The sequence below is a fragment of the Flammeovirga pacifica genome (assembly GCF_000807855.2).
Taxonomy (GTDB): domain Bacteria; phylum Bacteroidota; class Bacteroidia; order Cytophagales; family Flammeovirgaceae; genus Flammeovirga; species Flammeovirga pacifica.
The window spans coordinates 4685234-4742904 of sequence record NZ_JRYR02000001.1; the positions used below are offsets into that span (position 1 = coordinate 4685234).

At 33.3% G+C, this 57671-nt stretch carries 50 protein-coding genes (2 of these 50 running past the window's edge); 29 read left to right on the top strand and 21 right to left on the bottom strand.

Annotated features, from left to right (window positions below; all coding sequences use genetic code 11):
• On the bottom strand, window positions 1-131 hold the 5' end (the start) of the coding sequence (locus tag NH26_RS18605) for a DUF4905 domain-containing protein (protein WP_044223454.1). 568 nt of this gene lie to the left of the window's left edge; only the first 131 of its 699 coding nucleotides appear in the window; its start codon is at window positions 129-131; its stop codon lies off the left edge, out of view.
• Window positions 132-360: 229 nt separating this feature from the next.
• Here NH26_RS18605 and NH26_RS18610 point away from each other — a divergent pair, with 229 nt between their 5' ends.
• The gene (locus NH26_RS18610) at window positions 361-1701 is read left to right on the top strand and encodes an NfeD family protein (RefSeq protein WP_044223615.1); all 1341 of its coding nucleotides are present in this window, start codon (window positions 361-363) and stop codon (window positions 1699-1701) included.
• A gap of 77 nt (window positions 1702-1778) precedes the next feature.
• On the opposite strand, the gene NH26_RS18615 is transcribed toward NH26_RS18610, so the two are convergent.
• Both NH26_RS18615 and NH26_RS18620 read right to left on the bottom strand, forming a co-directional pair.
• On the bottom strand, window positions 1779-2894 hold the full coding sequence (locus NH26_RS18615; RefSeq protein ID WP_044223456.1) for a serine hydrolase domain-containing protein: 1116 nt from the start codon (window positions 2892-2894) through the stop codon (window positions 1779-1781).
• A 46-nt stretch (window positions 2895-2940) separates the two neighbouring features.
• Window positions 2941-3492, bottom strand: a complete 552-nt coding sequence (locus NH26_RS18620) for a hypothetical protein (protein ID WP_044223458.1) — start codon at window positions 3490-3492, stop codon at window positions 2941-2943.
• Window positions 3493-3739: 247 nt separating this feature from the next.
• Here NH26_RS18620 and NH26_RS18625 point away from each other — a divergent pair, with 247 nt between their 5' ends.
• Window positions 3740-4483, top strand: coding sequence for a DUF4369 domain-containing protein (locus NH26_RS18625; RefSeq protein ID WP_044223459.1), 744 nt, complete (start codon window positions 3740-3742; stop codon window positions 4481-4483).
• 403 nt (window positions 4484-4886) lie between these two features.
• Here the strand turns inward: NH26_RS18625 and NH26_RS18635 are convergent, their stop codons facing one another.
• Window positions 4887-5552 carry an NAD-dependent epimerase/dehydratase family protein gene (locus tag NH26_RS18635; RefSeq protein ID WP_044223461.1) on the bottom strand — a complete coding sequence of 222 codons (666 nt, stop codon included), beginning with the start codon at window positions 5550-5552 and terminating at the stop codon, window positions 4887-4889.
• A gap of 256 nt (window positions 5553-5808) precedes the next feature.
• Between NH26_RS18635 and NH26_RS18640 the strand changes: the two genes are divergently transcribed.
• The 4 genes from NH26_RS18640 to NH26_RS18655 all read left to right on the top strand — a co-directional run bounded on the left by NH26_RS18640 (window position 5809) and on the right by NH26_RS18655 (window position 10844).
• Complete coding sequence (locus NH26_RS18640; protein ID WP_044223464.1) at window positions 5809-6303, top strand: carboxymuconolactone decarboxylase family protein; 495 nt, start codon at window positions 5809-5811, stop codon at window positions 6301-6303.
• 315 nt (window positions 6304-6618) lie between these two features.
• A complete protein-coding gene (locus NH26_RS18645; RefSeq protein WP_084812241.1) occupies window positions 6619-9300 on the top strand; it encodes a TonB-dependent receptor in 2682 nt (893 codons plus the stop codon).
• Window positions 9301-9311: 11 nt separating this feature from the next.
• On the top strand, window positions 9312-10097 hold the full coding sequence (locus NH26_RS18650; protein ID WP_139263168.1) for a hypothetical protein: 786 nt from the start codon (window positions 9312-9314) through the stop codon (window positions 10095-10097).
• Between the two features lie 90 nt (window positions 10098-10187).
• A complete protein-coding gene (locus NH26_RS18655) occupies window positions 10188-10844 on the top strand; it encodes a nuclease-related domain-containing protein (protein ID WP_044223469.1) in 657 nt (218 codons plus the stop codon).
• Between the two features lies 1 nt (window position 10845).
• Here NH26_RS18655 and NH26_RS18660 read toward each other — a convergent pair whose 3' ends face one another.
• The 3 genes from NH26_RS18660 to NH26_RS18670 all read right to left on the bottom strand — a co-directional run bounded on the left by NH26_RS18660 (window position 10846) and on the right by NH26_RS18670 (window position 12597).
• Window positions 10846-11592: a L,D-transpeptidase family protein gene (locus NH26_RS18660; RefSeq protein WP_044223619.1), complete on the bottom strand. Its 747-nt coding sequence runs from the start codon at window positions 11590-11592 to the stop codon at window positions 10846-10848.
• A gap of 150 nt (window positions 11593-11742) precedes the next feature.
• Window positions 11743-12189, bottom strand: a complete 447-nt coding sequence (locus tag NH26_RS18665) for a GNAT family N-acetyltransferase (protein WP_044223470.1) — start codon at window positions 12187-12189, stop codon at window positions 11743-11745.
• Window positions 12190-12288: 99 nt separating this feature from the next.
• Window positions 12289-12597, bottom strand: a complete 309-nt coding sequence (locus NH26_RS18670) for a rhodanese-like domain-containing protein (RefSeq protein ID WP_044223472.1) — start codon at window positions 12595-12597, stop codon at window positions 12289-12291.
• 86 nt (window positions 12598-12683) lie between these two features.
• Here NH26_RS18670 and NH26_RS18675 point away from each other — a divergent pair, with 86 nt between their 5' ends.
• Complete coding sequence (locus NH26_RS18675) at window positions 12684-13106, top strand: OsmC family protein (protein ID WP_044223621.1); 423 nt, start codon at window positions 12684-12686, stop codon at window positions 13104-13106.
• A 58-nt stretch (window positions 13107-13164) separates the two neighbouring features.
• On the top strand, window positions 13165-14337 hold the full coding sequence (locus tag NH26_RS18680) for a trans-sulfuration enzyme family protein (protein ID WP_044223473.1): 1173 nt from the start codon (window positions 13165-13167) through the stop codon (window positions 14335-14337).
• A 77-nt stretch (window positions 14338-14414) separates the two neighbouring features.
• Here the strand turns inward: NH26_RS18680 and NH26_RS18685 are convergent, their stop codons facing one another.
• On the bottom strand, window positions 14415-17453 hold the full coding sequence (locus tag NH26_RS18685; RefSeq protein ID WP_044223476.1) for a GAF domain-containing SpoIIE family protein phosphatase: 3039 nt from the start codon (window positions 17451-17453) through the stop codon (window positions 14415-14417).
• Window positions 17454-17663: 210 nt separating this feature from the next.
• A complete protein-coding gene (locus NH26_RS18690) occupies window positions 17664-19880 on the bottom strand; it encodes a RelA/SpoT family protein (protein WP_044223477.1) in 2217 nt (738 codons plus the stop codon).
• A 436-nt stretch (window positions 19881-20316) separates the two neighbouring features.
• On the opposite strand from NH26_RS18690, the gene tig reads away from it, so the two are divergent.
• Both tig and NH26_RS18700 read left to right on the top strand, forming a co-directional pair.
• Window positions 20317-21654: a trigger factor gene (tig, locus tag NH26_RS18695; RefSeq protein WP_044223479.1), complete on the top strand. Its 1338-nt coding sequence runs from the start codon at window positions 20317-20319 to the stop codon at window positions 21652-21654.
• 176 nt (window positions 21655-21830) lie between these two features.
• Window positions 21831-22961 (top strand): C45 family peptidase, encoded by a 1131-nt coding sequence (locus NH26_RS18700; protein WP_044223481.1) that lies wholly within the window; start codon window positions 21831-21833, stop codon window positions 22959-22961.
• Window positions 22962-23104: 143 nt separating this feature from the next.
• On the opposite strand, the gene NH26_RS25145 is transcribed toward NH26_RS18700, so the two are convergent.
• The gene (locus tag NH26_RS25145) at window positions 23105-24367 is read right to left on the bottom strand and encodes a glycosyltransferase family 4 protein (RefSeq protein ID WP_084812244.1); all 1263 of its coding nucleotides are present in this window, start codon (window positions 24365-24367) and stop codon (window positions 23105-23107) included.
• On the bottom strand, window positions 24364-25599 hold the full coding sequence (locus NH26_RS18715; protein WP_044223485.1) for a glycosyltransferase: 1236 nt from the start codon (window positions 25597-25599) through the stop codon (window positions 24364-24366). Before NH26_RS18715 ends, NH26_RS25145 begins: the two co-directional genes overlap by 4 nt.
• A gap of 145 nt (window positions 25600-25744) precedes the next feature.
• Between NH26_RS18715 and NH26_RS18720 the strand changes: the two genes are divergently transcribed.
• The 5 genes from NH26_RS18720 to NH26_RS18740 all read left to right on the top strand — a co-directional run bounded on the left by NH26_RS18720 (window position 25745) and on the right by NH26_RS18740 (window position 31827).
• The gene (locus NH26_RS18720; RefSeq protein WP_044223487.1) at window positions 25745-26515 is read left to right on the top strand and encodes a hypothetical protein; all 771 of its coding nucleotides are present in this window, start codon (window positions 25745-25747) and stop codon (window positions 26513-26515) included.
• A 140-nt stretch (window positions 26516-26655) separates the two neighbouring features.
• The gene (locus NH26_RS18725; RefSeq protein ID WP_044223488.1) at window positions 26656-28257 is read left to right on the top strand and encodes an NAD(P)/FAD-dependent oxidoreductase; all 1602 of its coding nucleotides are present in this window, start codon (window positions 26656-26658) and stop codon (window positions 28255-28257) included.
• A gap of 7 nt (window positions 28258-28264) precedes the next feature.
• Window positions 28265-28906, top strand: a complete 642-nt coding sequence (gene pdxH, locus NH26_RS18730) for a pyridoxamine 5'-phosphate oxidase (RefSeq protein ID WP_044223490.1) — start codon at window positions 28265-28267, stop codon at window positions 28904-28906.
• A 355-nt stretch (window positions 28907-29261) separates the two neighbouring features.
• Window positions 29262-30572, top strand: a complete 1311-nt coding sequence (locus NH26_RS18735; RefSeq protein WP_044223491.1) for an ammonium transporter — start codon at window positions 29262-29264, stop codon at window positions 30570-30572.
• Between the two features lie 349 nt (window positions 30573-30921).
• Window positions 30922-31827 carry a Ppx/GppA phosphatase family protein gene (locus NH26_RS18740; protein ID WP_044223493.1) on the top strand — a complete coding sequence of 302 codons (906 nt, stop codon included), beginning with the start codon at window positions 30922-30924 and terminating at the stop codon, window positions 31825-31827.
• 43 nt (window positions 31828-31870) lie between these two features.
• Here NH26_RS18740 and NH26_RS18745 read toward each other — a convergent pair whose 3' ends face one another.
• From NH26_RS18745 to NH26_RS18765, 5 genes are all read right to left on the bottom strand, one after another.
• Window positions 31871-32935: a M23 family metallopeptidase gene (locus NH26_RS18745; RefSeq protein ID WP_052432003.1), complete on the bottom strand. Its 1065-nt coding sequence runs from the start codon at window positions 32933-32935 to the stop codon at window positions 31871-31873.
• 270 nt (window positions 32936-33205) lie between these two features.
• Window positions 33206-34138, bottom strand: coding sequence for a thioredoxin-disulfide reductase (gene trxB, locus NH26_RS18750; RefSeq protein ID WP_044223495.1), 933 nt, complete (start codon window positions 34136-34138; stop codon window positions 33206-33208).
• Window positions 34139-34164: 26 nt separating this feature from the next.
• Window positions 34165-35634 (bottom strand): trypsin-like peptidase domain-containing protein, encoded by a 1470-nt coding sequence (locus tag NH26_RS18755; RefSeq protein ID WP_044223497.1) that lies wholly within the window; start codon window positions 35632-35634, stop codon window positions 34165-34167.
• A 51-nt stretch (window positions 35635-35685) separates the two neighbouring features.
• The gene (locus tag NH26_RS18760; RefSeq protein ID WP_044223498.1) at window positions 35686-36285 is read right to left on the bottom strand and encodes a hypothetical protein; all 600 of its coding nucleotides are present in this window, start codon (window positions 36283-36285) and stop codon (window positions 35686-35688) included.
• The gene (locus NH26_RS18765) at window positions 36285-36998 is read right to left on the bottom strand and encodes a pyridoxine 5'-phosphate synthase (RefSeq protein ID WP_044223627.1); all 714 of its coding nucleotides are present in this window, start codon (window positions 36996-36998) and stop codon (window positions 36285-36287) included. The genes NH26_RS18760 and NH26_RS18765 overlap by 1 nt, the downstream gene beginning before the upstream one ends.
• Window positions 36999-37329: 331 nt before the next feature.
• Here NH26_RS18765 and NH26_RS18770 point away from each other — a divergent pair, with 331 nt between their 5' ends.
• From NH26_RS18770 to NH26_RS18785, 4 genes are all read left to right on the top strand, one after another.
• A complete protein-coding gene (locus tag NH26_RS18770; protein ID WP_044223500.1) occupies window positions 37330-37779 on the top strand; it encodes a GatB/YqeY domain-containing protein in 450 nt (149 codons plus the stop codon).
• Window positions 37780-37818: 39 nt separating this feature from the next.
• Window positions 37819-38379, top strand: a complete 561-nt coding sequence (locus NH26_RS18775; RefSeq protein ID WP_044223502.1) for a CvpA family protein — start codon at window positions 37819-37821, stop codon at window positions 38377-38379.
• 144 nt (window positions 38380-38523) lie between these two features.
• Window positions 38524-39084 (top strand): anthranilate synthase component II, encoded by a 561-nt coding sequence (locus tag NH26_RS18780; protein ID WP_044223504.1) that lies wholly within the window; start codon window positions 38524-38526, stop codon window positions 39082-39084.
• Between the two features lie 215 nt (window positions 39085-39299).
• On the top strand, window positions 39300-40775 hold the full coding sequence (locus NH26_RS18785; protein ID WP_044223506.1) for a hypothetical protein: 1476 nt from the start codon (window positions 39300-39302) through the stop codon (window positions 40773-40775).
• 186 nt (window positions 40776-40961) lie between these two features.
• On the opposite strand, the gene NH26_RS18790 is transcribed toward NH26_RS18785, so the two are convergent.
• From NH26_RS18790 to prfB, 3 genes are all read right to left on the bottom strand, one after another.
• On the bottom strand, window positions 40962-41372 hold the full coding sequence (locus tag NH26_RS18790) for a response regulator (RefSeq protein WP_044223508.1): 411 nt from the start codon (window positions 41370-41372) through the stop codon (window positions 40962-40964).
• Between the two features lie 258 nt (window positions 41373-41630).
• Window positions 41631-43172, bottom strand: coding sequence for an L-piperidine-6-carboxylate dehydrogenase (gene amaB / locus NH26_RS18795; RefSeq protein WP_044223510.1), 1542 nt, complete (start codon window positions 43170-43172; stop codon window positions 41631-41633).
• Between the two features lie 122 nt (window positions 43173-43294).
• Window positions 43295-44368, bottom strand: a complete 1074-nt coding sequence (gene prfB / locus NH26_RS18800) for a peptide chain release factor 2 (protein WP_044223512.1) — start codon at window positions 44366-44368, stop codon at window positions 43295-43297.
• Window positions 44369-44583: 215 nt separating this feature from the next.
• Here prfB and NH26_RS18805 point away from each other — a divergent pair, with 215 nt between their 5' ends.
• From NH26_RS18805 to NH26_RS18820, 4 genes are all read left to right on the top strand, one after another.
• On the top strand, window positions 44584-45486 hold the full coding sequence (locus NH26_RS18805) for a hypothetical protein (protein ID WP_044223514.1): 903 nt from the start codon (window positions 44584-44586) through the stop codon (window positions 45484-45486).
• 35 nt (window positions 45487-45521) lie between these two features.
• On the top strand, window positions 45522-46874 hold the full coding sequence (locus tag NH26_RS18810) for a peptidylprolyl isomerase (RefSeq protein WP_044223629.1): 1353 nt from the start codon (window positions 45522-45524) through the stop codon (window positions 46872-46874).
• Between the two features lie 191 nt (window positions 46875-47065).
• The gene (locus NH26_RS18815; protein ID WP_044223516.1) at window positions 47066-48040 is read left to right on the top strand and encodes an AAA family ATPase; all 975 of its coding nucleotides are present in this window, start codon (window positions 47066-47068) and stop codon (window positions 48038-48040) included.
• Between the two features lie 61 nt (window positions 48041-48101).
• Complete coding sequence (locus NH26_RS18820) at window positions 48102-48878, top strand: formylglycine-generating enzyme family protein (protein ID WP_044223518.1); 777 nt, start codon at window positions 48102-48104, stop codon at window positions 48876-48878.
• On the opposite strand, the gene NH26_RS18825 is transcribed toward NH26_RS18820, so the two are convergent.
• Window positions 48875-49348 carry a hypothetical protein gene (locus tag NH26_RS18825; RefSeq protein WP_044223520.1) on the bottom strand — a complete coding sequence of 158 codons (474 nt, stop codon included), beginning with the start codon at window positions 49346-49348 and terminating at the stop codon, window positions 48875-48877. The genes NH26_RS18820 and NH26_RS18825 overlap by 4 nt on opposite strands.
• Between NH26_RS18825 and NH26_RS18830 the strand changes: the two genes are divergently transcribed.
• The 6 genes from NH26_RS18830 (at window position 49337) to NH26_RS25770 (ending at window position 55948) form a co-directional block, all read left to right on the top strand.
• Window positions 49337-50830 (top strand): sodium-dependent transporter, encoded by a 1494-nt coding sequence (locus tag NH26_RS18830; protein WP_044223521.1) that lies wholly within the window; start codon window positions 49337-49339, stop codon window positions 50828-50830. The genes NH26_RS18825 and NH26_RS18830 overlap by 12 nt on opposite strands.
• 41 nt (window positions 50831-50871) lie before the next feature.
• Window positions 50872-51678, top strand: coding sequence for a 4-(cytidine 5'-diphospho)-2-C-methyl-D-erythritol kinase (gene ispE / locus NH26_RS18835; protein ID WP_044223523.1), 807 nt, complete (start codon window positions 50872-50874; stop codon window positions 51676-51678).
• Between the two features lie 357 nt (window positions 51679-52035).
• Window positions 52036-52713 carry a succinate dehydrogenase cytochrome b subunit gene (locus NH26_RS18840; RefSeq protein WP_044223526.1) on the top strand — a complete coding sequence of 226 codons (678 nt, stop codon included), beginning with the start codon at window positions 52036-52038 and terminating at the stop codon, window positions 52711-52713.
• A gap of 47 nt (window positions 52714-52760) precedes the next feature.
• Complete coding sequence (locus NH26_RS18845; protein WP_044223528.1) at window positions 52761-54689, top strand: fumarate reductase/succinate dehydrogenase flavoprotein subunit; 1929 nt, start codon at window positions 52761-52763, stop codon at window positions 54687-54689.
• Window positions 54690-54805: 116 nt separating this feature from the next.
• A complete protein-coding gene (locus NH26_RS18850; RefSeq protein WP_044223631.1) occupies window positions 54806-55570 on the top strand; it encodes a succinate dehydrogenase/fumarate reductase iron-sulfur subunit in 765 nt (254 codons plus the stop codon).
• A 183-nt stretch (window positions 55571-55753) separates the two neighbouring features.
• Window positions 55754-55948 carry a TM2 domain-containing protein gene (locus tag NH26_RS25770; RefSeq protein ID WP_044223530.1) on the top strand — a complete coding sequence of 65 codons (195 nt, stop codon included), beginning with the start codon at window positions 55754-55756 and terminating at the stop codon, window positions 55946-55948.
• Between the two features lie 151 nt (window positions 55949-56099).
• Here the strand turns inward: NH26_RS25770 and NH26_RS18860 are convergent, their stop codons facing one another.
• Window positions 56100-57671 carry the 3' portion of a TonB-dependent receptor gene (locus NH26_RS18860; RefSeq protein ID WP_044223532.1) on the bottom strand. Its footprint extends 846 nt past the window's final position, so the window shows 1572 of its 2418 coding nt (coding positions 847-2418); the start codon falls outside the window, past its right edge — the gene reads right to left on this strand; it ends in the stop codon at window positions 56100-56102.

Below are 57671 nucleotides of genomic sequence, written 5' to 3' on the forward strand. Positions count from 1 at the left end.
CAAGAAAAACAAACTTCTTTTTCTTCAGAAGAACGCATTTCTACCAGCAGTACTTTTAATTGATGATCATAGAGTACTCTCCAAACTTGACCGTAGGCTAAATAATTTAAAGATTTTGAAAGTATAGACATAAAGTAAATTCTTAGATATGAGCAAAGATGATCATTCGATTATTGATATCAAATAACATTTTCATACTTTGTTTATGAATTACTTTGTAAATTGTAAGCAGTAAAGATCTTTAATTCTGGAGAAATGAATAGTAAAACTTCTCTAGTTGTTCTAAAACCTTTTGAAGATCAGTTTATTATAATAACAAAGAGCGCTTTTCCACTTTTTGGTGTAACGACTAACAATACAATGAAAAGAATATTTTATATCATCACTCTATTATTCAGTTTAACTTCTGTTTCATCAATGGCAGAAGAGGATCCAATTATTTTTCAGTTTGAAATTAGAACTGATATAGATCCTAGGACATCTAGACTAGTAGATTTAGCTTTAAAAGAAGCAACCAATCAAAAAGCAGATTATGTAATTATTGATATGGATACTTATGGCGGTGCAGTGAATGATGCTGATAAAATTCGTCAGTTAATTTTAGACTATCCAAAACCTGTCTATGTATTTATTAATAAGAATGCAGCAAGTGCAGGTGCTTTAATATCTATTGCCTGTGATTCTATTTATATGGAATCAGGTGCTAACATAGGTGCAGCAACAGTAGTAATGGGTGATACGGGAGAAGCAGCCCCAGATAAATACCAATCTTATATGAGATCTATGATGCGTTCTACTGCCGAAAGCAATGGTCGTAATCCCGATATTGCTGAAGCTATGGTAGATCAAGATTTAGTGGTAGAAGGTATTTCTGAAGAGGGAGAGGTTATTACTTTTACTGTTTCTGAAGCAATTAAAAATGGGTATTGTGAAGCTAAAGTAACTAGTGTAAAAGATATAATGAAAAGAAGTGACGTAGATAGTTACGTCCTTGTGAATTACGAACAACCTGTGAGTGAAAACATCATTTCTTTATTTTTAAATCCAGCCATAAGCGGTATTTTAATTTTACTAATTTTAGGCGGTTTGTATTTTGAATTACAATCTCCAGGCGTCGGGTTCCCTCTTATCGTATCCATTTTAGCAGCAATATTATATTTAACTCCATACTATTTAAATGGTATGGCAGAACATTGGGAAATCGTTATTATTTTCTTGGGTATAGTTCTGATTATTTTAGAAATATTTGTCGTTCCTGGTTTTGGGGTCACAGGCATATCAGGTATTTGTTTACTGACTGCAGGTTTGATGTTAGTGATGTTAAACAATGATTTCTTAGATTTTACTTTCGTTGATGCTTCTCAAATTTGGGCCTCTTTAATTAGTGTACTAGGGGCCATGTTTGTAAGTGGATTGTTTATTATCACTTTTGCCCATAAAATTATGGATATGCCTATGTTTAATAAGGTAGGTTTAAAAGAATCAATGTCTTCTGATGAAGGTTATTCTGCTGATGTTTTCGAAACATCTTATGTAGGTCAGGTAGGGGTAACTCATACTGTTTTAAGACCATCGGGAAAGATCAAAATCGAGAATGAGTATTTTGATGCAACTACAGAAGGAGGGTTCATAGAAAAAGGAACTGAGGTAGAAGTTGTGAGTCAAAATAACATGTCATTAAAAGTAAGAGAACTAGTATAATTTTTTCTTTTGTTTAAATACATAGAGGTCATCTTCTTAATTAGAATTAAGAAGATGACCTCTTTTTTTTCTATCAACTACTCTACTAATAAAACAGATTTTTTGATCAACTTCATCTCATTAAAAGCGGGTTCGGATTGATTAATTGACAAAATAATAGTTCTCTTTCGAATGGGATCATACGCCATTAGACTTCCCCAAAAACCACCATGACCATAGTACATATGATTATGAAAACTAAAAGTGGTAAGCCCCATACCATAAGTTCTACCTAAAGAGCGTGCCTCAGTCATTTGCTCTAATGTAGATTGATTCTTATACAGTTTTAAATCAAATAAAGCATGAATAAAAGTACTTAAGTCGGAAGTGTTAGATACTAAGCCACCTCCAGCCCAATCATATGAGGTATTTACATCAGCTGTAACATCCCATCCTCCAATAAAAGCATGCCCTTGTTGATGCGTAGAGGGATTTTCTTCATGATATTCAAAATAGGTAGAAGACATCCCTAAAGGATCAATAATACGTTCTCTATAGTTTTGTGCTAAAGGCTTTTTAGTGATATTTTCAATAGTTAACCCTAATAAGAAATATCCGACATCAGTATAATAGTAGGATGAATCTGGTTGAAAATGTGTTTTATGATTGACTTGGTGACTGTAGTAAAACTCGAAAAGGTCTTCTGGAGTCCATTGTTTTTGTAGATGTTGTTTTGTGTAATCAATAAATTCTTGATAAGTATCGACAAAAATATCACCTAAACCCGAACGGTGTTGTAGTAATTGTTTTACAGTAATTTCCTTGCCATAAGATTCATCCTGATAGAGATGTAGGCTATCAAATTGTAAATAATCTAAGTGGTGAAGGTATTGATATACTTTATCATCTAGTTTTAATTTTCCTTCTTCCATTAATTGTAAAATGACTACAGCAGTAAACATTTTAGTTTGGGAAGCTATCTTGAAAGTGCTATTCTTATCTACTTTTTCATCACCTTTAGTAATGTGCCCAATTCCTTTTTGAATCACTTGTTCGCCATTACTTAAATAATAAAATATGTTGGTAACTGGGGCTTTGTTGCCTTCATTTAAAAGTTTATTCACAAAACGCTCGTATTTGTTGATATCTTTTTGATTTACCTGACCAAATACTATTGAATTTGTGAATAAGAATAGGAAAATTAAATACCTCATTGTAGTTCTATATTAAGTATGTAGATCTACAAAAATAGAGAATCACTTAGAACATTTTTACATCACTTTCATAATTTATCTCATATTTATCTTTAGGAGGCTGTATGTTGATAGTATACTCTTTGTTATAGATTGCAAGTAGCTGATCTAAATTTTCCTTTTTCTTTTTATTGACATTGTATTCTTGTAAGTATCGAATAAATGACGGAAATCCATAACCATAAACAACAGTACTTAGATAAAAAATTATGAGTGGAAGCCTAAATAGGTCTGATGCACCATGAATATTGAAAATAGAGTGATCAACTCCATATAAAAGACCGGCCATTTTGAATGAGAAAATAAGTAATGCTGTGCCTCCAAGAATAGAGAAAGTTAGTTTAATGAACACTTTATTTCGTTTTTCTCTTGTTTTGAAGACCTCAGTGTTTATGTCTTTGATTTCGTGTTGAAGATTTTGTCCCCACTTAATAGAATTGCATTTGTGACCAAAATTCGGGTATTGATTAGTTAAACCACATTTAGTCCCTTCTGTGAAATTAAAAGTTTTGTGATCACAAAGTAGACAATGTTTAGTTCGTTCAGAGTTTGCTTTCATTTGTATTACTGTTTCTTAAATTATAAACAATTTATGGTCAATATAAGATGAATGCAATTTTGTGTATAATTATTTTGAGATTTATTTTTCAAGTTAAATCGAAGTTGTAACTTGCTGTAGACTTAATATCAAACATATTGATATCACCCGATTTTGTTATTTAGAAGCTACTTTATCCACCTTTTTATTATTTCTGATTATACAAAATCACTATTGATTCTTCTATACCAAACTAAATTACTAACTGATGAAAAATTCTATTTATTTAATCTTATGCTTTCTAGTTACCTATCATTGTAACTTCGCCAAATCTTCTGAAAATTTTGTTGTACTTAAGGGTACAATTCAAAATATTGAATGCACTTATATTTCAATATTAGATTTTCAATCTGATAATTCTGCCTTAAGAACTGATATTAAACTATTAGAAGATGGAAGTTTTGAATATCATTTGCCTAAAACGGAGGTAATGTTTCCATATGAATTATCCATTCAAAAGAATTATTCAGTTTCTTTTTTCGCTGATAATGATACAATCTATTTTGAGCTTGATCCTAAAAAAACAGATGAAAATCAAATAGTTAAAGGAGGAGAGTTGACAAAAAGTTTAACTACCTATCATAATAGGTTAAAGTCTGAAAAAAGAATTTATTCTGATTTTCGATCAGCATTAAAAATGAATTTTTTAAGTGATGCTTCTTCTAGAGAAATGAATCTTATCAGAAATAAAATAAACAGATTGTCTCAACACTTTACAAATTGGCAAATAGAATATTTTAGAGATCATTTAGACTTAGCATCATATTATTACTTTTTAATGCTTTATAAAAATAGAGAACACTACTCTGTGCCAACGCAAACTTGGGAAGAATTATATATTAGTTTTAGTAAAAAATTTCCTAATCACCCTTATTTATACGATCCAATAACGACGATGGAAATCAAAAAAAATAGTTTCTCTAAAACTGATAGAGAAACTAATAAAATGTAATGAATTTGAGGAGTTAAATATAGAATAAGTGGTTCTAAGAATTCTCCATTTTTGAAATTTTCATTTCAAACTTATTAATTCTATTTCTGATATAAAATAGAAACACAGCTATTCCAAAAAAAGGAATGTATTGAGGTAGAAATTTAGTACATGTGATACAAATCACTACCCATGCTATGAATAAGAAAATGCTTAAGCCAAAAATCAAATAATATAGAAAGATCCATTGATCTCTTTTTTTAATTAAAGATTGGCATGTGTTAGTTGAATAATTATGCATAAAAAGGGACAAGTGTTATTTAGTAACTTAAATATAATTAAATTATAAAAAAGTTAAAAAAAATTAAGAACTACTTTTAGTTAAAGTCATTTTTGATGCATGTTCTTCGGTAGAATAGAATATTTACACTTTATCAGCTAGTGTGTTGATTAATCTATTTTCTAAATGTTTCATGTCAATAGGATGGAATAAACTATTGATCATAGCTTCTCCAATTTTTGATGTTGTTGTAATTTGTTTCGATTTTTTGAGTAATGGAAATAGTGGTTGGGTAATCACGTAAAAAGCATTGTACCAATTCGTTTTAGATTTCACTCCTTTTTCTGGTATTATCGCACCTGGTCTAAACATATAGGCATCTTTAAAACCTTTATTTAGTATCATATTTTCTGTTTTCCCTTTTACTCTAGCCCACATACTATTCCCTTTTTCAGTTTCATCTGTACCAGTTCCAGATACATAATTAAATACCATATTAGGGTTTAATTGGTGTAAAGTATCAGCAAATGCTTTTGTATTTCCAAAGGTGATTTTAGAATATTCCTCTTCTGATAATCCAACAACAGAAATTCCCATACAATAAAAAATAGCATCATATCCTATAAGTTGGTCCTTGATGGCCTCAACCTCACTAAAATCTTTGATTAATACTTCTTTTAACTTTGGATGATCTAGATTCAATGTAGATCTGTTGATAATGAGTATCTCTGAAATACGGTTATCTTCTAAACACTCAAGAAGAACACCTTTACCTACCATGCCTGTAGAACCTGTAATAATAACTTTCATGATTTCGAGTTTAATTCAATCCCTTTTTATTGGATTGTAGTTTTTGGTTGTATTACAAATTACGGAAAAATGAATTCATATTACAGCCGAATAAAGATTTGATAAATATATCATCACTTTAATGTTACATTCTTTTTTTGTTTTTGAAATATTATAACAGATTTTTGTTTTGATTATTGAATATCAGTTACTTATAAAACATATGTTTGAGTTTTAAAGTTTATAGTATAGAAGGATACTATTTAATGCACTGCTTATGAAACCTAAATTTACTGTTTATAAAAATAAAGAGATTAAAGTGATTGAGCCTCCTGTTTTTATGTTAGCTCATGAAATTATGAGAGGTGAAGGTACTCTTCCAATTGCCTATCGTGAAATATTAGCCGCTTATGTATCAAAACATAACCATAGCAAATACTGTTTTCTAACACATATTGCAATATGTAAAGAGTTAGGATATGGCAATGTATTGGACATTTTTTCCTCTAATGATAAAGAATTTACTCCACTGTTCAATTTTGCTTTAAAAGTGATCAAAGAAGATTTAAGTAAAGATATTCTTCAAGAATTTGTCAAAAAAGGTTTTGAAATTGAGGTTGCAGAGGAGATCATTCGCATTGTTTCAATTATCACATGTATTAATCAATGGGTAGGTAGTCATTCCTTTGATAAGATGACCAAAGACCAAGACTCTTATATAGGACATTATGCTAACATTATGAAGCAGCATAATTTTTATCCTAAACTTTAACTGCACCTTCAATAGCAGAAATTATCGACTTATTTGAACTAACTGTGAACAATCAAATAGTATTCATCTAGATATTACCATTAAAGATTGTTTTTTAATGATCATTAACTCTGTTTAGATTCAGTCTTTTAGGTTTCTTGTCTTCTTAACTAATTAACAATAAAAAAGATTAAAGACTCTTTTTTTACACAAATTAGGATGTGTAAATGATGATATAAAGTGCATTTTATGTTCACTTTAATGTAATATACCAAATCTACTTTTGCGCTATCAAAAACAAAACGAACTTCATTTCATAACTAGAACCAAATCAAAATGAGACATTTACTTTTATCCTTTATGGTAGGAATCTTATGTTCCTTTACCACGAGCCTCTATGCTCAAAATTCAGGATTATATGGTAAAATTATTGATCAGACAGGAGACCCATTGCCTTATGCTCAGATCAGTTTAGAAGGAACAAGCTACGCAAGTATTACAGATATGGATGGAAATTTTCATCTTAATAATATTCCTTCTGGAAAATATATTGTGAACACTACTTATTTAGGATACAATGCAGATCCTACTCATGTTACTTTAGAATCAGGAATTTCATTACAATTGGACATTCTAATGAATGCCGATGTAACAGAATTAGAAGGTGTTACTGTTTATGGAGAGTTTACAAAAGGACAAGCAAAGTCTTTAAACGAACAGAAAAATGCAGTAAGTATCAAAAATATTGTGTCTTCAGAACAGTTTTCTACCATGCCTGACCGAAACGGCGCGGAAGCTTTACAACGTATTCCAGGGGTTTCTATTGTTAGAAATAGAGGAGAGGGACAGAATATTCAAATTCGTGGTATGGCATCTGAATACAATCAGGTACAAATGAACGGAACTCCAATGCCAGGTGGTGAAGACGGACGTGGAGCAGCTTTAGATTTTATGTCTGCTGATATCATGGAATCTATTGAAATAAAGAAAACATTGACACCCGATATGGATGGTGGAGCTATTGGAGGAGCAGTTAACTTTGCTTTAAAAGATGCTCCAGCTGAATTTCAAATCAAAGCGATTACTTCTGGAGGTAAGAACTTTCATATAGATCCTTTTAACGATGGTTGGGGATTAGGACAGCAAAACCACAGTTTATATGTTGGTAATCGTTTTTTTAAGGATAAGCTAGGAGTATTTGCTACTGGTAGTTATTATTTAACCAACCGTGGTACTGTTCTACAAGAATATACACTAAACGATGAGGATCAATTAACTCGTAAACGTTGGAATGATTATGACGTGAGGAGAGAGCGTTATGGCTATAATGTCGGAATGGATTATAAGTTTAACGAAAATCACATTCTAAGAGCTTCTTATAATTCTAATTACTTTAATGATGATAGAAGAAGAGGTAGAACCAATTTTAATTATGGTTATGCTACAGAATCACCTGATGCTCCTATCGATTCATTTACAGAAGACAGAGAGACCCAGACAAGAGCCAAAAGAACCATGATGGATATGTATGGGATTGGTGGTGAACATCGATTTAATAATGGTTTTAAAATCGATTACAAAGCAACACGAATCAAAACAATGATTGACGAGCCAGATGGTACTCAATATTATTTTACAAGAACATTGAATACAGATCATTTCTCTACTTTAAATCCATGGGATTTGGATGGAACAATGACCTTGGAGCCGAATAATAAATTAGAGATGGATAAGCCTGTTCGTTTAGACCAAAAGGAAAATACGGAACTAGATCACTCATTTGTATTAAATGCATCTCAGCCATTTAGAATGTTAGGACAAACTTCTACAATTTCGGCAGGGTACAAACTATGGCATAAAGAAAAAACGAATGATGAGAGACGTTATACTATGGATAATAACGAACCGATTTATTTAGCACCGGGTCAGTTTTATAGAAGAGACCTACGATTTACAGACCCTGAATTTGGTACATTGCCACTCGATGATCCGAAGGAAAATTATGCTGTAAAAAATCAAAATTATCAGGCAGATGAGATTATCAATGCAGCTTATTTGATGGGAGATTTTCAATGGACTTCTAAATTTAATACGTTAGTTGGGGCAAGAATAGAGCATACTCAAAATAGTTATGAGTTTCATGAGTTTGATGAAAATAATGGAGGGTTTATCAAATCGTTTAATGACAACTCATCTTATGTAAATATCCTACCATCCATCAATGCAGTATATCGTTTTAACGAGAGAAATTCTTTAAAAGCAGCTGTAGCACAAGGGTTGAGTCGTCCTTCTTTTACATCATTAATACCTAGAGAAGTAATTGATGAAGAAAACTTAACAATCAAAAAGTCTAACCCAGATTTAAAGCCTGCTGTATCTACCAACTTCGATTTAATTTTTGAAAGATATACTTCCAATATGGGGTATTTCACTTTTGGTGTATTTGCAAAGTACTTAGAAAATCAAATTTACTCTTCTAAGAACTTTGTAGAAATTGATGGTCAAACTTGGGAAGTATCGCAGCCAGAAAATGGTGAAAGCTCACATTTATATGGTTTTGAGGTGGCTTACAGTAAGAACTTAAGAGATTTAAATATCCCAATGTTAAAGTGGATGAATGTAATGGCTAACTATACTTACACGCTGTCTGAACAAGAATTAGAAGATGGAAGGAAGGTAGTAATGGGGAATTCTCCAAGAGATATGGCCAACTTTATTTTGACATACGATAACCCAAGAAATGGTTTCATGATTGCAATTGCGAGTAATTACAGAGGACCATTATTAATTAATGTTGCAGATAGAGAAGATAGAGACGTGTATTTTACTTCTCAGTTCCATTTAGATATATCAGCTAGTTATAAGGTAAATGATAAGTTTACTCTATTCTCTCAGATGAATAATTTAACGAATCAAATGGAAGTAGAAACTTATGGAGATCCTACACAAGATCACTTATTACATCAAACAGAACAATATGGTCCAACAGTTACCGTAGGATTAAAATTTGAATTATAATGAACTACAAAATGAAAATTTTATACTTCACTTACGTGATTTTATGTCTGTCTGTATTAGTGGTAAATGCTCAAGAAATTGATTTGATTAAAACCTATGATGCACCTCATGCCAGACAAGCCGTTGCTGTAACCGATACTCACTTTTTTGTAGTGGACAATAACGTTATTATCAAAAGGGAAAGAGCTACAGGGAAACAAGAAGGAGAGTGGAAAGATGATCGCTTGAAGCATTTAAATAGTGCATACATTCAAAATGATACATTATTCTGTGCTCATTCTAATTACCCTAAAGTACCCATGCACAGTTCTATTGAGATGTTTGATGTGAATACGATGGAACATATTGGAGCTCATAGTTTTGGGATTGATATTGGTTCTTGTACATGGATAGTAGAGTACAAAGGAGAATGGTTAGTCATGTTTGTACATTATGCTAATCCGGGTAAGATGCAAAAAAATAGAGATGTGTCTTGGTCTCAGCTCGTGCTTTTTGATAAACAATGGAGAAGGAAATCTGCCTGGGTTCTTCCTGAAGAGTTAATAGAAAAAGTGGCCCCTTACAGTATATCTGGAGGTGTTGTGGTAGAAAACGATAAGATAATTTGTACGCATCATCATTTTAAAGAGTTGTATGTATTGTCTTTCCCTAAAATGGGGTCGGAATTGGTATGGGAGACAACTCTTACCACTTCAATTCGAGGGCAGGGAATAGCCTTAGATACAAATGGCGATTTATGGGGTATCGATAAAAAAGAGAGAAAAGTTTATCATACAAAATGGTCTTTAAAAGAATAGATTCAATATTAAAATATATTAAAGACACTTTACAAGTAAATAGCACCTTGCTCATTATTTTTGTTGTGTATCAACTAAACAATTGGCAAGGTGTTATTTTATGTATTCTATATTTTCGTTAGTTTAATAGTAGTATTATTTGTCTTTTCTCTGAAGTCTTCTTCTTCAATTTCTTTTACTAGTAAGGCAGAGAAACAAGGCAAATTAGGAGAGTATAAGGTAGCTAAGAAACTAAAAAAATTAAGTAAAACTGATTATATCATTCTTAATGATTTATTACTAAAAAATGGTAGTTCTACCACTCAAATTGATCATATCGTTATTTCTCGTTACGGATTGTTTGTTATAGAAACTAAAAACTATAAAGGATGGATTTTTGGAAGAGATTATCAAGAATATTGGACCCAGACTTTATATAAAAATAAACACAAACTATACAATCCTGTGAAGCAGAATCAGACACATATTTATAGTTTACAAAGAATATTGTCTGATTACAGTCATATTAATTATCAGTCTATTATTGTTTTCTCTGGGGAGGCTAAATTAAAAAAAGTATCCTCAAAAGTACCCGTTATCTATCTTAAAGACCTCATTAAAACCATCAAAAGAAATAGAGAAAAGGTGTGTTTGTCAGATTTTGAAATGACACAAATTGCTGATAAGTTAAAAGCAACTCATACTAATTCCAAAGCAGATCATAGAGCACATGTCAGAAGAATAAAGGAGAAGAAGAGGGTGTATTAAACTAGGGATTGATGGTGTGTCTTCCAGAATTTAAAAAGCCAATGGAAGGCAATTTTTTATTTTCATTAAAACTTTGATATCCTTTTTTTAGATCTTCCCATAACTCAAGTTGATCTTTGGTGTAATTTTCATTCTTAAGCAATTGAAAATTAGATTCGGATAAATGAGTAGGGAAAATACTGACAGGAATAACGGTTTGACCGTTGGATTTAGCTTCTACACAAAATAGATATAATTCTTTTATCTGTTCATCAGTAATGGGTAAACAACCGATGGTGACACAAGATCCATGTATAAAAATATCTCCACCAAGATGGTCTTTTACACCTAAAATTTTATCAGAACGGTTGGGGTAATTAATACCCAAAGAAAGGTGATAACTGCTGTAAGGGTTAAATCTATCAATATGGTAAAATCCTTCGGGCACCTGTAAGTCTCCTTGTTCACGTTTTGGTCCTATACTACCTGATGAGGCACAGATCTCGTATGTTTTGAGTAAAGAAAATTGTTGATCAGATTGACTTTTTGCCCATAGTTCTAATTCACTTTCCTGCTTAAAAGCTCTAAGATAAATTCTTAATTCATTTTGGTTGATCTGTTTTTCTGATAGAAGTTGTTTAATACTTTCTTCTTTCTCTTTGTAAGCTTGTCGTACTCTAGAATATTTAAGTTGTTCTTGCTTAAAGTCTTCATTTTGAAATGAAAAAAGAAGAAACAGAAAAAGGATAGAGAAAGTTCTTAAAAGCATGAGATCAGTAAAATAATAATGAATGATAAGAAAATTTTTGCGTTGAAATGAATCTTTATATTCTGATCTAAGAAACAGGATTTTGATAATCATTTCTATCAACTAAAAATGATTATCAAAATTATATTCAAAAGAGTTTATGAATAAAGATTACAGTACTTGCTCCATCATTACATGAGCAATTCCGTCTTCCATAAATTCAACACCTTTAATTACGAATCCTTCTTCTTCGTAAAATCCTGTAACTGTAGTTTGAGCGTGTAAGTAAACACGAGTTCCTTTAGGAGCAACTTCTTCAATTTCTCCTAAAGATGCTTGAATTAGAGCATTACCAATTCCTTGACCTCTAAAACTTTTAGCTACAGCAAATCTTCCCATTTTGTAACCTTCGTCTGTTTTAAAGAAACGACAAACGCCGGCGGGATGTCCATTATCAAGCACAAGTAAATGATGTGCGATAGCATCTGTATCATCAAATTCTAGAGAAATATCTATTTTTTGTTCATCTACAAAAACGTCTTTTCGAATTTGCATCACTGCTGGCCAAAACTCAGAGGATGTTCCCTCTAGAAAAACTACTGATAATGAATCTGACATTTTAATATTTTATTTGATGGTCAATAAAAAAGCCGATCAATAATTTGATCGGCTACAAATATCGTAAAATTTAGGTGATTGCTTAGAATCAGCCGTTATTTAGTCGTCTAAACCGTATTCATCGATATAAGCAAGAATACCACCTTCAAGGTTTTCAAGGTTAGTGTAACCTTTCATTCCTTCTAAGGCCGCAATAGCGTTGGCAGAGCGCTTTCCACTTCTACAGTGAATAATGACTCTTTTATCCTTACTGATCTTGTCTGTTTCGTCAAGAACAGTAGCCAATGGAATAAGCTCACCTGCTAGGTTCGCTTCATCAAATTCATAGTCTTCACGTACATCAATTAGTTGGAAGTCTGCACCTGATTCTTGTAATTCTCTCAGTTCTTGTACTGTAATACTTTTCATAGTACTTAAATTAGTTTACATTTACGTAATTTTATCAAACCTTTGTGTTAGTAACAAATTTAATCGAAGAAAAAACTTACAAACTCATGAAAATTGAACTAAAAAGAGTCAGCGAAGGTGTTCGTTTTGAAGCAACATCTGAAGAAGGAAATACTTTACATATAGATGCTGGAAAAGGAAAAATGGACGGAATGGGCCAAGGATCAGCTTTTTCTCCGATGCAATTGGTGCTAACAGGAGTAGCTGGCTGTGCTGTCTTTGATTTAATTCATATTTTGAAAAAACAGCGTCAAGATGTAAAAGACGTAAAGATAAATGTAGAAGGAGATAGAAAAGATGCTACACCTTCACCTTTTGAAAAGGTAAATATTCATTTCGACCTTTACGGAGATATTGATGAGAAAAAAGCCAGTCGTGCAGTAGAGTTAGCTGTGGAGAAATATTGTTCAGTAGCAGAAATGGTGAAGTCCACGGCGACAATCACTCATTCTTATACAGTGATCAAATAATTGGATGATCTAAAATCATCAAAAAAATAATTAGAACTCGAAATAACTTTTTATATAAATGAGCCAAGAAGATAAGAAATTTGAAACGATTGCTGTAAGAGCTCAAACTCAGCGATCACATAATAGAGAGCATTCTGTTCCGATTTATGCAACATCTAGTTTTACTTTTGAGGATGCAGATCATGCAAATGCATTATTTTCTGATGAGGTAGAAGGAAATATTTATTCTAGGTATTCTAATCCTAATAATGATGAGTTTATCAATAAACTAGTTTTATTAGAAGGAGCAGAGGCAGGGATAGCAACTTCTTCTGGTATGGCAGCTATGTTTTTGAGTATTGCATCTTTTGTAGCTCAGGGAGATCATATAGTAGCTTCAAGATCATTATTTGGATCGACACATCAAATTTTAACGCAATTATTACCAAAGTGGGGAGTATCGCATACCTATGTAGATATTCATGATTTAGAAGGTTTTGAGAAGGCGATTCAGCCAACAACAAAAATGATCTTTATTGAGACTCCTTCTAATCCTGCTTTAGATCTTATAGACATTGAGGCACTAGCTAAAATTGCAGATAAACACAATATTATTTTAAATGTGGACAACTGCTTTGCTACTCCTTATCTTCAAAATCCATTAAAACATGGAGCACACATCGTAACACATTCTGCTACTAAGTTTATTGATGGACAGGGCAGAGTGTTAGCAGGTGCTATTCTAGGCTCAAAAGAGTTAATGGAAAAAGTGAAGTTCATGTCAAGACATACTGGACCAGCTTTATCTCCTTTCCATGGTTGGATACTTTCTAAGTCTTTAGAAACACTATCTATCAGAATGGAGAAACATTGTGAAAGTGCTATGAAAGTTGCTCAAGCACTAGAACAAATGGATGAAGTAGAATTGGTGAAATATCCTTTCTTACCTTCTCATCCGGGGCATGAATTGGCAAAGAAGCAAATGAAATTAGGAGGTGCGTTAGTATCTTTTGAAATTAAAGGTGGAGTTGAAGCAGGAAAGAAATTCTGGAATAGCTTACAGTTGATTTCAAAATCATCTAACTTAGGTGATACTAGAACAATTGCGACACATCCAGCATCTACAACACACTCAAAATTAACTGAGGAGGAAAGGTTAGCTGTGGGGATCACTCCAGGTTTAATCAGAATTTCAGTAGGATTGGAGCATGTAGATGATATAATTGCAGATATTAAGCAAGCAATGCAATAAACTTTATTGATTCTTGTAAACGAAAAGAGGTTACTTCCAAATTATTGGAGGTAACCTCTTTCTTTATATCATTAGATTTATAATGCACTAGGATTAAAACCTAATACAAGAACATCATCTGTTTGTGTTAACTCATCAGACATCCAATCGTTGAAAGATCTACGTACTGCAGTTCTTTGTTTCGATTTATCTTCTTTATGATTAGTATAAAGTAATTTCAAGAAATTTTCTTTACCATATTCATTCTTACTCTCACCTCCAATTTGTTTTTGATAGCCATCAGTAAATAAATAATAATTGGCATTATCCTCTAAGTTAAAGGTGTGCTTTTTAAATGTGATATCTTCAGGAGCTTCATCTTGGTCGCCACCAATAGTATATTGAGAACCTTTAATGATAAAGAATTTATCATTTACTACTCTTGCCATTTGTGTATTGGCTCCAGCAAATTCCATTACGTTTTTCGTCTTATCAATAATACAAACAGATACGTCTAATGAATCAGAGTTGTCTGTTGTATGTTGGTTAAGATGAGCCATCAAACGTTCATTCATGGTTTGAAGTATTTCTCCTGGGCAAACTAACCCTCTAATTTCAACTATCTCTCTAAATAATGAGATACCGATAATTGACATCATCGCACCTGGTACACCATTACTATTACAATCAACAGTAGAAATAAAGATGCGATTATTGTGTTGATGGAACCAGAAAAAGTCGCCAGATACAATATCTTTTGGTTTATGGAAGATAAATGAATCAGGTAATAACTGTCTAATTATAGTACGGTTAGGAAGGATGGAACCTTGAATCTGCTTTGCGTACTTAATAGATTGTGTAATTTTCTGAGAAGTAGATTGTAGCTCTTCTTTCTGTCTTTCAATCTTCTCATAAGAACTCGCATTATCAATGGCAATAGCTGATAATACTGCGATGTTTCTTAAGATATCAACATGTAGTTCACTGTAGGCATTTTTATCAAAAGATTGAACTGAAATTACACCCATCAATTTCTCTTTTGCAATAAGAGGAATATAAATGATAGACTTAGGCATATCACCTTCAATTTCTATTCCATCAGGAGCATCGATATAATCATAAATTTCTTTAGATATATCATTGATCACAATTTCTTTATTTTCCTTTAATGAGATCGAAGAAAGTCGAGTGGTGTCACTCATTAAGTGGACAAAATCAGGTAGTTTTTCCCCTTTTTCCATTGCCCCTTTAAACTCAATTTGTTGCTTTCGATGATTGTAAACACCTAAGCCAAAAGAGTCCACTTTCATCAAGTTGGAAAGGTTGTGATATAAGGTATCAATAATACTGTCTGTATTTAAGTTTGAAGATAACTCGATACCAATGTTTGATAGAAGCTGTACGTTTTTATATGAATTTTCAATTTGATCGCGACTAACTTCTATTTCTTGCTTTTGTTGTTGTAATTCTTGTGTACGATCATTTACAATTTCTTCAAGTCCTTCATAGGTAAGTGCGTTATCTAGGGCAATACCAATGTAGATAGCAATGTTTTTCATTAAGTTCAGTGCTTGTTCGCCAAATGCATTGGCTTTATAAGACTGAATGGTAATGAAGCCCAAGGTTCCTTCTTTACCGATAAGAGGAATATAAATTAACGACTGAGGTAAACCTGATAATTCACTTTTTGGTAAATCAACATTAGGTAAGTATAAATTATAATCCACCATAATGTCATTAATCACAATCTCTTTAAGCTGTTTAAAGCAGATAACAGAAAGTTTATTATTTTCTGTTAGACGAATGGTTTTTGGAGGAAGTTTTTCACCATTTTCTATATTAGTAGTGATTTCTAAAACTCCACGTTCTTTATTATAAATACCCATAGAATACAACGGAGCCTCAATTAATGAATTAAGACTTTCATAAGCTGTATTCGAAATACCTTCAATAGAAAGGTTGGATGTAATATCCTGACCAATTTCCCCTAAGTTCTTAAGTGCGTTATACGCTTTACTTAGTTGTTCCTCTTGTTCTTCAGAAACTTGAGATTGTACATTAGATTGGGCTTTTAATCGAATATTCTCAATGGCAATACCGATATAAGAACCAATACCTTGTACTAAGATATTATCGTTTTGAGTGTAGGCATCTTTTTTATCTGTCTGTACAGTAAATACGCCCACAATTTCATTTTTATACTGAATCGGGGAATAAATAAGGGACTGTATTGATGTTGATCCATCATCATTACTAAATTTATTATGAAATTTAGGAAGATAATCATTGATTTCATTATTAAAATCATTGATATGAATCGGTTTATTATGCTTAATACAATGAGTAGATAACCTATCTGTTTCATCAAGAGAACAAGAGTTAAAGTCTAGTTTAATCCCATTTTCATAAGTTGCAGGGAATTCTAGCATACCGTTTTCTTTATTCACCACACCAATATCTAATGTTTTCGCATCAATCAATTGGTTGATTTTTTCATACACAGTCACAGTCATTTTATCCAAACTATCTGTAGAGGCAATAAGTTGTCCTACTTCTTGAATAGCTTGAATTTCAAAACCTTTTAACTGTTTATGTTTTTCTTCTTGATCTTCCTTCTGTTCAGGGATTGAATTTTGTGCTGCCTTTTGTAGCAATATTGCCATTTGAGGAGCCAAAATTTGTAAAAACTTAATTTGTTCAGAAGGGGTATTAATATTTTGATATTGATCCAACATCAAGAATCCAACCATCGTATCTTGATTCCAAAGAGGAATAAAGTTTAAAAATTGAGGGTTGACAGTTTTGATGTAAGGAACATTTTTTACTTGTTCATTTACTTTTTCAAGGTTAACAACGATAGTAGATTTAGGCGTTTTAATCTGATTTAAAATAGCAAGAGGTAAATCAGTAGGTGATGCTACTTCGTTTGTTTCATTAAAAAAGATTTCTTCGTTACTTCTGTTTTTGGAAGCTTTCAGGATAAAGTCATTTTCTGACTTTAGGATAATAGAAACTTTCTCAGCTATAGATTTACTGTGAATAATATGTAGGATTTGATTACATAATCCTTCTATTGTAACTTCTCTGGAAAGATCTTGGTATATAGATAATGCTTGATCTAAGTATCCTGTTTTCATATTTGTTGCAGCTGATTTATTCCTAAAATTGGAAGGGTTAAAAAAATACCTCCAACGGTCGAATACACTTTGTTTGATTTAATAACGGTAGATATAGATTAATATTATTTTTATGCTAAAAATTAATCTTAAAATCCACTTTTTAAATTGGCAAAAAAAAAGCCACAATGTGAATTCACACATTGTAGCGTAATGTTTTTGATAAAAAACTCAATTATCATGTCGTTTTACACGAATAATTCCTTCAATATTGCCAATTTCGGTTATTACCTTCTCAAATTCATTTAAGTGTTTTACAGCAATTTCTATTGTACCTCTGAAGATACCGTCTTGTGTATCAATAGAAATAGAGCGGATATTTACTTTTAAACGAGAGGTAATAATTCTAGTAACATCATTCACAAGACCAATTCTATCGGTACCTTCTATAGATATTTTAGAAATGTATTGTGCTTCTTTTTCAGATGCCCATCTAGCTTTGATTATACGATAGCCATAATTAGCCATCATAGCAATAGAGTTAGGACAATTTGTACGATGAATTTTTATACCATTATTGATGGTAATAAAACCAAAAATATCATCTCCTTGTATAGGGTTACAACAATTAGCGATTGAGTAATGAACATTATCCATGTCCTCACCAATGACTAATTCGTCATCGTCCTGTCTAATATTTTTAATTTTGTTCTTGAATTCTTTCGCAGAATCAGGAACAATTTTCTTTTTCTTTACTTGATTATTATGGTCGAGGTGATCTCTGAACTTCTTAATTTCTTTGTGTTCAATAATTCCCTCTCCAACTTGGTAATAAAGGTCTGTTTCACTCGATAGATTAAAGAAATCTCGTAATTGCTGTGCAATACGGTCATCGTATTTGATTTTAAGTTGCTTGAACTTACGATCAATAATCTCACGACCAATTGAAGCGACTCTTTTTCTATCTTCTTTTAAGTGAGATTTAATTTTGGCACGAGCCCTAGAAGTTCTTACAATTTTTAACCATCCTTCATTAGCTTTAGATTGGTTGGCTGTCAAAATCTCAATTTGATCACCATTGTTTAGTTGATAGCTTAATGGTACTAATTTGCCATTAATTTTTGCTCCTAAACATTTGGCACCAACTTCGGTATGAATATCAAATGCAAAATCTAAAACGGTTGAACCTTGAGGGAATACTTTTAAATCACCATTAGGAGTAAATACAAAAACTTCTTTATTAAATAAACTAGTTCTAAAGTCATCTAGGAATTCAACAGCATTTACTTTGTCATTTTCCATTAAGGAACGCACCTCGTTTAGCCAGTGTTCAATTCCTTTTTCTTTATTTACATCTCCACCTTGTTCTTTGTATTTCCAATGGGCAGCGTATCCTTTCTCTGCAATTTCGTCCATGCGTAATGAACGTACTTGTACTTCTACCCAGTGACCATTATGCCCCATAACAGTCGTATGTAAAGATTCGTATCCATTGGCTTTCGGCATACTAATCCAATCTCTTAAACGACTTACATTAGGGGTGTAAAAATCGGTAACTATTGAGTAGACATGCCAACAAGTAGATTTTTCTACCTCTCTAGGGCAATCAAAAATGATACGTACCGCAAACAAATCAAAAACTTCTTCAAAAGGCACTTGTTGCTTTTTCATTTTATTAGCAATCGAAGTGATAGATTTAGTTCTTGATTTAATGGTGTATTTATAACCTTGTTTATCTAAAGTCTCAATTAAAGGGGTCTTAAATTCGTTCGTGAAATGTTCACGAGCTTCCTCAGAGTCTTTAAGCTTTTTAGATATCTCATCATATAAAACATGATCAGAATATTTTAAACTCAAATCTTCTAATTCAGACTTGATATTATAAAGGCCTAAACGGTGTGCTAAAGGAGCGTATATATATTCTGTTTCTGCTTTAACTTTAAGTTGCTTGTCTTTAGGCATCGACTTTAATGTTCGCATATTATGCAAACGGTCGGCAATTTTGATTAAAACCACTCTGACATCTTCAGCAATGGTAAGCAACATTTTCCTAAAGTTTTCAGCTTGTAGAGAACCACCTTTTTGAGCGGCTCCAGAAATTTTAGTAAGCCCATTAACAATTAGGGCTACTTTAGGTCCAAATCGTTCCTCAATATCTTCAAGGGTGTAGTCGGTATCTTCTACTACATCATGTAATAAAGCGGCAATAATTGAAGTAGTCCCTAACCCAATTTCTTCTGTAGCAATAGTAGCTACAGCTACAGGATGATAAATAAAAGGTTCTCCAGATTTCCTTCTCATATCTTGATGAGCATCAGAAGCAAATAGGAAAGCAGCTTTTATTTGTTTAATATCATCAGGGTCATTTAAAAAAGGACGCGCTTTTCTTAGTAATCGCCCATACATTTTGAGCAGCTCAAACCTTTCTTTTTCTAAGTCAATCTTCATCTGTAAATCCTGTGACCAAATTTTGTAACCTTATGAATACTTTAGATTTATAAAAATAGGTAAAAAAAAGTAGTGTTGACAAAGTTTTGTAAGAATATCAATTAAAAAATTAGGTAACAGTTGTTTACATTTTTTTAGGTCAACATTAATGATTTTAATAATGAGTTCACTACCTTTGCATCGCTTTAAATTAAAATGTCTATTATAGGTATTTTGTTTATAGTGCAACTCTCATAGAAATTAAATTGTTTTTTATTGTGTATCAACGGTTTAAAAACAAATAAAAATGAGAGTGAATTAGAAATTCAAGTAAAAAGTTGATGACGTAAAAAGTTGTTGGTATTACTTGAACTTCGAAAAATCAATTTAGAAAAAAAGATTTTTCTCTTTTTCTGATATTAAAATAGAGTTTTGTCACACCAAAAATCATAAAACTTTGGAATTCAAATTAGATAAACAGGAGAACTCGTACGGTTTATTAACTGTAAACGTTACTGAATCGGATTACATGCCTGAGTATAAAAGCAAGTTGAAGCAATATGCTAAAACGGCAAATATGAAAGGTTTCCGTCCAGGTAAAGTACCTATGTCAATGGTAGAAAAAATGTACGGTAAGCAAGTAAAAATGGATACTTTCAACGAAACTGTTGGAAAAGCTGTTGACACTTACTTAAAAGACAATAATGTAAAACCATTGTTCCAACCAATCTTCAAAGGTGACTTCGTCACTCCTGAACAGTTGGGTGCTGAGCAAACTGTTGAATTCGAATTATTGTTACCTGATTTTGAACTTAAGACTGAAGGTATTACTGCTGATACTTTTAACTTAACTGTTACTGACGCTGATGTTGATAACACGATTGTTAAGTTGAAAGAATCTTACCCAACTAAGAAAGATGCTGAAGAAGTAGCTAAAGGTGATTTAGTAACTGCAACTTTCAAAGCTGAAGCAGGTGAGTACTCTAAAGAAGGAGCTGCATTTGATGTAGACGAGAAATTAGCTGAAGGTATTGCTGATCAATTCATCGGTAAGAAAGTAGGTGATGTTGTTACTTTAGATATCGACACAATGTACGAAGATAGCAAGCGTTTAGGTTTGTTCTTAGGTACTGAAGATGTTGAGAAATTCAATGGTAACTTCACTATCGAAATCACTAAAATCACTCGTAACCACGAGCCAGAATTAGATCAAGATTTCTTTAATATGGTTATCGGTCCTGATAAAGCTTCTAACGAAGAAGAATTCAGAGCTGAATTGAAAAAGACAATCGGTGAAGTTAACCAACAAGCTATCGATAACGTTACAAACGAAAACGTTCGTAATGCTTTAGTTGAGGCTAACCCAATTGCTTTACCTGCTGAATTATTGAAAACAGTATTTAAGCAAAACAATCCTAAGTCAACTGACGAGGAAGTAGAAAGTAACATTGCTAAGTTCGAAGAAGCTGTAAAGTGGAGAGCTATCTCTGATGCTATTGCTGAAACTGCTGAGGTTAAAGTTGAGAAAGAAGATGTTGAAGCTGCTGCTTTAGAACAAATCAAAGCTCAATTCGGTAACTTCATGGGTGATGAAGACGATAGAATGGGTGAGTTCGTTCAAAATTACTTAACTGCTGAAAACGGTAAGTACTTCGAGCAAACTTATGAGCAAGTGTACAACGAGAAGATCTTCGGTGCAGCTAAAGAAAAAGTTTCTCTTAACAAAGAGGAAGTAGATTTAGCTAAATTTGAAGAATTCTTAACTGCAAAGAATGAGCAAGTAGCTGCTGAGTAATTCAATAGTTACATCTATATACTAAAGAGGGGTTCTCGAATAAAGAGAATCCCTCTTTTTTTGTCACTTTTTTCAGAAAAGCAAAAGGGTAAGTAACTTCTCATTACTGTAAGTTACTTATATCAGGTGAACAAACTCTTCATATTTGTATCGTTATCAAATTAAAAAAAACAATTATGAAAAAGTTTAAAACATTATTCGCAGTGTTATTAGTGTCAATTTCATCTTTATCAATTGCTCAAGAGAAACAAAAAATTGGAGATAATCTATCTTATTTTTATGCAGAAAGAACAGCCGGTCAAGAGACTGTTGATGTTATTGATGTTTACTCTGTAGAAGAAGAAGCTCAATATTTAGCCAAACAACCAAGAACAAAAGCTTCTGAAGATCTAATCGCACAGATTCAAAGCACGAAAGAAAATGCCCGTAAAGTAAATCCTGAATATGCTGCATTAATGGAACGTCAAGCAGAAATAAGAGGAGTGGATGTGACACATTTATATGCAGCAACTTCAATAGATGATGTTCTAATTTTACAAAGCCTTAGAAAGAGTGGTAAAGTGTTAGATGAAACAATTAGAGGTTGTACAACTATAGCATTTGATAATGGTATTGTTGGTCAGAATAATGATATGGGGTTAGCGTACTTAGAAAAACGCACAGAGGTAGTAAGAACAGATAATCGCATTTATTACAGTACAAATGGAGGCCACTTCCAAGGAATGGGGAAGAATGTAGCAATTACAATCAACTTCTTGGCAACAGTAGATTTACATGATAATTTAGGTCAAGATAATTTATTATCTACTGATGTGATATTAGCTACTGCAACGCAAGCTAATTCTGTGGCAGATTTTGTTGAAAAAATGGAAGGTTATGAGCCTATAGTTCCACTGTCATTTACTGTTGCAGATAGATTTGGTCATCATGCTGTTGTGAGAATGACAAAAGATGGGATTAAAATTGTAAACAAAGAAGATAGAGGGTCTGCGTCTGCCAATCACAATGATGAGATCAAAGAGATGATGTTTAAGAAATATTCTAAACCAGAAGCTAACGCGATTTGTATGGATTCATTTGCTCGTGAAACTGCAGCACTTAATTATTTGACTTATACAACTACTTTAGATGTGGATGCTATGAAATACATGTTAGAACACCGTCCATTGAATATGTCAAAAGATGATGATCATAAAACATTTGTAACGGTAGAATCTATGGTTTTTGATATTAAAACGGGTACTGCATGGGTTACTGGAGATAATCCTCGTTTTGCTGGATGGACAAAAGTGAAGTTGGCTAGATAAAGCCAAATCAATTATAGTTAGATGTCAATGTTGTCATTCCTAAATTAGAACAAATAAAAAAGAGAGTCATTCCAAATTGTTGAAGGAATAACTCTCTTTTTTATATTTCAAACAGTGGCTTTTTTAAGTGAGCCAAAGAATGATTAATCAATTTTATTGTATTTCTTAGATACATTAGGAGTGATAGAAGTAATTCTAGTCACATCTTCTGATTCTTGTCCAACAGGAGTATTTTTCTCCTTTTGTTTCATGTAATCTTTATCGTGCAATTTTGTAAGCATTAGTCCTAACACAGAGAAAGTGAAAAGGATGATACTTAATGCAGTACTTGCATACCCTAAATCTAAAGTAGTAATATAATAAGTAATGATTGATGTAAGAATACATAAACCATATATCATTAATACAGCGTTTCTAGGTGAAAAACCAAATTTCACTAATAGGTGAGAAGAGTGGTCTTTACCTCCAACATAAATTGGTCTACCTGATCTAATTCTGTTGATAGTAACAAAAGTTACATCAAAAATTGGATAAGAAATTAAAAGGATAGGAGTAAGTATTCCAATGTTGATATCGGTGGTTTGCCATGATAACGACACACCGATCATTGATAACATATATCCTAAGAACATACTGCCTGAATCACCCATAAAAATACGAGCGTTTGGAAAGTTATTCGGAAGGAATCCGATAAGCACAGCAGAAAGCATTAAGCTAACTAAGGCTACTTCTGTATTTTGGAAATAAATGTTAGCAAAAATACCAAATGATAAAGCAATAATAGCAGCTACACCTGGAGATAAACCATTCATGTTATCAATTAGGTTCAAAGCATTAATTACCCCAATAATCCAAAAGAAAGTAAATAGTTGACTTAATACAGGAGGAAGGAAATTAGCAGAACCCATTACGAATATGGCAATTGATCCGGCAACAATTTGGAAAAATAATTTAACCTTAGGCTCCATAGCTTTTGATTTATCATCAAATGCTCCTGTAAAGAAAATAATTAGCCCACCTGTAAATAGCCAGATGTATTTATTTGTAAGTGGTGCATCAGGGTATATAAAAAATATACTACCGAAACACAACGAAACAGTAATAAAGCAGCTAACTATGGCTTTTATTCTTTTGTTATTAAATAAGAGGTACATCGAAAGTGTAATACCTAAAACACTAATTATTGACCATGGAATAGGAAGGATTCCTAAAAACGTAGATCCAATAATAAATGATACTACAATTGCGATACCGCCCATTAAAGCTGTAGTTTTTGTGTGAAAACGATCCGCTCGTGGTTTATCAACAATGTTATAACGGACTGCTTGTTTGATAAGCAATCGAGTGATGATGAAGGAAACGATCGCACCAACTGTTAAGCTCAGCAATAAAGTGGATTGGTTCATGTTAATTCTTTATAAGTTTTAGTCAAATCATTTACGAGTCGACTATAATTGTATTTTTTGTAGGTAGGGTCTTGATGTTCTTGAATGAATCTAGAATTTAAGTTATCATTATTCAAAAGTTTTAAAGATGCTTTCGCCATGGCATTAGCGTCATTTTTATCAACTAAAAATTCCTTGCCAAAATCAGTAAATAAATCAGGGACACCTCCAACAGCCGTAGACACTACAGATTTACCGTTTGTCATTGCTTCAATAATAGAAACAGGTGAACCCTCATTATTAGATGTTAGCAAAACTAAATCCAAACTTGAGTAAATAGAAGGAAGATCTTTTAAAAATCCTGTGAAAGTAATGTTTTTTTCTAAATTTAGTTGAGATGAATAATTTTCTAGCATATCTCTATCCTCACCATCACCAACCATAAAAAAGTGAACATCGTTCCTATTATTAAGGATTATTTTAGCAGTATCAATAAACAATTTGAGATTCTTTATTTGGGTAAAACGAGCAACGATACCAACTAATTTAATGTCTTTTTCAATATTATACTTTTTATGAAGGAAGTTTTTTTCTGAATTTTGAAAAAACTTATTTAAATCCAATCCCAATGGAATCATGTGATGTTTTGGAGGTGTACCGATGCCTAAAGAAAGGATTTCTTTCTGCTGTTTATTCGTAATAGTAATAATAACATCGGTGAAATGCCCTAAAAAACGTTCTATAAATAGAAATATTTTTGTTTTAATAGGAGAAAAATAACCGTCAAATACATGGCCATGGAAAGTGTGAACTGCTTTAATCTTTTTTCTTCTTAAAAAATTATTTAAAACAACTGCAGCTCTTCCAACAAACCCTGCTTTTGCAGTATGCGTGTGAATAATGTCAGGCTGGTATTCTCGAATGATTTTATCAATTTCTAAAATTGATTTTAAATCGTTGATAGGAGATAGTTCTCTTTGTAGGGTATTTAGGTAACGAACTTTTACACCTCTCTCTTCAGCAATGTAACTCATGTCGCCTTCATTTTCGGGGACTTTACCTGCAACGAGTAGGGTGTTAAATTTGTCATTATTCAGTTGTTCTGACAATATTGAAGTATGTATTGCAGGGCCACCTACGTTAAGACGAGCAATGATCCTTAATATCTTTATCTTATTCATTAAAAAAAAGTCTCCTTTTTTCTTTGTAGAAGTAAATAGGAGAATGTTTGATTGTTGGACAAATTTATACATTAATCCCGTTTCCTTCTAATATTTTACCCTCAAAAAGTAAAAATTAAAAGAAATGAAAAAAAAGAGACAATTTTTGATTGTTAAACAAAAGAATTTACATTTGTCTAAGTCTGTGTAAAATAGATTATACTAATAAGAATAAAACATGAAGCTAAAGAATTATACAAAAACTAAAGCTTTTTTAATTGTTTCATTAGCATTCATCTTTGGTGCTTGCGGTATTAAAGAAGAGAATGAACAATTGAAAGAGACTAATGCAAAACTTCAAGAAGATTTAGCTAGAGCAGAAGCAGCTGCTCAGACATTAAATGAGGTAGGTGCTTTAATAGATTCTATCGATGCTTCTAGAAACCTTTTATACATTGATATGGAGAAAGGGATTTCTGGTAAGACTTATGAGGAAAAAATTAGAGCTATTGATGCTTACATGAAAGAATCTGAGCAACGTATGGAGCAAATGGAAGCTAGTTTGGCAAAATCAAATGCTAAGAATAGTGCCTATGCTAATACTATCAGAAAGTTAAGACAACAATTAGATCAAAAGTCTCAAGAAATAGAAAGACTAAAGAGCAATGTTGAAAACTTAACTTCAGAAAAGAATGCTTTAATCAAAACAGTAGATTTACAAGCAAAAGAGCTTTCTGATCAAGAAGTTGCCATTCAAAAAAATAACGAAGAAATTACTCTTCAGAAAAATAGAATTCAAGAGTTAATGGTTCAGGCTAAGAAAACTGAAGCTGATGCTTATTATGCACAAGCTGAAGCACTGGAAGAAGCTGCTAAAAGAACAAAACTAGCTCCTAAGAAAAAGAAAGCGACTTATACAGAAGCTTTAGAATTGTATAAAAAATCTTTCGAAGCAGGTAAAAAAGATGCCTACGATAAAGTACAAGAGTTATCAGAGAAAGTAAACTAATTGAATTTTACTTTTGATAATCAAGGAAGCAGTCGATTTTTCGACTGCTTTTTTTGTTAATGATGTTTTGCACATCATAATGTTCATCCTAAATGCCTAATTTTGCATTCCTTATAAATTGATCAATTAATTCTTTTTACATGAAAAAAGTTTCTCAGTATGTAGTTCCACCTAATGTGGCTTTTGATGATGATAATTTTAAAACTTATGTTTTAAGAAAAGAAAAGCTACAAAACGAAAAAGAAGTGACCGTTCGTATGACGCGTCGTTCTGTGGATGCTCGTAAGAAAAAAGTAAAGGTAAATGTACAAGCAGAAATCTTTATTAATGAAACACCTTCTTTGTCTATTGATTATAAAAAAGATTATAAAGAAGTAAGTAATGCAAAAAGAGTGATTATAGTAGGGGCAGGCCCTGCAGGTTTATTCGCAGCACTTCGATTTTTAGAATTAGGTATTAAGCCAATCATCCTTGAAAGAGGGAATGATGTTCAAAAGAGAAGAAGAGACTTGGCTAATATTAATAAGAAAAATATAGTCAACGAAGATTCTAATTACTGTTTTGGAGAAGGTGGTGCAGGTACTTATTCTGATGGTAAACTTTATACTCGCTCTAAAAAGAGAGGAGACTTTAGAAGAATCTGTGAAATATTTGTAGCACATTCTGCTTCTGAAGAAATATTAATTGATGCACATCCTCATATTGGTACTAATAAACTACCTAAAGTGATTGCTGAAATGCGCCAAAGTATATTAGATGCTGGAGGTGAGGTTCATTTTGAAACTAGAGTGACTGATTTTATTCTAGATAAGGATGAAATTAAAGGAGTAGTTACTCAAAATGGAGTGAAACATGAGGGAGAATCGGTGCTTTTGGCTACCGGACACTCAGCGAGAGATATATTTAGACTACTTCATCAAAAAGAGATCGAGATTCAAAGAAAACCTTTTGCTTTAGGGGTAAGAATTGAGCATCCACAAGGATTAATAGATCAAGTACAATATCATTTACAAGATAGAAATAGAGGAGAGTATCTTCCTGCTGCAGCTTATTCTTTAGTTTCTCAAGTAGGTTATAAAGGACAAAAGAAAGGTGTATTTTCTTTTTGTATGTGTCCTGGTGGATTTATTGTCCCATCTGCAACTGCTCCAGGAGAAGTTGTTGTTAATGGTATGTCTCCATCAAGAAGAGATTCAAAATTTTCAAACTCAGGAATAGTAGTTTCTGTTGATGATGATGAATTTGCACCTTATATAGAGAAGTATGGCGAATTAGCAGCCATGGAATTTCAAGCAGCCATAGAAAAACAAGCTTGTGTAGTCGCTGGAGGAACTCAAGTTGCCCCAGCACAACGTTTGGTAGATTTTGTTCAAGGTAAAGTATCTAGTGATCTTAATGAAACATCTTATCAACCTGGTTTGTTATCAGTAGATATGAGAGAGGTATTACCAGAAGCTTTATCGCATAGATTAAAATTTGGCTTTAAAGATTTTGGGAAAAAGATGAAAGGATACCTTACGAATGAAGCACAAATAGTAGGTGTTGAAAGTAGAACTTCATCTCCTGTTCGTATTCCTAGAGAAAAAGAAACTTGTGAACATACACAGTTAAAAAGATTATTTCCTTCGGGTGAAGGTGCAGGTTATGCTGGCGGAATAGCATCTGCAGCAATGGATGGAGAATTATGTGCCAATAGAATAGCAGAAATGTATTGTGGTATTAAAGATGCCGCATCAAAATAATATATATATGAAGTCAAAGATTGCTGATATAAGACAAGACTACTCTAAAAAAGCTTTAGAGGAATCAGATGTGTTGAATCATCCAATTCAACAATTTGAGATATGGTTAGAAGAGGCGATAAAAGCAGAGGTGATGGAACCAACGGCTCTAAATGTAGCTACAGTCTCTAAAGAAGGAGCTATATCTTCTAGAACTGTATTACTAAAAGGTGTAGAAGAAAATGCTTTTGTATTTTATACTAATTATAATAGTAGAAAAGGACAAGCTCTACAAGATACTAAAAAGGCAGCCTTGAATTTTTTCTGGCCAGAGTTAGAACGTCAAGTTTGTATTGAAGGGACTGTAGAAAAAGTATCTGAGGAAACTTCTGATACTTATTTTGAGTCTAGACCTTATAAAAGTAAGGTTGGAGCATGGGCATCAGAACAGAGTTCTGAAATATCTTCTAAAAATGTTATCGTCACTCGTTTTGCTAAATATGCAGCTAAATTTATAACAAAGGTACCTAGACCACCTCATTGGGGCGGTTTTGCTGTAAATCCTACTCGAATTGAATTTTGGCAGGGAAGGCCATCGAGGTTACATGATCGTATTCAATATGAGAAAAATGAAGCAGGAGTGTGGTTAAGATCAAGATTAGCCCCATAATTGACGAAAAATTAAAAAATAGGAAGCTATTCATGAAAATGAATAGCTTTTTTTCGTTTTAAGCTCTTATTAAAGAGAAAATAGGTTCAATTTTGAGTGTTTTATTAAAAATAGGGTTAAAAATAATCTTTTGGTTTAAATTTTAACCCTTTGATTGGATTTTGATTAAAAAAATCAACTTGAAGGGTTTTAAATTGATCTTATTTTTAATTAAAAATACACTTTTGAATTTGTTTAGATTAAAAATTAACCCCTAAATAGATATTATTCTGTTAAAAATTTGGACTTTATGTTAGTAATCTCTTAAGTTTGTAAGGTAAAATTGAAAATTACTAACACACTCACCTATTATATTATGATTTCATTAAAAAGTTTCAACGCTAAAAGTGTGGCGTTATTACTATCCGTTCTCCTTATACCTACTCTAGGTTTCTCTGCTGATACATCTGCTTTAAATTCAGGTGATACAGCATGGATGTTAATTGCAACAGCATTAGTTATGCTAATGACTCCTGCAGGTTTAACATTATTCTATGGTGGTCTTGCACAAAGAAAAACAGTGTTAAATACAATTGGTATGAGTTACACTGCATTTTGTACAGGTACTTTAGTTTGGGTTATCATTGGTTATAGCTTAGCATTTGGAAAAGGAAATGCATATATCGGAGACTTCACTTCGTTCCTATTAGCAGATGTAAAAATTACAGACGTTGAAGGTTCTATCCCTAGAATCTTATTTATTATGTTCCAAGGTACTTTTGCAGCTATTGCAGTAGCACTTGTAAGTGGAGCAATTATCGAAAGAGTAAAATATTCAACTTGGATTATCTTCTCAGTGTTATGGGTTGCCTTAGTATATTCTCCAATTGCCCACTGGGTATGGGGAGGTGGTTTCCTTAGCCAAGATGGAGAATTAGATTTTGCAGGTGGTACAGTTATTCATATAAATGCAGGTGTTTCAGGTTTAGTTTTAGCATTAATGTTGGGTAAACGTTTAGCTAAAGATGAACATACAAATAAGCCTTCTTCTATCAAATTAATGGTTTTAGGTTCGGCATTATTATGGTTTGGATGGTTCGGTTTCAACGGTGGTTCTCAATTAGCCGCAGATTTCGTAGCAGCAAACGCAATGATGGTTACAAACGTAGCAGCAGCAGCTGGTGGTATGGCTTGGTTACTAATGGAATGGTTGACAATGGAAAAGAAACCAACTTTATTAGGTTCAGCTTCAGGTGTGATTTCTGGTTTAGTAGGTATCACTCCAGCTTCAGGGTATGTTGATGTTTCAGGTGCTTTAGCTATTGGTTTAATTTCAGGAGCTGTTGGTTTCTGGGGTGTTATTAAATTAAAAGAGAAATTAGGTTACGATGATACGTTAGATGTATTTGGTATTCACGGTTTAGTGGGTATTGTAGGTGCTGTTTTAACAGGTGTTTTTGCTAACCCTGAAGTAAATGGTGCAGCAGGTGCATTATATGGTAACCCAGGTCAAGTACTTGTACAATTAAAAGCAGTATTTGTAACAATAATTTACTCTGGTGTGGCATCATTTATTATCTTCAAGTTAACTGCATTAATCACTCAAGGTGGTCGTGTAACTAACAAATTAGAAAAAGAAGGTATTGATGAAGCATTCCACGGAGAAAGCTCATTTGATTCGATGTAAAAAATACACATTCGTAATTCTAAACGATTAGTTGTATTATTTATTGATATAGTTCTCAAGAGAGGTGCTTTTATTAGCACCTCTCTTTTTTTGTTTATAATGTTTCGGGGGTGGAGAGACAATGATGTTAATGATTTTCTTTCTCGGTTTCTATTTTTTATATTTCAGAACTACTTTAGACTACATCAATTTTTCACTTATTAGGATTCTATTCAAAATGCAATTTTTAATAGGTATCATTTTTTGAGTCTAATGACACGAAAAGCATTAACAATAAGTTAAGCAACATACTTCATTATAAACTTGAGCACTTTTTTTTACTCAGGTTACAAAATAAACTATTACTATTTTGAGATTAGGATCAATAGATATCGGGTCAAATGCTATCCGTTTTCAGGTGGTAACCACTCATGAAGATAAAGCTGGCAAAACTGTTTTTAAAAAAATTGAATACATGCGTTTCCCTTTAAGGTTAGGGACAGACGTCTTTAAAACAGGTAAAATACTAAGGCCAACAGAAGAAAAGTTCGTCAAATTAATGAGAGTCTTTTCTACATTATTCGACCTGTTGGAGGTGGATGATTATATTGCTTGTGCAACGTCTGCTATGAGAGAAGCTCGAAACGGTAAAGAAATTGTTGATAGAGTATATTATAAAGACGGTCTTAAGATTGATATTATTGAAGGCAAAGTAGAGGCGGAGATGATCTCTTATGCTTTAGATTCACATATTCCTATGGGAAATGTGGTGCATATTGATGTAGGAGGAGGAAGTACTGAGATAAATTTATACAAACACAATACTAAGGTTGCTTCAAAATCATTTAAAATGGGTAGTGTACGACAGTTAAATGAGGAAGACAGCAAAGAAGTGTTTAAGAAGATGGAAGAGTGGTATAAACTGGAATCAGCACCTTATTATCTTCAAGGTGAAGAAGTGATTTCCCTTGGTACAGGAGGTAACATTAATAAGCTTTTCAACTTATCCAAACATAAGAAAAGTGATGATAGAACAACTACATTAAGTGAACTCTTAAAGCTGAAAGATTGGTTAGGTGAGTTTACTCTTGAGGAAAGAATTAAGAAGTTGCGATTAAATGATGATAGAGCAGATGTAATTATTCCTGCTTCTAATATCTATACCAATGTTATGAAGATTGCTGAAGCCGAAAGGATAATAGTTCCAGGAGTGGGATTAAAGGATGGTATACTTCATTATTTGATGAATAAAAGAGGATATCAAGCAATGGATTAATAAACAAAAAGCCTTTCAACATAAATTGTTGAAAGGCTTTTTGTTATCTCACTCGGATTGTCCTACCTACCCTTAAAGTAGTTCGTTTTGACATTCCGTTCAATCGACATATTTTAGTGATAGATGTACCGTATTTTCTACTGATCTTCCATAAGGAATCTCCTGATCTTATTCGGTGATAAACACTTTTCTTAGATTCAATTAATAATTCGTAGTTTTTCGCAGTCAACTCAAATTCTGATGGGATTTTCATTTCTTGTTGTGCAAAATCTACCATATCAGATGGATTAAAGCCGTAACCTTGGTATCTGATTTCAAAATGTAAGTGAGGTCCTGTGCTTCTTCCTGTATTTCCACCTAGACCAATCACTTCTCCAGCTTTTACCTCTTGACCCGCCTTTACAATATATCGACTCATATGTCCATATAGAGTTTCTAACCCATTTTTATGTCTCACCATTACATAATATCCGTAACCTCTTCGGTTGTATTTTGCAATTCTAATTACTCCATCAAACATAGAGCGAATTGAATCTCCAATAGCCACTTTTACATCTACACCATGGTGGAACCTCCATCTTCTAAAACCATATTTTGAAGTCACTCTTTGAGGCTTGTCTAAAGGGTAAGCCCAAGCAGTTTCAGTAGATGTTGAATCATATAAATTTAAATGAATAGAATCACTTAATACTTTATGAGATATGTTATATGGATTTACATTGTAGTTGTCCCAAGTGTTGAAATAATCAAACCCACTTAAATAAGTAGCATCGATAAATTTTCCCGGCTGAATTTCTACTAAATTTTGGCAAGTAGAAGTTTCATTAAGATTTACTCTTTGATAAGGGGTAGGAATTTCATTTTTTAAGCTGATTTCTGCACAATCAACTTCTCCATTACTTAATAGGAAAGAAGAGGAAGCGTATTGATTTTTTAGGGTATCATCTTGAGTAGTAGTTGTTGTAACTTCTACCTTTTTATCTTTCTTTTTAAATAGCTTTTTGATGAATCCTTGGCCAAAAGAAGCGTTTGAAACAAATAAAATAAAAGTAGTTAAAAAAAGAACCTGTGAAATCTTACCGTTCACATTTTTAAATTTATGATACATAATAATTTATATACAGCGAGCCACACATGGTAGGCTTGTCAATTTGTTTATATTTCAGTTCTACAAGGTTAAAAAATATTGACCTAAAAGACAACTGTTTACTTTTAATATTTTTAATGGTTAACGTTATTTTTGTTTCGAAATTGCATAATATCAGGGACATTCAAAAAAAGGTCCAATCAAATATATGATTGGACCTTTATCTATGGTTGAAAAATCTTATTTATAGAATGATAAACTTTTCAACAATAAGTATCATAAAAACTATTACTAGTCTTCTAATTCTGTTAAATAACGTTCTGCTTCTAATGCAGCCATACAGCCTGTACCAGCAGCTGTAACCGCCTGACGGTAAACTGTATCTTGAACATCACCAGCAGCAAATACACCTTTGATATTTGTTTTTGTGCTATCAGATTTTGTGATCAGATAACCAGCGTCATCCATATCTAACTGTCCTTTGAAGATATCTGTATTTGGTTTGTGACCAATGGCTACAAAGAAACCTGTAACAGGCAGCTCTGTTTTTTCTTGTGTTTTGTTGTTGATGATTCTAACACCGTTCACAACGTCATCACCTAATACTTCGTCAGTATTACTGTTCCAATGGATTTCTATGTTTTCTTTTTTGATAACACGGTCTTGCATAATTTTAGACGCTCTCATTTCATCACGTCTTACAATCAAGTGCACCTTAGAACATAAGTTTGATAAGTAATGTGCTTCTTCGCAAGCAGAATCACCAGCACCAACAACTGCTACTTCTTGACCTCTGTAGAAGAAACCATCACAAACAGCACATGCAGAAACACCAGATCCATTCAAACGAGTTTCAGACTCTAAACCTAACCATTTTGCAGATGCACCAGTAGAAATGATGACTGTATCAGCAGAAATTTCAGTTTTTTCGTCGATAGTGGCAACGTGAGGCCCATTCTCGTTAAACTTCACACCAGTAACTAAACCATTTCTGATATCAGTACCAAAACGTTCAGCCTGTGCTTGTAATTCCATCATCATTTGAGGACCCATAATACCTTTAGGGTAACCAGGGAAATTCTCCACATCATTTGTGATAGTTAATTGACCACCAGGTTGAGGACCTTGGTATAATAATGGTTTTAGGTTTGCTCTTGATGCATAAATAGCTGCTGTATAACCAGCAGGACCAGAGCCTACAATAAGGGTTTTTACGTGTTCCATGATATATTTATAATAATATTTTAATTCTAGAAATAATAACTAAAGTATCTATGTGAGCGATCTTGTTTTACAACTTCGAGTATCACTCGGCCTCGAATACGGGATACTATTTTTGAAAAATCTTTAGGGTTTTCTAGCGGATATCTATTGATAGAAACTAAAATCATCCCTTTTTTTAATCCCATTTCTGAAATCAAACCACCACTAGCCACTTCTTCGATTTTAATACCGTTTTTAAGTCCTAATTTTGATTGCTCGATTTTTGAAAGCGGCGTAAATTTAGCACCAATTTCTTTGGCATCGTATACATTCTTCTCAGAAATTGTTGTGGTACCGTCGATATTTGTTAAAACAACTGTTTTTTTAATCTCCTTGTTATCTCTTTTGATAATTAAGTTAATTTTATCGCCAGGGACATAATAACTTAATTGTTCATCATAAGCCGATTCGGTGTCGATAGGAAAGTTATCAATAGAGAGAATAACATCACCTTCTTTTAATTTATTTTTTTCAGCGGCACCACCTTCAATTTTCGTGATGACTACTCCTTCAATATTTTTCAATTGTAGGGTCTCAGCAATTTTTTCATCCACTTCTTTAATACTAGCTCCTAAAAAGGCTTTCTGAACTTCTCCATATTTCTTGAGGTCATTCACTACTTTTGCAACAATATCAGAAGGGACAGCAAAACCATATCCAGCGTAACTACCTGTTTTTGATAAAATAGCAGTATTAATACCAACTAAATCACCATGAAGATTCACTAATGCTCCACCACTATTACCAGGGTTAATGGCAGCGTCTGTTTGAATAAATGATTCAATAGGAAAAACATCATTCATAATCCCTATTTTTCTACCTTTTGCACTTACAATACCTGCAGTTACAGTACTCGTTAGATTAAAAGGATTACCAACAGCTAAAACCCAATCTCCTACTCTTACCGCTTTAGAAGAAGCGATTTGAATAGCAGGTAAATCATTTTTATCTATTTTTAATAAAGCAATATCTGTGGATGGATCAATACCAATTAATTTGGCTTCATACGATCTTTTATTATAAATCACTTCAATTTTATCCGCTCCTTTTACTACATGGTTATTGGTGACAATGTAGCCATCTTTAGTAAAAATTACTCCAGAACCAGAACCCATTGCCATTCTAGAATTATTCTGACGACCTTGAGGGCCAAAAAATAATTCCATCCAAGATTTTCTGTTCGAATATCCTTTGATATATGTAACAATATATACCACAGATTGAGTACTTACCTCTGCAGCATCAGCAAAGGCTGATAATGCTAACTGATCTGAATTTATTTCTCTTGGAAACGTAGTATTAGAAGAAGAAACCAAAGGGTGTTCATCCACTTCTGTATTAGAAGCGAAAGTGAAGTTGTTTTCAGTTGGTTTAGGCTGTAAAAATTCTACATATAAAAAAGCGCCTGATAAACCACTTAAAACACTAATAAGGATAGTAAGAAGTGTTTTTTTCATGTTCAAATGTTTTTTTGATAGCTTTTTACAATTAAAATGCCTTTTACGGTTTTATGACAGATTGACATAAGGAACCATTAAAGCTGTCTCATTTTGTTCTAACAAATGCTGAAATTTTGTTAGTTCATTTGTTTTAAGTTTAATTTCAATATCTAATTTTTCAAAAGTGGATAGATAACTGATATTGTCTTCCATTAGAGTAATACCATCTATACCATTTTGTTTAATTAAAGCCGAAATTTGCTCAGCTTCTTGTTGGTCGTGAATCGAAGAAGGAACTGACAAACTGATGCATCTTTCTTTTTTATGAGCCAATTGAGAGAGTTGTAAAAATTCTATTTTGCACCATTGGAGATTACTTCTAAAAGCACTCATATTTAAGTGTACACCAATATCAAAGGCACCGTGTTTTATGGCTTGCTCTAGTTCAAAAAGTTTTACTTGGGTTAAGGCACATCCTTCTTCACCACCAATTGTGGTATAAATTGGGAGGGAAGAATTGTCTAAATCTCTCACGGCTTTTTTAACCCAATATGGCGAAAGGTGAAGGCCTTTTAATGGCAAAGTGCGCCCCATTTCAATTAATTGAAGCACACTTTGTTCATTATTAGAATAGTGGTTTACATCTGCGATGATGTTTTCCCAATTCATTATTTTAATTGTTTTAGATAAAGTTGAATGGTATTTTCTAATCCGTAATATAAAGCATCACATACTAAAGCATGACCAATAGATACTTCATCCAAACCTTCAATATTTTGATGGAAGTAAGCTAAATTATCTAAATCTAAATCGTGTCCAGCATTTAAACCTAACCCTAGTTCAACAGCTTTTTTTGCAGAAGCCACATAAGGAGCAATAGCCTTTTCTTTGTTGTCATGAAATTGTGCAGCATAAGGTTCAGTGTATAATTCTACACGGTCTGCACCACAAGCATGAGCACCTTCTACCATAATTGGATCAGGATCAACAAAAATAGAAACACGTATTCCTTTTGCTTTTAGATCAGAAGTTACTTTAGTTAAAAACTCTTTGTGTTTTACAGTATCCCATCCTGCATTAGAAGTTACAGCATCATCTGCGTCAGGAACTAAAGTAGCTTGTTCGGGTACTACATCTAGAACCAACTCCATAAAACGGGGTTCAGGGTTGCCTTCTATATTGTATTCTGTAGTAACTACTTTTTTAAGATCGTAAGTATCTTGTCTTGTTATATGTCTTTCGTCAGGACGAGGGTGGATAGTGATACCTTCAGCCCCAAATCTTTCAGCATCTTTTGCTACTTGTTCTAAGTTTGGATTATTGCCACCTCTTGCATTTCTAATAGTAGCAATCTTATTTACATTCACACTTAAACGTGTCATAAGTATTTTTTGATTTAATGATACTCGAACAGATGATTGGATCATCAATCCTAGTTTATATCCTGATTTTTTACAAAAATGATGAGAATACTTTATAGATGGAAACAAATCATCTAATTGTTCATGAAAGCTCTTCAAATTTTTGATTTTTTCAATCAATACCAACTTCAAAACATCTTTTTGATGATGTATACCTACATTAATCATTTAAGTGGATAGGAAATTTTAATGATTTATGTATATTAATAGCAATCGTAACATAAGTTGTTATTTTTGTATCGATATTAGAATTAATTTTGTCGTACAGGCAATTAAAATACTTAACAAGAACATGAGTTTAAAAGACAAAATTCAAGAAGCGATGAAAACCGCAATGAAGGCAAAAGATAAAGCCACATTGGGTACGCTAAAGCAAATAAAAGCAAAAATACAACTTGCAGAAACAGCAGAAGGAGTAGGGACAGTCTTATCAGAAGAGCAAGAGTTAAAGCTGTTAATGAAAGAGGCGAAACAAAGAAGAGAATCTGCAGATACTTATAAATCAGGAGGAAGAGAAGATTTAGCTGAGGTTGAATTAGTGGAGTTAAAAGTAATTGAATCTTACCTTCCACAACAAATGTCTGAAGAAGAAGTAGAAGCAGCTGTAAAAGAATTAGTAGCAGCCGTTGGAGCAACATCTCCAAAAGATATGGGCAAAGTAATGGGCGCAGCCAATAAAAAATTCGCAGGTGTAGCCGACATGAAAGTGGTATCTGCTAAAGTGAAAGCAGCTTTATCATAAATAATAAAATAATTCATAAATCTAACTTAAAGTAAAGACGTGCAACAAGATTTAGGATTTCTTACTTCATACATTAGAGTGACTGATATATTTTTACTAGGAACAATTGTTTATGGAGCTTATAAAGGTTTCAGAAGAGGGTTTTTATTAGAAATAATATCAACAGTGGTATTTATCATAGGTGCTTCTTTAATCTTTTTTGGTGTAGCAGGAGCATTTTCATCTTCAAAAACATATTTTGAGATGCCTAAATCTACCGTATTTTTTGCCTATGTAGTTTTCTTTTTTGGAGGGACAATGGGACTGAACCTATTAGGTAAGTGGCTCCAAAATAAAATTGACTATTCTGTATTAGACGATTTAGACAATGTAGCAGCTTTATTATTGGGAGGGTTTAAATATGCTTTATCATTATCTGTAATACTTGGTTTATTTAATTCTGCAGGGTTAGGGTTACCCTCTGATGTAACGGAAGATTCTGTAGTTTATCCAAAATTATTAGACTTAAACGATTGGGTTCTAGATGCAGGAGGTACGATAATGCCAAGTATGAAAAGGTATAGTAAAGAAATACACGAATTATTTGAAGAAAATTTATAGAAAAAGGGAAGTTAAATGCTTCCCTTTTTTATTTTTGCATCGCATACTCACTTTGAGGTAAGTACTAAGAATTAATTTTTGGCTTAGAACTTATAGATTTAATAAAAGAGAAAATTTCTTATTTGATTTCCAGAATAACCAGCAATGATATTATTATTAGATAACTTCGATTCATTTACATATAATTTAGTAGATTATTTCTCTCAGTTAGGAAAGAAAGTCGAAGTAGTTAGGAATGATTCTCCTTTAGAAGAAATCACTCCTTACAAATATGAGGCTGTAGTATTATCTCCTGGTCCCGAAACACCCGATAAAGCTGGTAATATGATGGAGGTGATTAATTATTACCATAAAACCCATCCTATTCTAGGGATATGTTTAGGGCATCAAGCCATTGGTGAGTTTTTTGGCGGAAAAGTGCATAAAGCAATCAAACCAATGCATGGGAAGATGTCAAAAATCTCATGTGATACTAATTCTTTGTTATTTCAGAATATTCCAGAACAATTGACAGTGGTAAGATATCACTCATTAATCTTGGATCACCTTTCTGATAACATTGAAGTGGTCGCTAAAACAGAGCAAAATGAGGTAATGGCAATACAACATAAAACGTTGCCAATTCATGGGGTTCAATTTCACCCAGAAGCAATTTTGACAGAATTTGGGCTTGATATTTTAAAGAATTGGATCGCCTCTTGGTAGAAAAAAAACATTTTATGCCCTTTTTTCCCAAATTGTACAAAAAAGACCTATTAAAGTACATGAGATTATTGCTAATCTATGCTTATATTTATAATGAATAATTAGAGTACGATACTAAATTATTCTTTGCCTTGAAATTATTTCTACTATGATTCTATTTGATTCTACTTTTTAGGCACGATCTAAATGAAAAATAAAGCACTCAAAAAATATTTATGGCGAGGCTAAAACATATTGTAAAACAATTATCAGAAAAGGATTACGAGGCCATCAAAACTAATTTGGTGGACAGCAATGCAGAAAAATCAGCATATTTACTTGCCTCGATGAGAGAGAAGAAAACATCTGATCAGCAAATAATGAATGAATTGGATGTGAATACCAATGCATATTATACATTGCGTTCTCGACTTAATCAAAAGATTGAAGATTATCTACTTCAACAAATGGAAAGTCCAAGGGCTGACCTATTAAAAAAAGTAGCTAATATTCATGAAATGGTCTTTACTAAAAAAAGAGCCATATCTATCGTTACTCTTAAAAAGTTAGAAAAGGAATTATTAGATTATGACCTTTCTAATGAGCTAACAGTTGTTTATAAAGCGCTTAAAAAACTACATATCAATTCCCCAGATTTCTTTAATTATTCCCAGCTTTACAATAAGCACGTTGCATACATGTTGGCTGTTGATAAAATTGAAGATATTTTGGCAGATTATTTTAAAAAGTTTGGAGTATATGCTTTCACAGGAGATGAAACGGATAAACTAGGATTAGACCTCTTACACAAAGAGATGAACAATACCTGTAAGCTTTATGAATCTCATCGTCCTTTCGTGTATCAGAGTTGTATGAACATCTTTCATAGACTCTTTATTGAGGATGAAAGTCAAGTAGCTTTAAATGCTGTAAAACAAACCGATGAAGAAGAACCTATAGAAGATATTTTCCATAAGATCGATCAGATTTTTGATCAATATCATATGGATTCAATTTATTTCCATCTAAATAATGTATTTGAATTCTTAAAATTAGAATATTATACACATTACGGTGTATTTAGAAAGGCAAGTAGGTATTTTGATGCTGTCAATGAGGATGTTCAAGCCTTATTAATGCATAGTAATCAGTATACATTCCCATCGCAGTTTTTACAAACAAAATTGCAAAGAGCATTACAAACAGATACACAAGGTGAATTATTCGAGCAGAACAAAGTTGTCTTTGATGATTTCGAGCCAGATGATAATGATATACCAAATTATGTTTCTTATATCGTCTACCGTTCAATTTCTGCTTATTATGCCGAGGAATTTGATGAGGCAGCAAGATTCTTAAATAACTTGCTAAATGAAATCAGTTTAAAGAAATATCCTCATGCCTTTTTAGAAGTGAAATCGCTTTTGGCCTTACAGTATGTTTGTATAAGAGATTTCGAATTATTTAATCAATTAGCCAATAGTATTCAAAGACAAATTCGTTTAATGGGTAAAGAAAGTTGCCCGTCGATTACCTTATTCTTAAAAATGTTGAAAACGGGTATGTCTGAAGCAAAACGAGATAAGATGGCTAAAGTATCTAATATAATAACACGGTATACACAAATAAAATCACCTTACATTTTTGCTCCTACTAGAAGCATAAGAATGGACGATAGGTTTATACGTTTAGTGAGTGGTGAATTAGATTAATCTCATTAAAATATAAAAAAACACTTCAACCTTATTATCATTAAAGTTGAAGTGTTTTTTTTATGATCAAAAATTTTAGAACTGATGATAACAGAGTTGTTGTACTTTGTTGTGATAAAAATAAAACAACAAAAAAGGTTGTCTCATAATTTAATGAGACAACCTTTATAGAAAAACTAGAATGATCTATACTTCTAATGCACTTAAGTTTTTCTGTGTAAGTGGTTTATTTACATATTTTTTTACATAACTATAATTCTGAGATCGACTTATATCTTGTGGATTAATAGAAGATGTCAACATTATAATTTTACATTTTTCTTTTGTTTTTTCCTCTAACTGATCAAAAAGATCTAGAAATTGGAATCCATCCATTAAAGGCATATCAATATCTAAGAATATCAATTCAGGTAACACTTTATCAGCTATGTCACCAAGTTTTTCGATATTTCGTAAAAACTCAATGGCGCTTTTAGCCCCTGAATGTATAAATATGTTATCGCTGATTTTTGAAGCCTCAATCATCTTTTGGTTAATAAGATTATCAATCTCATTATCGTCAATCAGCATAACTGAGTAATATTTTTTTTGAGCCATCTGGTAAAAGTAAAGCTGTAGGGAATAAGAGTTAATGAAACATATACCTACTTGAAGTCAACAAGTAACGGTAGCTGTTGAGCAGCTAATCTTTAATCAATATAACTAAACCGTATTGAATAACAAAGACATATACAGATAATTAACAAGGTATAGCGTATTATTCGTGTAAGTTTTACGTTATTAATTGTAAGAAAAAAGACGTACATCGTGGTTTCTAAATAATAAAAAACACTAAGATGTACGTCTTAAATAGAGTTATATATCAAATTTAATACCCTGAGCCAATGGTAAAACCTTACCATAGTTTACGGTATTCGTTTGTCTTCTCATGTAAGCTTTCCAAGCATCTGAACCCGATTCTCTTCCTCCTCCAGTTTCTTTTTCTCCACCAAAGGCACCGCCAATTTCAGCACCCGAAGTACCGATATTAATATTAGCAATTCCACAATCAGAACCTGAAGCACTTAAGAAAGCTTCTGATTCCAATAAATGATTGGTAAATACTGCCGAAGAAAGTCCTTGTTTGACATCATTTTGAATCTTAATGGCATTCTCAATTTCACCACTATATTTAATTAAATATAATATTGGAGCAAAAGTTTCTTCTTGAACTATTTGATAATTATTATCAGCCTCAATGATAGCTGGTTGAACATAATTTCCAGAAAGTCCTTCTGCTTGGTAAGCATCTCCTCCTGTTAATAATAGACCTCCTTCTTGTTTCGCTTTTTCAATCGCATTCTTAAATGCTTGAACAGCATCAGCATCAATAAGAGGACCTACTAATTTAGATTCATCCAACGGATGACCAATGGATAGGGATGGATATATTTTTAATAAACGATCTTTCACTTGATCGTAAACAGTGTCATGTACAATTAGTCTCCTAGTAGAAGTACAACGTTGACCACATGTACCTACAGCACCAAATACTGTTGCACGAATGGCCATTTCAATGTTTGCATTTTCAGTAATAATAAGTGCATTATTACCGCCTAATTCTAAAAGAGACTTACCAAGGCGAGCACCAACAGCAGCACCTACTTTTTTACCCATTCTTGTCGATCCAGTAGCTGAGATTAACGGGAAGCGATTGTCGTGAGACATTGATGCTCCAATTTCAGCATCACCAATGATATAACTGAATAAACCTTCTGGAAGGTCATTGTTTTTCAATACATCTTGTAAGATATGTTGACAAGCAATGGCAGTTAAGGGTGTTTTTTCGGAAGGTTTCCAGATACAAACATTCCCTCCGATTGCTGCAATCATAGAGTTCCAAGACCAAACGGCTACAGGGAAATTAAAAGCAGAGATAATTCCCACAAGGCCCAGAGGATGCCATTGTTCAAACATTCTGTGATCTTGGCGTTCAGATTTCATCTCTAGACCATACAATTGTCTCGACTGACCCACAGCAAAATCGCAAATGTCGATCATTTCTTGGACCTCACCCAAACCTTCTTGGTAAATTTTACCCATTTCATAGGTAACCAGTTTCCCTAAAGGCTCTTTGTACTTTCTCAAAGCTTCTCCGATCTGACGTACAATTTCACCTCGTTGTGGTGCAGGTAAAACTCTCCATGAGTTAAATGCATTTTGAGCAGTTGTTACAATGGTTTCAAGATCTTCTTGGGTAGCCATTTCTACCTCAGCAATCAATTGTCCATCGGTAGGAGAGTAGATTTTTCTAGTTTCTCTACTTGGATCTAAATCGGCAAAAGTTCTACCTGTAGCATAGGCAGGGTTACGTTTTTCAATTCCTAATTCTTTTAAAAAATCAAGAGCGATGTTCATGGCGTTAATGTTTATATTCGATGTGTTTATGTAGGTAAAGTTGTATAAAAAAAGTGAGACTTTGGTAAATCTCACTTAAATATTTTTGTTGCTATGCTGATCTATCAGCTAGTGATTATTTATTAATTCATCATTAAATAGGCTTTGATGAAGTCATTTAAATCACCGTCCAATACTTTTTGAACATCAGTTTTTTCAACGGCTGTTCTAATATCCTTTACTAATTTGTAAGGGTGCATTGTATAGTTTCTGATTTGAGAACCAAAATCAACTCTTTTCTTAGAGCTTTCTACTTTTGCTCTTTCAGCATTTCTTTTTTCTACTTCTTGTTGATATAGCCTAGACTTTAACATCTTAATGGCTTTCTCTTTATTTTGTAATTGAGAACGTTCTTGTTGACATTCTACAATAATTCCTGACGTGTGGCGTAAACGAACAGCAGTTTCTACTTTGTTTACATTTTGACCACCTGCTCCACCAGAACGGAACGTTTCCCAAGTAATATCAGCAGGGTTAATTTCTATTGAGATAGAATCATCTACAATAGGATATACGAAAACAGAACCGAAAGTAGTATGACGTTTTCCACTAGAATCAAAAGGACTAAGACGTACCATACGGTGTACACCTATTTCTGATTTTAAATATCCGTAAGCAAAATCACCTTCAAATTCTAACGTAGCTTGTTTCATACCTACAACTTCACCTTCATGAATATTGACGGTTTTAACTTTATATCCATTAGATTCTCCCCACATTTTGTACATACGGAAAAGCATTTCTACCCAATCATTAGATTCAGTACCGCCAGCACCAGAGTTGATCTCCATAATTGCAGAAAGTCCATCTTCTTCAGCATCTAACATCTTTTTCACTTCTAGTGCTTCGATGGCCTCTTCCGTTTTTTTACCTTCTGTGTCTAATTCTTCTTGATCAACATCTCCAGCTTCAAAAAATTCAAATAGAGTTTCTAAATCTTCGGTCATAGATTTTATTTCTCCAAACTTATCTACCCAAGATTTTAATCCTTTGATTTCTTTTAATAGTACTTCAGCAGTTTTAGGGTCATCCCAAAAACCGGCAGCAGTTGTTACTTTCTCTTTCTCCTCAATTTCTGATTTTTTATTATTGATATCAAGGTATCTTTCTAAGTCGTTAACTCTACCTAATAAATCTTTTAACTGCGCTGAATTCATGATATATTATAAAAATTACCCTAAGGTAAGTGCGTATTTTGTATTTGAGAAATCAAATATAGAGGATTTTTTTTAGGCAAGAGTAATCCTTTTTGAGACTAATTGATGGAAAAGATGATTACTTTAAAATAATTTAAGATTTTTTTTTCATCAAAATGAACTTAATGTGTGTCGGGTATATAGAATGCCAACGCTAAATTTTTAAATTTGCCTTTATGAATAAGACAAACGGAAGATTTTTAACTCTTTTATTATTAGCGTTGTCACTTTTTTCTTGTGATAAAATTAAAGGTGCTTTCGAGAAAGCTGTTGAAGAAGAGAATATTAAAAGTAATCGTGTAGCCTTAGCTAAAGTAAATGATAAGGTTTTATATGATACTGAATTAGGCAATTTATTGACAGAAAGAATGTCAGCTTCAGATTCGCTAAATATAAAAGAGAGATACATCAATACTTGGGTGAGAAAAACAATTATGTTAGAAAGAGCTCAAACTAAAGTTGATGTTGAAAAATTAGATATTAACCGTAGGTTAGAGGAGTATAAATATCAGTTGATCATGCACGAGTATGAAAGACAATATATTGCTCAACATTTGGACACATTGGTGACACAAGAACAGGTAAAGAAGCATTATGAATCTAATTCTGATGATTTTATTCTTAAAACCAATATTGTTAGGGGTGTCTTTTTAAGATATCCAAACAATGCTCCAGATCTTAAAAAGGTGAGAAAGTGGATCTTATCAAAAGATGATAATGATAAATTGAGATCTTCTGCTTTTGCTTATGCTGACTTTGTACATCTAGAAGATACTGTTTGGTTAGATCTTGATGAACTCCTCTTTGGAACTCCTTTTATGAAATCTCAAGCAGAAGTGGCAAAATTGTTGAAAAGAGATAAGTTTTGGGACGTATCCGACGAAAATAATACCTACTTTTACAAAATTGAAGATTATAAAATCGTAGATCAGGTTCCGCCTTTACAATTTGTAGAACAACAAGTGAAAAATGTGATTCTCGGTAGAAGAAAATTAAAACTGAGAACAGAGTTGGAGACAGAGTTGTTCAATGAGGCAACGAAGAACCAAGAATATGAGATATTTTTTAATGAAGATTAAACGCTAAACTACTCAAGAAGTAAGTGATCAAAAATATGAATAGTAAATTATCATCTATTTTAGGAGGACTTTTGATGATGATCTCCGCAGCGACTTTCGCACAAACAGACGCTGTTCCAGTAGATAAAATTATCGCAAAAGTTGATAATAACATTATTTTGTTGTCTGAGGTAGAGGCTGGATATCAACAAATGTTGACAAATGGCCAATACTCAAAAGATAAGCAAAAAGCGAAATGTGAAGTGCTGAAAAACTTGATTGTGAATAAAATCATGTATGCAAAAGCACAAATTGACTCTATTGAGGTTGACAATGCTAGAGTAGCGGAAGAATTGGAAAGACGTATGCAGTATTTCATTCTTCAAGCCGGTTCGCAGGAAAAATTAGAAAAAACGTTGGGTGCTTCTGTAAATGATTTGAGAGATGATCTTAGAGATCAGGTGAAGGAGCAGATGACTGTACAAACAATGCAACAACAAATTATTGCAGATGTTTCTATTACTCCTAAGCAAGTAAAGAAGTATTATGAGTCGATACCTAAAGATAGTATTCCTTTCTTAGCTGCTGAAGTGAAAGTAGGGCAAATTGTAAGAAATCCTAAAGTATCAGATTCAGAAAAAGAGAAAGCAAGACAACAGCTGTTAGATATTAAGAAAAGAATAGAAGCAGGTGAAGATTTTGCTGTTTTGGCTAAGCAATATTCTCAGGATTATGGCTCAGCAAGAAAAGGTGGTGACTTAGGTTGGCACGGTAGAGGTGAGCTAGTTCCAGAATTTGAAGAAATTGCTTTGACTGTTGATCCAAATGAAATTGCTGATCCTGTAGAATCAGACTTTGGATTTCACTTGATTCAATTATTAGAGAGAAGAGGTGGTCGCTTTAGAGCAAGACATATTCTTATTCGTCCTAAATCAAATTACCAGGATGTTAAAGATGCTGTTTCTTTCCTCGATAGTATTAGAACTTTAATTGCAAGTTCAGATACATTGGGTTTTGAAAAGGCAGTAAACCTTTATTCTGATGATCAACCTACAAGATCTAATGCAGGTTATTTTAAAAACCAATTAACAGGTTCTTCTTATATGGCAACAGATGAGTTAGATCCTGTGGTATTCTTTGCTATTGATACTATGTCAGTAGGTAAAACTTCTAAACCATTAAAGTATCGTACAGAAGATGGGCAACAGGCGGTTCGTATCATTTACTATTCTGAATATAAACCACCTCATTACGCTAACTTAAAAGATGATTATCAAAAGCTGCAGCAAGCGACACTAAACTCTCAGAAAAATGAGATTTTAGAAAAGTGGATTAAATCAGCTAAAAATGATGTCTTTATCGAAATCGATCCTGAATTTGATGATTGTGATGTAGTCAATAGCATCTAGCAATCTTAAAATATTTTGAAAGGGCTCACTGATTACATCAGTAAGCCCTTTTTTTATTAGATAAAATACCTTAATTTCAATATAGATTGTGATCGCCCCTTTTCATATAGATCATATTGTCAAAATACATTGAAAATGATGTGTTCTTATTTTCCATTTTATTGGGCGAAAACTGAAATAACAATTAAGACATGACATCAAAAGTTACTTTTGCTTCAGATAAAGACGCTGCAGACGCTTTACATCAGAAATATTTACAGCTTAAACAAGAGATTGGAAAAGTCGTGATCGGGCAAGAAGATACCGTTCACTTTGTGTTGACTGCAATTTTTAGTCAAGGCCACGCATTATTACAAGGTGTACCTGGACTAGCTAAAACATTATTAATTAATACCGTTGCTCAAGCATTAGATTTGGATTTTAGTAGAATTCAATTTACTCCTGACTTGATGCCTTCGGATATTTTGGGAGCTGAAACGATGGATCAAGACCGTCAGTTTAAGTTTGTGAAAGGCCCTATTTTCTCTAACATCATTTTAGCCGATGAGATTAACCGTACGCCTCCAAAAACACAATCAGCATTATTGGAAGCAATGCAAGAATATAAGGTGACCATTGCAAACAAAGAGTTTCAATTGGAGAAACCTTTCTTTGTATTGGCAACTCAAAACCCCATTGAACAAGAAGGTACTTATCCTCTTCCAGAAGCTCAGTTAGACCGTTTTATGTTTAATATCATCTTAGATTACCCGTCTTATTTGGATGAAGTAAATGTAGTAAAAGCGACTACTAACGATGAAAAGAAGCAGGTCGATAGAGTCATGTCGGGAGAAGAGATTCTTTATTTCCAACATTTGATTCGTAGAGTACCTATTGCTGATAATGTTATTGAATATGCTGTGAAGTTAGTACATAAAACTAGACCTAACACAGAGCATGCAGAAGAATTAACCAACAAATATGTTGATTGGGGTGCAGGGCCAAGAGCTTCACAATATTTAGTGATAGCTGCAAAATGCCATGCTATTCTTTCTGGTAAATATTCTCCAGACATTGAAGATATTCAAGCGGTAGCTGTTTCTGTATTACGTCATAGGGTCGTGAGAAACTTTAAAGCAGAGGCAGAAGGGATTTCTATCGTAGATATCATCAAAAAATTATTATAAACTAGACTTTTTATGTCTATTATTGCCGATTGATATCAATTTTTTAAACTAAGAACACTTTATGAACAAGTTTACTTGTACAATTATTCTTTTATGCTCTCTTGTAGTGAGCACTTTTGCGCAAAAAAAGAAAAGCTATACCGAAACTATCGATCAAATATCTTTTGATATGATTTATGTAAAAGGAGGAACTTTTCAAATGGGAGATAGAAAAGGAGATTTAGTATTAGATACAGGAGAAAACCCTTCATTACCATTACGTGAAGTTAAAATTGATGGTTTTTTTGTAGGGAAATTTGAAGTAACTCAAGCATTATGGGAATCTGTAATGGGTAGTAACCCAAGTGAGCTTAAAGTAGGTAACCATCCTGTAGAGAGCGTCTCTTGGAATGATTGCGAAGAGTTTATCAAAAAATTAAATACTCTAACAGGAAAAGATTATCGCCTACTTACAGAAGCAGAGTGGGAGTATGTTGCTCGAGGAGGAAAAAAACATGAAAAGGATAAATCATCTATAGAAAATATTTCGAGTAGAGCTTGGGTGTTAAATAACGCCGATAATACACATCAAGAAGTAGGAACTAAAGCACCTAATGTATTAGGTATTTACGATTTACAAGGAAATGTTTGGGAATGGGTGAATGATTGGTACGCTGTTGATTCGTATAAAAAAACAGGCGAAGACAATCCACAAGGTGTTCAAAATGGTAAAGAAAAGGCGTACAGAGGTGGTTCATTTTTAAGTGATGAAAACTTTTGTAGACCTGCTTACAGAAATTATGACCTACCTGATATAAAACAAAAATTTTTAGGTTTAAGAATAGGGAGATCACTTTAAGTGATCTCTTTTTGTAACTCCTTTCTTTTTCTATATCCAATAAAATAAAATCCAGCAGGTGCAAATATCATAGTTGGTAAGGTTGAAAGTATTGGATTAGGAGTTCCTTTCAAAGAGTGGACTAAAAAGGTGGCAGTTATTGCTATTCCTGATGGAATAAGTACAGCTAAGATATATTTTTTATTTTCAGTATACCTTTCACAAAGTGCTGATACATATCCTCCAAACAAGAAAGTATATGCGGCTTGTTTAAGAGCTGCAGTTAATGATAAAGCTACTGATTTGCTATCAAGATAATTGATTGTAAAAACCATTACACCTAAAAATACTGCACCAGTAAGCCCATATCGTATACTCACATATTTATTAAAATAACTTGTTACTTTTCTCCACATATCAAACCAACTAATATTTAAACTTAAATCGGAAACCTTTTCGATGACAAAGAAAATACTTTTATGACTAAACAAGAAAATAAACAGCAATTTAGTAGTAAATGGGGAGTGATTTTAGCTTCTCTAGGTATGGCCATTGGAGCAGGTAACCTATGGCGTTTTCCTCGATTAGCTGGTCAGTACGGAGGTACTTTTATTATTTTATGGTTTCTTTTCTTATTTGTTTGGTCTATCCCAATTTTATTATCAGAGTTTTCAATTGGAAAAAAATATAAGAGTGGAGTAATATCTGCTTTTGCTCAAGCTGCGGGTAAAAAATACTCTTGGATGGGTTTCTTTATAACGATATGCACTTTAGGTATAACGTTTTATTACTCAGTAGTAACTGCTTGGGGACTAAGCTATGTAGGTCTGTCGTTTGATTTGATCAATGAACCTCAAGTGTTGAAAGGATTATCACAAGGGTATCTAGAGAGCTATTGGGAAAATATATCCACAGGGAATTTAAAAACCGTGGGTTTACATATTTTCTGTGTGCTTGTAGCTGTTGTGATGTTGTTTAGAGGTATACAACAAGGTTTAGAAAGAGTCAATAGAATATTAATACCCACTTTATTGACTTTGATTTTATTGGTAGCGGCAGTAGCATTATCCACCGAAAATGGTCCTAAAGGATTATCGTACATGTTTGCTATTAATCCCGATTTATTTTTTGATTCAAAAGTTTGGATTGAAGCAGTAACACAATCAGCTTGGAGCACAGGTGCAGGTTGGGGTTTGATGTTAACAATCGCATCTTATTCTAGAGAGAAAGAAGATGTGACCTTCAATATTTTAGTCAGTGGTATAGGAAATAATATAGCATCTATTATTGCAGGGGTGGCGATATTGCCCTCTGTTTTTGCAATTGCAGGATCAGACGAACAAGCGATATCATTTTTACAATCGGGTAATACAGCACTTACATTTACCATTATACCCTTGCTATTTGCAAAAATACCCTACGGAGAATTCTTTGGGATGGTCTTTTTTATAGCCTTTGCTATGGCTGCATTTAGCAGTCTAATAAGTATGACTGAGTTGTGTATTCGTACATTTACTGATTTAAAATTTAATCGTAAAAAAGCAAGTATCATATCTGCTATATTATGTATGGTTATGGGATTCCCGTCTGCTTATTCACTAGATTTCTTTTCAAATCAAGATTGGGTATGGGGCTTAGGGTTACTTATATCTGGTTTATTTATTGTTTTTGCTGTTCATCAAAATGGAGTAGAAACCTTTAAATCGGAGTACATAGATAAAGATTCTTCTATTAAGCTACCCAATTGGATGTACAAACTAACCATGTTTATTAATATACCTATTGGTCTATTTTTAATTTGGTGGTGGATGTCACAAGGATATTCTAATGAACCATGGTTTACAGAAGAAGGGGATTGGAATGTGTTTGATGTTTACTCTAATGCAACCATCATAACACAATGGGGACTTGTTTTTCTGATAGGTTTACTCATTAACAAGTGGTTGTACAAGAAATTTGTCGATGCCAATTAATACAATTATTATTGCATCAAACTATTTAAAACTACACAATCATGATTACCTTCCCTAATGCTAAAATTAATATCGGCTTAGGAATAACTGAAAAACGCACAGACGGGTTTCATAATATAGCTTCCTGTTTTTACCCTGTCAATTGGTGTGATATGTTAGAGATGATACCATCTAAAAAACTAATCTTCCAAAGTACAGGTATAGATATTCCTGGAAACCCTGATGGAAATTTGTGTTTAAAAGCTTATCACCTATTGAATGAGAAGTATGATATACCTCCAGTGCATATGCATTTACATAAGATAATTCCAATTGGAGCTGGCTTAGGTGGAGGATCTGCAGATGGAGCATTCGCTATAAAAATGCTTAACGATATGAATAGTCTTGATTTGAGTATAAAGGAAATGGAAGATTTCTCTGCTCAAATGGGAAGTGATTGTCCTTTCTTTATTGAAAATAAGCCAGTTTATGTAACAGGTAGAGGTGAGCTTTTTGATCATCTAGATTTGAGTCTTGAAGGAAAGCAGATTGTTTTAGTCAATCCAAACATTCATATCTCAACAAAAGAAGCCTATAGTGGAGTGGTTCCTCAAGCATTAACATATGCTCTAAAAGAAAGATTATTAAGCGATATTTCTTCATGGAAAGGAGTAGTAAATAACGATTTTGAAAATAGTCTTTTAGATCGCTATCCAATCATCAAGAAAATAAAAAATCAATTGTATGAACAAGGAGCACTTTATGCTTCTATGACAGGATCTGGCTCTACAATTTTTGGGATTTTTGATGAAGAAATAGATCTAAGTAATTATACTGAATTTATGGTTTGGTCAGGAAAACTAGACTAAGTTATATTGATATCATTATTAACGCTATCAGAATTAATTTTTTGATGGCGTTTTTTTGTGTTTGATCACTTTTGAAAAGATGACTTTTGTTTTCTTTTTTTAGAAACATTTCCCTTAAACAGAGTTTTGTATCATTAAATATTGTATAAGTAACACTACTTAAACCCTTGAATAGCAATGATTAAGTATCAAGACTCTTCTTAATAAAAATCAATGAAGCACTCTTGTTTAGATTCATTCAAAATAACCCTCTTATGATGAGGATTATTGTATCACGAACGATTGAGATATAATTTTGCAGAGAATTAATACAGAGAACTATCTCAAACAAATATTTTATCTAAACGTTAAATTTATATGAGTTGGCAGAAATCGCTGAGTAGTACAATCGGGAGAAAAATTATGATGTCTCTCTCAGGTATCTTACTCATCCTGTTTTTAGCAGGTCACGTGTCAGGTAACATGACTTTATTATTAGGAAAAGCAGACGCATTCAACGCTTACGCGCACTTTATGTCTACTAATCCTGCAGTTCAAGTTATCGCAAATGTTTTTAAACTATTCTTCGTAGGTCACATTTTTTATGCAATCCTTCTTACAAGGCAAAACAAAAAAGCAAGAGGTGGAGAAGCATACAAAGTATCTAACAAAGATGGTTCATCGGTATCTAAATACATGGGTGTTTTAGGTTCTGTTATCGGAGTATTCTTAGTAATTCACTTGAGCCAATATTGGGCAGTGATGCACGAATATGCAGGTACAATTGGAACTACTACAGTGGATGGTGTACAAATGAAAGATTTGTATTCAGTTGTAGCTACTTCTTACCAAAACCCAATGATTGTTGGAGGCTATGTAGTATCAATGATCATTTTAGCTTACCACTTATGGCACGGTTTCGCAAGTGCTTTCCAAACGTTAGGTATCAACAATAAGAGATATACACCAGTCATCTCTTTTGTAGGTAAAGCATATTCTATTATTGTTCCATTGTTATTCGCTGCAATTCCTGTAGCAATGTTTATCAACGGATAATTAGGAACAATTAGTTATTTACTTAACACAATAAAAATTAGAATAGAATGTCATTAGAATCAAAAATCCCTGCAGGCCCATTGGCCGAGAAATGGGAAAAACATAAATTCAACGTAAAGCTTGTTAACCCAGCGAACAAAAGAAAATTTACTATTGTCGTTGTTGGTACAGGTTTAGCAGGTGCATCTGCAGCTGCAACATTAGCAGAGTTAGGATATAACGTAGAAGCTTTCTGTTTCCAAGATTCACCACGTCGTGCTCACTCAATTGCAGCACAAGGTGGTATCAACGCAGCAAAGAACTACCAAAATGACGGTGACTCAGTTTTCCGTTTATTCTACGATACTATTAAAGGTGGTGACTACAGATCGCGTGAAGCAAACGTTCACCGTTTAGCTGAAGTTTCTACTGAAATTATTGACCAATGTGTAGCTCAAGGTGTTCCTTTTGCGCGTGATTATGGTGGGTTACTTGATAACCGTTCATTCGGTGGTGCTCAAGTATCTCGTACATTCTATGCACGTGGTCAAACTGGACAACAACTTTTATTAGGTGCTTACTCAGCGTTATCAAAAATGATCAACACTGGTAAAGTAAAAATGCACTTACGTAAAGAGATGTTGGACGTAGTTACTGTTGATGGAGCAGCAAAAGGTATTGTTACTCGTGATTTGGTAACTGGTAAAATCGAATCTCATGCAGGTCATGCAACATTGCTTTGTACAGGTGGTTACGGTAACGTATTCTTCCTTTCTACAAATGCGATGGCATCAAATGGTTCTGCAGCATGGAGAGCTTACAAGAAAGGAGCGAAATTCGCTAACCCTTGTTTCACTCAGATTCACCCAACTTGTATTCCTGTACACGGTGACTATCAATCAAAATTAACTTTGATGTCAGAGTCATTGCGTAACGATGGTCGTGTTTGGGTTCCAAAAGACAAGAAAAACCAAAAAATCACTGCAGCTAACGCTGTTAAACTTCCTGAGGAAGAAAGAGATTACTATTTGGAAAGAAGATACCCATCATTTGGTAACTTAGTACCTCGTGACGTAGCCTCTCGTAATGCGAAGATGGTATGTGACGAAGGAAGAGGTGTAGGTGTAACTGGTCTTGCAGTATTCCTAGACTTCGCTGATGCTATCAAACGTGATGGAAAGGCAACAATCGCAGCGAAATATGGTAACTTGTTTGATATGTACAAGCAAATTACTGATGATGATCCGTACGAAGTACCAATGATGATTTACCCTGCTGTTCACTACACAATGGGTGGTCTTTGGGTAGATTATAACTTATCTACTAACGTACCTGGTCTTTACGCTTTAGGTGAGGCTAACTTCTCTGACCACGGTGCTAACCGTCTTGGTGCTTCTGCACTAATGCAAGGTCTTGCAGATGGTTACTTCGTAATTCCTTACACAATTGGTGATTACATTGCTACTCTACCTTTAGGAAAGGCTGTTGATAAATCTCATCCAGCATTTGCTGAAGCTGAGAAAGCGGCACAAGGTCGTATCGATAAACTTCTTAGCATCAAGGGTAATCAAACTCCTGATGATCTTCATAAGAAATTGGGTCACATTATGTGGGAATACTGTGGTATGTCACGTAACAAAGAGGGCTTAGAAAAAGCGCGTGGTTTGATCCAAGAATTACGTGTTGAATTCAACCGTGACTTGAAATTGATTGGTTCTAATGAAGAATTGAACATGACGTTAGAAAAAGCGTTACGTTTAGAAGACTTCTTAGAATTAGGTGAATTGATGGTTATTGATGCACACAACCGTTCTGAATCTTGTGGTGGTCACTTCCGTGAAGAATCACAAACTGAAGAAGGTGAAGCACTTCGTAAAGACGATGAGTTTAATTATGTAGCTGCTTGGGGTTACGCAGGTGAAGGAAAAGATCCTGAGTTAACTAAGGAGGTACTTGAGTTTGAAAACGTGAAATTAACTCAACGTTCTTACAAGTAATCTAAATGCGGGTTGATGGTCAACTTGTTGATCATCAGTCTGTCTGAAACAATTCAACGTACAGGTTGTTGAAAAAACACAACCTAATTAATTTGAAGATCATGGCAGGAGAAACAATAAATATTAAACTTAAAATCTGGCGTCAAGCAGGTCAAGGTAAACCTGGCAAGTTTGAGTCATATGAAGTAAACGACGTATCAGTTGATATGTCATTCCTTGAGATGTTAGACGTTCTTAACGAGAACGAATTAAAAAAGGGTAACGATCCAGTACACTTTGATCACGATTGTCGTGAAGGTATCTGTGGTATGTGTTCTCTTTATATTAACGGTAAACCTCACGGACCGAAGCATGGTATTACAACTTGTCAGTTGCACATGCGTACGTTCAAAAATGGTGAAACTATCGTTGTTGAGCCTTGGAGAGCATCTGCATTCCCTGTGCTTAAAGATTTGATGGTTGACCGTACTGCATTTGAAAGAATTCAACAAGCAGGTGGATATGTAACAATATCTACAGGTGGTGTTCCAGATGCAAACGAAATTGCTATTCCTAAAACTGTAGCAGACGAAGCAATGGATGCTGCTCAGTGTATTGGTTGTGGTGCTTGTGTTGCCGCTTGTAAAAATGCATCTGCGATGTTATTTACAGCAGCTAAAGTATCTCAGTTAGCAGTGTTACCTCAAGGTAAAGCAGAACGTAAGCGTCGTGCTTTAGCAATGTTAGAGCAACACGATTCTGAAGGATTCGGTGCTTGTACTAACACAGGTGCTTGTGAGGCTGTTTGTCCGAAAGAAATCTCTATCACTCATATCGCAAGATTGAACAGAGAATTTACTCGTGCAGCATTCTCAGGTTCTGAAACAGATTACACGAACTAATTTAACGTTTTAGTTATATTTGAAGGGTTAAGCATGTTTTTGCTTAGCCCTTTTTTGTTATTAAAAGTAGAAATATTCACTCTATCAATCTTATAAAAAAGTTATTTATTTTGTTGTGAAAATTAGCAACTGTTTACAAAGAAATACGTATAACTTATTATGTGTCAAATCAAATACTAAATAATGAAATCAACAGCAGTATCGTATATTTTATGTATATTTTTCGGTGTATTGGGTATCCATCGTTTCTATTTGGGTAGGCCTTTATCGGGTATTTTGTACTTATGTACAGGCGGTCTCTTCGGTATTGGTTGGATAGTAGATTTATTCTTTATTCCTACAATGGTTGAAGCCGAAAATGGTAAAATGAGATTTTAATAATCAATAGCAATTATTGCTAAGAAGAAGTGATCAAATAATTTAATTGGATCACTTTTTTTGTGAGTAAAGAGTTATTATTGAAATAAAAAAGGTGATAAAGTCAGAAACTCTATCACCTTTACACTTACTAATCTATTCAATTATCTTCCTAAAGAAGATTGCCAATTTTGATTTCGATAAAATACATTCTTGGAGAAATAGGACCATAAACAAATGCAGCATCACGATCAGAACCACTAAGGAACTGACTTTGCATTTGATTGAAAATATTCTTTACTCCTGTACCAATTTGAATGTTAGCATTCTTACCTAACTTAGTTCTGTAAGATACTTTAGCACCCATGTCAAAGAATGATTCTGATTCTATCAGTCTTTCATTTTCAACTAATTCTCCATTCATATAACCTCCAGGAAGTAAAGGAACATACATACTTCCAGTATATACACCAGTTAATGATGTAGTCCATTTTTGAGCAGGCTTATAGTTTAATGTGATAGAACCATACTGATTAGGTGTTCTAAGAATTTCTTTAGAAACACTAGTATCCTCATCACCCCATTGGTTGTCTTCTTCATAGCGAGAAGATTGAATGGTATAAGCACCTTGAACATTAAACTTTTCTGATGGTGCTATTTTTGCCTCTAGGTTAATTCCTTGCACTATAGCATCAGAAGTTGAATTCCTTTTCCAATTGTAAAATATTTCATTACCATCTTCATCTTCATCAACAACAAATTGATTATCGAAACGATCAAATATTCTTGTATGGAAACCTTCTACTAAGAAGTAGGTTTGAGTATTACCAATTTTCTTTTCAAGATCCCAAGCTAAGTTATAAGATAATGAACGTTCAGCTTTTAGGTTAGGATCAAGAACTGTTCTTACGGCCTGTCCACCTGCTACCTCAACGTGTAGATCTTCTGAGAACATTTGAGGAGCTCTAAAGCCTGTAGCTATACCACCTCTTAACTGCATGTCTTTAGTAAGATTATATTTTAGGTTTAATCTAGGGTTGAAAGAAGTAACATTTTTATTGTTATCTACATTTTCAAAATCCTTGATCATCACATAGTCCATTCTTGCACCTAATAAAACAGATAGTTTATTGCCTTTCCATTCATTCTGAGCAAAAATGGCCATTGTTTGAGACTCCTGATTAGAAACTGGGATATCATTTGTCTGTTCGTTGGCTTCAGGATCAAAGTAACCTAATTTTTTATCATAGATATTATCATAGATATATTCAGCACCTACAACAAAATAAGAATCAGCATTTAGCATACGACCTAAATTGAAGTTCATTTGAGCACCTCCTACATAAGTTAAGCCAGTAGTTAAACCATAGCCATCTAATGCTTGGTTTGCGCCGTAATAACTATCTCTATTTACATATTGTAAGTTAGAGTAAGCGTTAAGGTGTTTCTTTTTGTCAGCACTAAACCAATCATAATTTAAACCACCACTAACAATACTCATGTTGATCCATTCAGTAATGTCAGTTTCATGAGGGGCTTTATCAAATTTATTACCACCACGGCGGTCTTCATGAATATATCTAAAATCTGCTGTAAGCTTATTTTGATCATTAAAAGAATGATAAGCTTTAGTTCCTACTGAAATCGTTTTTAATTGAGGTAATTCTGAAAAATCATCTTTTATCGCATCTCCAGTTGGCTGGTCATTATCATCTAATTTGTACCAAACATCATTAGGATTTGC

Excerpts from the sequence above, each read along its gene's own strand:
- NH26_RS18610 (WP_044223615.1), top strand. The coding sequence starts at position 361 with ATGAAAAGAATATTTTATATCATCACTCTATTATTCAGTTTAACTTCT.
- NH26_RS18615 (WP_044223456.1), bottom strand. The coding sequence starts at position 2,894 with ATGAGGTATTTAATTTTCCTATTCTTATTCACAAATTCAATAGTATTT.
- NH26_RS18620 (WP_044223458.1), bottom strand. The coding sequence starts at position 3,492 with ATGAAAGCAAACTCTGAACGAACTAAACATTGTCTACTTTGTGATCAC.
- NH26_RS18625 (WP_044223459.1), top strand. The coding sequence starts at position 3,740 with ATGAAAAATTCTATTTATTTAATCTTATGCTTTCTAGTTACCTATCAT.
- NH26_RS18635 (WP_044223461.1), bottom strand. The coding sequence starts at position 5,552 with ATGAAAGTTATTATTACAGGTTCTACAGGCATGGTAGGTAAAGGTGTT.
- NH26_RS18640 (WP_044223464.1), top strand. The coding sequence starts at position 5,809 with ATGAAACCTAAATTTACTGTTTATAAAAATAAAGAGATTAAAGTGATT.
- NH26_RS18645 (WP_084812241.1), top strand. The coding sequence starts at position 6,619 with ATGAGACATTTACTTTTATCCTTTATGGTAGGAATCTTATGTTCCTTT.
- NH26_RS18650 (WP_139263168.1), top strand. The coding sequence starts at position 9,312 with ATGAAAATTTTATACTTCACTTACGTGATTTTATGTCTGTCTGTATTA.
- NH26_RS18660 (WP_044223619.1), bottom strand. The coding sequence starts at position 11,592 with ATGCTTTTAAGAACTTTCTCTATCCTTTTTCTGTTTCTTCTTTTTTCA.
- NH26_RS18665 (WP_044223470.1), bottom strand. The coding sequence starts at position 12,189 with ATGTCAGATTCATTATCAGTAGTTTTTCTAGAGGGAACATCCTCTGAG.
- NH26_RS18670 (WP_044223472.1), bottom strand. The coding sequence starts at position 12,597 with ATGAAAAGTATTACAGTACAAGAACTGAGAGAATTACAAGAATCAGGT.
- NH26_RS18675 (WP_044223621.1), top strand. The coding sequence starts at position 12,684 with ATGAAAATTGAACTAAAAAGAGTCAGCGAAGGTGTTCGTTTTGAAGCA.
- NH26_RS18680 (WP_044223473.1), top strand. The coding sequence starts at position 13,165 with ATGAGCCAAGAAGATAAGAAATTTGAAACGATTGCTGTAAGAGCTCAA.
- NH26_RS18685 (WP_044223476.1), bottom strand. The coding sequence starts at position 17,453 with ATGAAAACAGGATACTTAGATCAAGCATTATCTATATACCAAGATCTT.
- NH26_RS18690 (WP_044223477.1), bottom strand. The coding sequence starts at position 19,880 with ATGAAGATTGACTTAGAAAAAGAAAGGTTTGAGCTGCTCAAAATGTAT.
- NH26_RS18700 (WP_044223481.1), top strand. The coding sequence starts at position 21,831 with ATGAAAAAGTTTAAAACATTATTCGCAGTGTTATTAGTGTCAATTTCA.
- NH26_RS25145 (WP_084812244.1), bottom strand. The coding sequence starts at position 24,367 with ATGAACCAATCCACTTTATTGCTGAGCTTAACAGTTGGTGCGATCGTT.
- NH26_RS18715 (WP_044223485.1), bottom strand. The coding sequence starts at position 25,599 with ATGTATAAATTTGTCCAACAATCAAACATTCTCCTATTTACTTCTACA.
- NH26_RS18720 (WP_044223487.1), top strand. The coding sequence starts at position 25,745 with ATGAAGCTAAAGAATTATACAAAAACTAAAGCTTTTTTAATTGTTTCA.
- NH26_RS18725 (WP_044223488.1), top strand. The coding sequence starts at position 26,656 with ATGAAAAAAGTTTCTCAGTATGTAGTTCCACCTAATGTGGCTTTTGAT.
- pdxH (WP_044223490.1), top strand. The coding sequence starts at position 28,265 with ATGAAGTCAAAGATTGCTGATATAAGACAAGACTACTCTAAAAAAGCT.
- NH26_RS18735 (WP_044223491.1), top strand. The coding sequence starts at position 29,262 with ATGATTTCATTAAAAAGTTTCAACGCTAAAAGTGTGGCGTTATTACTA.
- NH26_RS18745 (WP_052432003.1), bottom strand. The coding sequence starts at position 32,935 with ATGTATCATAAATTTAAAAATGTGAACGGTAAGATTTCACAGGTTCTT.
- trxB (WP_044223495.1), bottom strand. The coding sequence starts at position 34,138 with ATGGAACACGTAAAAACCCTTATTGTAGGCTCTGGTCCTGCTGGTTAT.
- NH26_RS18755 (WP_044223497.1), bottom strand. The coding sequence starts at position 35,634 with ATGAAAAAAACACTTCTTACTATCCTTATTAGTGTTTTAAGTGGTTTA.
- NH26_RS18760 (WP_044223498.1), bottom strand. The coding sequence starts at position 36,285 with ATGAATTGGGAAAACATCATCGCAGATGTAAACCACTATTCTAATAAT.
- NH26_RS18765 (WP_044223627.1), bottom strand. The coding sequence starts at position 36,998 with ATGACACGTTTAAGTGTGAATGTAAATAAGATTGCTACTATTAGAAAT.
- NH26_RS18770 (WP_044223500.1), top strand. The coding sequence starts at position 37,330 with ATGAGTTTAAAAGACAAAATTCAAGAAGCGATGAAAACCGCAATGAAG.
- NH26_RS18780 (WP_044223504.1), top strand. The coding sequence starts at position 38,524 with ATGATATTATTATTAGATAACTTCGATTCATTTACATATAATTTAGTA.
- NH26_RS18785 (WP_044223506.1), top strand. The coding sequence starts at position 39,300 with ATGGCGAGGCTAAAACATATTGTAAAACAATTATCAGAAAAGGATTAC.
- NH26_RS18790 (WP_044223508.1), bottom strand. The coding sequence starts at position 41,372 with ATGGCTCAAAAAAAATATTACTCAGTTATGCTGATTGACGATAATGAG.
- amaB (WP_044223510.1), bottom strand. The coding sequence starts at position 43,172 with ATGAACATCGCTCTTGATTTTTTAAAAGAATTAGGAATTGAAAAACGT.
- prfB (WP_044223512.1), bottom strand. The coding sequence starts at position 44,368 with ATGAATTCAGCGCAGTTAAAAGATTTATTAGGTAGAGTTAACGACTTA.
- NH26_RS18805 (WP_044223514.1), top strand. The coding sequence starts at position 44,584 with ATGAATAAGACAAACGGAAGATTTTTAACTCTTTTATTATTAGCGTTG.
- NH26_RS18810 (WP_044223629.1), top strand. The coding sequence starts at position 45,522 with ATGAATAGTAAATTATCATCTATTTTAGGAGGACTTTTGATGATGATC.
- NH26_RS18815 (WP_044223516.1), top strand. The coding sequence starts at position 47,066 with ATGACATCAAAAGTTACTTTTGCTTCAGATAAAGACGCTGCAGACGCT.
- NH26_RS18820 (WP_044223518.1), top strand. The coding sequence starts at position 48,102 with ATGAACAAGTTTACTTGTACAATTATTCTTTTATGCTCTCTTGTAGTG.
- NH26_RS18830 (WP_044223521.1), top strand. The coding sequence starts at position 49,337 with ATGACTAAACAAGAAAATAAACAGCAATTTAGTAGTAAATGGGGAGTG.
- ispE (WP_044223523.1), top strand. The coding sequence starts at position 50,872 with ATGATTACCTTCCCTAATGCTAAAATTAATATCGGCTTAGGAATAACT.
- NH26_RS18840 (WP_044223526.1), top strand. The coding sequence starts at position 52,036 with ATGAGTTGGCAGAAATCGCTGAGTAGTACAATCGGGAGAAAAATTATG.
- NH26_RS18845 (WP_044223528.1), top strand. The coding sequence starts at position 52,761 with ATGTCATTAGAATCAAAAATCCCTGCAGGCCCATTGGCCGAGAAATGG.
- NH26_RS25770 (WP_044223530.1), top strand. The coding sequence starts at position 55,754 with ATGAAATCAACAGCAGTATCGTATATTTTATGTATATTTTTCGGTGTA.